58 protein-coding genes, 1 tRNA gene, 1 other RNA gene and 1 pseudogene (2 of these 61 running past the window's edge) are annotated in these 57,671 nt (G+C 33.4%); 14 read left to right on the forward strand and 47 right to left on the reverse strand.

The features are described 5' to 3' along the window. The 4 genes from rpl3p to IJE13_RS06410 form a co-directional block, all read right to left on the reverse strand. A protein-coding gene (rpl3p, locus tag IJE13_RS06395; protein WP_292778423.1) for a 50S ribosomal protein L3 crosses the window boundary here: on the reverse strand, window positions 1-233 show its beginning. 778 nt of this gene lie to the left of the window's left edge; the window shows 233 of its 1,011 coding nt (coding positions 1-233); the start codon lies at window positions 231-233; its stop codon lies off the left edge, out of view. Window positions 234-890: 657 nt separating this feature from the next. Continuing rightward, a complete protein-coding gene (locus tag IJE13_RS06400; RefSeq protein WP_292778425.1) occupies window positions 891-1,706 on the reverse strand; it encodes a putative RNA uridine N3 methyltransferase in 816 nt (271 codons plus the stop codon). Window positions 1,707-2,091: 385 nt separating this feature from the next. Further along, a complete protein-coding gene (locus IJE13_RS06405; protein WP_292778428.1) occupies window positions 2,092-3,204 on the reverse strand; it encodes a sugar-transfer associated ATP-grasp domain-containing protein in 1,113 nt (370 codons plus the stop codon). A gap of 95 nt (window positions 3,205-3,299) precedes the next feature. Further along, entirely contained in the window at window positions 3,300-4,007 is a 708-nt protein-coding gene (locus IJE13_RS06410) for an METTL5 family protein (RefSeq protein ID WP_292778430.1), read from the reverse strand. Window positions 4,008-4,331: 324 nt separating this feature from the next. Here IJE13_RS06410 and IJE13_RS06415 point away from each other — a divergent pair, with 324 nt between their 5' ends. Beyond that, window positions 4,332-5,840 (forward strand): acetyl-CoA carboxylase biotin carboxylase subunit, encoded by a 1,509-nt coding sequence (locus tag IJE13_RS06415; protein ID WP_292778432.1) that lies wholly within the window; start codon window positions 4,332-4,334, stop codon window positions 5,838-5,840. 67 nt (window positions 5,841-5,907) lie between these two features. Further along, a complete protein-coding gene (locus tag IJE13_RS06420) occupies window positions 5,908-6,822 on the forward strand; it encodes a biotin--[acetyl-CoA-carboxylase] ligase (protein WP_292778434.1) in 915 nt (304 codons plus the stop codon). 165 nt (window positions 6,823-6,987) lie between these two features. Here IJE13_RS06420 and IJE13_RS06425 read toward each other — a convergent pair whose 3' ends face one another. From IJE13_RS06425 to IJE13_RS06435, 3 genes are all read right to left on the reverse strand, one after another. Further along, a complete protein-coding gene (locus tag IJE13_RS06425; protein ID WP_292778436.1) occupies window positions 6,988-8,148 on the reverse strand; it encodes a TIGR03576 family pyridoxal phosphate-dependent enzyme in 1,161 nt (386 codons plus the stop codon). A gap of 154 nt (window positions 8,149-8,302) precedes the next feature. After that, the gene (locus IJE13_RS06430) at window positions 8,303-8,620 is read right to left on the reverse strand and encodes a hypothetical protein (RefSeq protein WP_292778438.1); all 318 of its coding nucleotides are present in this window, start codon (window positions 8,618-8,620) and stop codon (window positions 8,303-8,305) included. 125 nt (window positions 8,621-8,745) lie between these two features. Further along, window positions 8,746-9,297, reverse strand: a complete 552-nt coding sequence (locus tag IJE13_RS06435) for a FumA C-terminus/TtdB family hydratase beta subunit (protein WP_292778440.1) — start codon at window positions 9,295-9,297, stop codon at window positions 8,746-8,748. A gap of 190 nt (window positions 9,298-9,487) precedes the next feature. On the opposite strand from IJE13_RS06435, the gene IJE13_RS06440 reads away from it, so the two are divergent. Both IJE13_RS06440 and IJE13_RS06445 read left to right on the forward strand, forming a co-directional pair. Further along, window positions 9,488-11,308: a DUF2070 family protein gene (locus IJE13_RS06440; protein WP_292778442.1), complete on the forward strand. Its 1,821-nt coding sequence runs from the start codon at window positions 9,488-9,490 to the stop codon at window positions 11,306-11,308. 66 nt (window positions 11,309-11,374) lie between these two features. Further along, entirely contained in the window at window positions 11,375-11,500 is a 126-nt protein-coding gene (locus IJE13_RS06445; protein WP_292778444.1) for a hypothetical protein, read from the forward strand. 310 nt (window positions 11,501-11,810) lie between these two features. Here IJE13_RS06445 and IJE13_RS06450 read toward each other — a convergent pair whose 3' ends face one another. Beyond that, window positions 11,811-12,083 carry a hypothetical protein gene (locus IJE13_RS06450; RefSeq protein WP_292778446.1) on the reverse strand — a complete coding sequence of 91 codons (273 nt, stop codon included), beginning with the start codon at window positions 12,081-12,083 and terminating at the stop codon, window positions 11,811-11,813. Window positions 12,084-12,281: 198 nt separating this feature from the next. Between IJE13_RS06450 and rqcH the strand changes: the two genes are divergently transcribed. Then, complete coding sequence (gene rqcH / locus IJE13_RS06455; RefSeq protein ID WP_292778448.1) at window positions 12,282-14,294, forward strand: ribosome rescue protein RqcH; 2,013 nt, start codon at window positions 12,282-12,284, stop codon at window positions 14,292-14,294. Window positions 14,295-14,473: 179 nt separating this feature from the next. On the opposite strand, the gene IJE13_RS06460 is transcribed toward rqcH, so the two are convergent. Continuing rightward, entirely contained in the window at window positions 14,474-15,190 is a 717-nt protein-coding gene (locus tag IJE13_RS06460) for a metal-dependent hydrolase (RefSeq protein WP_292778451.1), read from the reverse strand. 94 nt (window positions 15,191-15,284) lie between these two features. Beyond that, complete coding sequence (locus IJE13_RS06465) at window positions 15,285-17,117, reverse strand: hypothetical protein (protein ID WP_292778453.1); 1,833 nt, start codon at window positions 17,115-17,117, stop codon at window positions 15,285-15,287. A 606-nt stretch (window positions 17,118-17,723) separates the two neighbouring features. Between IJE13_RS06465 and IJE13_RS06470 the strand changes: the two genes are divergently transcribed. Both IJE13_RS06470 and IJE13_RS06475 read left to right on the forward strand, forming a co-directional pair. Further along, a complete protein-coding gene (locus IJE13_RS06470) occupies window positions 17,724-17,936 on the forward strand; it encodes a class III signal peptide-containing protein (protein ID WP_292778608.1) in 213 nt (70 codons plus the stop codon). A 50-nt stretch (window positions 17,937-17,986) separates the two neighbouring features. Next, window positions 17,987-18,181 (forward strand): class III signal peptide-containing protein, encoded by a 195-nt coding sequence (locus tag IJE13_RS06475; RefSeq protein WP_292778455.1) that lies wholly within the window; start codon window positions 17,987-17,989, stop codon window positions 18,179-18,181. 235 nt (window positions 18,182-18,416) lie between these two features. Here the strand turns inward: IJE13_RS06475 and fwdF are convergent, their stop codons facing one another. The 3 genes from fwdF to IJE13_RS06490 form a co-directional block, all read right to left on the reverse strand. Continuing rightward, the gene (gene fwdF / locus IJE13_RS06480; RefSeq protein ID WP_292778457.1) at window positions 18,417-19,385 is read right to left on the reverse strand and encodes a tungsten-dependent formylmethanofuran dehydrogenase subunit FwdF; all 969 of its coding nucleotides are present in this window, start codon (window positions 19,383-19,385) and stop codon (window positions 18,417-18,419) included. A 350-nt stretch (window positions 19,386-19,735) separates the two neighbouring features. Further along, entirely contained in the window at window positions 19,736-20,197 is a 462-nt protein-coding gene (locus IJE13_RS06485) for a phosphopantetheine adenylyltransferase (protein ID WP_292778610.1), read from the reverse strand. Window positions 20,198-20,472: 275 nt separating this feature from the next. Further along, window positions 20,473-21,939, reverse strand: coding sequence for a transglutaminase domain-containing protein (locus tag IJE13_RS06490; RefSeq protein ID WP_292778459.1), 1,467 nt, complete (start codon window positions 21,937-21,939; stop codon window positions 20,473-20,475). Between the two features lie 775 nt (window positions 21,940-22,714). On the opposite strand from IJE13_RS06490, the gene IJE13_RS06495 reads away from it, so the two are divergent. Further along, a complete protein-coding gene (locus IJE13_RS06495; protein WP_292778461.1) occupies window positions 22,715-22,864 on the forward strand; it encodes a hypothetical protein in 150 nt (49 codons plus the stop codon). Between the two features lie 860 nt (window positions 22,865-23,724). Here IJE13_RS06495 and IJE13_RS06500 read toward each other — a convergent pair. The 3 genes from IJE13_RS06500 to IJE13_RS06510 form a co-directional block, all read right to left on the reverse strand. Further along, window positions 23,725-24,633 (reverse strand): cation diffusion facilitator family transporter, encoded by a 909-nt coding sequence (locus IJE13_RS06500; RefSeq protein WP_292778463.1) that lies wholly within the window; start codon window positions 24,631-24,633, stop codon window positions 23,725-23,727. A 242-nt stretch (window positions 24,634-24,875) separates the two neighbouring features. Then, window positions 24,876-25,991, reverse strand: coding sequence for a pyridoxal phosphate-dependent aminotransferase (locus IJE13_RS06505; RefSeq protein WP_292778465.1), 1,116 nt, complete (start codon window positions 25,989-25,991; stop codon window positions 24,876-24,878). Between the two features lie 121 nt (window positions 25,992-26,112). Then, window positions 26,113-27,813, reverse strand: a complete 1,701-nt coding sequence (locus IJE13_RS06510; protein WP_292778467.1) for a radical SAM protein — start codon at window positions 27,811-27,813, stop codon at window positions 26,113-26,115. A gap of 388 nt (window positions 27,814-28,201) precedes the next feature. Between IJE13_RS06510 and IJE13_RS06515 the strand changes: the two genes are divergently transcribed. Further along, the gene (locus tag IJE13_RS06515; protein WP_292778469.1) at window positions 28,202-29,989 is read left to right on the forward strand and encodes a transglutaminase domain-containing protein; all 1,788 of its coding nucleotides are present in this window, start codon (window positions 28,202-28,204) and stop codon (window positions 29,987-29,989) included. 145 nt (window positions 29,990-30,134) lie between these two features. On the opposite strand, the gene IJE13_RS06520 is transcribed toward IJE13_RS06515, so the two are convergent. The 10 genes from IJE13_RS06520 to IJE13_RS06565 form a co-directional block, all read right to left on the reverse strand. Beyond that, window positions 30,135-30,218 (reverse strand) — tRNA-Ser (locus tag IJE13_RS06520). 134 nt (window positions 30,219-30,352) lie between these two features. Continuing rightward, window positions 30,353-31,468, reverse strand: coding sequence for an acyltransferase family protein (locus tag IJE13_RS06525; RefSeq protein ID WP_292778472.1), 1,116 nt, complete (start codon window positions 31,466-31,468; stop codon window positions 30,353-30,355). Between the two features lie 155 nt (window positions 31,469-31,623). Further along, an RNA gene (ffs, locus tag IJE13_RS06530) (signal recognition particle sRNA) lies at window positions 31,624-31,937 on the reverse strand. A gap of 221 nt (window positions 31,938-32,158) precedes the next feature. Further along, a complete protein-coding gene (locus IJE13_RS06535) occupies window positions 32,159-32,560 on the reverse strand; it encodes a CBS domain-containing protein (RefSeq protein WP_292778474.1) in 402 nt (133 codons plus the stop codon). 64 nt (window positions 32,561-32,624) lie between these two features. Next, window positions 32,625-33,341 carry a metallophosphoesterase gene (locus IJE13_RS06540; protein WP_292778475.1) on the reverse strand — a complete coding sequence of 239 codons (717 nt, stop codon included), beginning with the start codon at window positions 33,339-33,341 and terminating at the stop codon, window positions 32,625-32,627. A 101-nt stretch (window positions 33,342-33,442) separates the two neighbouring features. Then, on the reverse strand, window positions 33,443-33,970 hold the full coding sequence (locus IJE13_RS06545; protein ID WP_292778478.1) for a DUF2096 domain-containing protein: 528 nt from the start codon (window positions 33,968-33,970) through the stop codon (window positions 33,443-33,445). Further along, the gene (locus tag IJE13_RS06550) at window positions 33,967-34,236 is read right to left on the reverse strand and encodes a DUF749 domain-containing protein (protein WP_292778480.1); all 270 of its coding nucleotides are present in this window, start codon (window positions 34,234-34,236) and stop codon (window positions 33,967-33,969) included. The genes IJE13_RS06545 and IJE13_RS06550 overlap by 4 nt, the downstream gene beginning before the upstream one ends. Window positions 34,237-34,635: 399 nt before the next feature. Continuing rightward, window positions 34,636-35,520, reverse strand: a complete 885-nt coding sequence (gene hdrB, locus IJE13_RS06555; protein ID WP_292778482.1) for a CoB--CoM heterodisulfide reductase subunit B — start codon at window positions 35,518-35,520, stop codon at window positions 34,636-34,638. 21 nt (window positions 35,521-35,541) lie between these two features. Further along, window positions 35,542-36,465, reverse strand: coding sequence for a CoB--CoM heterodisulfide reductase subunit C (gene hdrC / locus IJE13_RS06560; protein ID WP_292778484.1), 924 nt, complete (start codon window positions 36,463-36,465; stop codon window positions 35,542-35,544). A gap of 238 nt (window positions 36,466-36,703) precedes the next feature. Further along, window positions 36,704-37,147, reverse strand: a complete 444-nt coding sequence (locus IJE13_RS06565) for a MarR family winged helix-turn-helix transcriptional regulator (RefSeq protein ID WP_292778486.1) — start codon at window positions 37,145-37,147, stop codon at window positions 36,704-36,706. A gap of 203 nt (window positions 37,148-37,350) precedes the next feature. Between IJE13_RS06565 and IJE13_RS06570 the strand changes: the two genes are divergently transcribed. Further along, window positions 37,351-38,118, forward strand: coding sequence for an archaeosine tRNA-ribosyltransferase (locus IJE13_RS06570; protein ID WP_292778488.1), 768 nt, complete (start codon window positions 37,351-37,353; stop codon window positions 38,116-38,118). Window positions 38,119-38,179: 61 nt separating this feature from the next. Here the strand turns inward: IJE13_RS06570 and IJE13_RS06575 are convergent, their stop codons facing one another. From IJE13_RS06575 to IJE13_RS06635, 14 genes and pseudogenes are all read right to left on the reverse strand, one after another. Further along, window positions 38,180-38,410, reverse strand: coding sequence for an exodeoxyribonuclease VII small subunit (locus IJE13_RS06575; RefSeq protein ID WP_292778490.1), 231 nt, complete (start codon window positions 38,408-38,410; stop codon window positions 38,180-38,182). 28 nt (window positions 38,411-38,438) lie between these two features. Beyond that, window positions 38,439-39,695, reverse strand: a complete 1,257-nt coding sequence (gene xseA / locus IJE13_RS06580; RefSeq protein ID WP_292778492.1) for an exodeoxyribonuclease VII large subunit — start codon at window positions 39,693-39,695, stop codon at window positions 38,439-38,441. A 55-nt stretch (window positions 39,696-39,750) separates the two neighbouring features. Next, on the reverse strand, window positions 39,751-40,314 hold the full coding sequence (locus IJE13_RS06585; protein ID WP_292778494.1) for a hypothetical protein: 564 nt from the start codon (window positions 40,312-40,314) through the stop codon (window positions 39,751-39,753). 134 nt (window positions 40,315-40,448) lie between these two features. After that, window positions 40,449-41,279 (reverse strand): potassium channel family protein, encoded by an 831-nt coding sequence (locus IJE13_RS06590; protein WP_292778496.1) that lies wholly within the window; start codon window positions 41,277-41,279, stop codon window positions 40,449-40,451. A gap of 46 nt (window positions 41,280-41,325) precedes the next feature. Further along, a complete protein-coding gene (locus IJE13_RS06595; RefSeq protein WP_292778498.1) occupies window positions 41,326-41,577 on the reverse strand; it encodes a hypothetical protein in 252 nt (83 codons plus the stop codon). Window positions 41,578-41,690: 113 nt separating this feature from the next. Continuing rightward, window positions 41,691-41,801: a zinc ribbon domain-containing protein gene (locus IJE13_RS06600; RefSeq protein ID WP_292778500.1), complete on the reverse strand. Its 111-nt coding sequence runs from the start codon at window positions 41,799-41,801 to the stop codon at window positions 41,691-41,693. Continuing rightward, a complete protein-coding gene (locus IJE13_RS06605; RefSeq protein ID WP_292778502.1) occupies window positions 41,801-41,941 on the reverse strand; it encodes a zinc-ribbon domain-containing protein in 141 nt (46 codons plus the stop codon). Before IJE13_RS06605 ends, IJE13_RS06600 begins: the two co-directional genes overlap by 1 nt. A gap of 117 nt (window positions 41,942-42,058) precedes the next feature. Further along, complete coding sequence (locus IJE13_RS06610) at window positions 42,059-42,487, reverse strand: zinc ribbon domain-containing protein (protein ID WP_292778504.1); 429 nt, start codon at window positions 42,485-42,487, stop codon at window positions 42,059-42,061. A 35-nt stretch (window positions 42,488-42,522) separates the two neighbouring features. Next, window positions 42,523-43,359, reverse strand: a complete 837-nt coding sequence (locus IJE13_RS06615) for a hypothetical protein (RefSeq protein WP_292778505.1) — start codon at window positions 43,357-43,359, stop codon at window positions 42,523-42,525. Window positions 43,360-43,407: 48 nt separating this feature from the next. Continuing rightward, window positions 43,408-43,470: pseudogene (locus IJE13_RS08730) on the reverse strand (zinc-ribbon domain-containing protein); the annotation flags it as partial. A 16-nt stretch (window positions 43,471-43,486) separates the two neighbouring features. Then, window positions 43,487-44,335, reverse strand: coding sequence for an ion transporter (locus IJE13_RS06620; RefSeq protein ID WP_292778507.1), 849 nt, complete (start codon window positions 44,333-44,335; stop codon window positions 43,487-43,489). Window positions 44,336-44,620: 285 nt separating this feature from the next. After that, window positions 44,621-45,274, reverse strand: coding sequence for an Ada metal-binding domain-containing protein (locus IJE13_RS06625; RefSeq protein WP_292778509.1), 654 nt, complete (start codon window positions 45,272-45,274; stop codon window positions 44,621-44,623). A gap of 135 nt (window positions 45,275-45,409) precedes the next feature. Further along, on the reverse strand, window positions 45,410-46,903 hold the full coding sequence (locus IJE13_RS06630; protein WP_292778511.1) for a DUF2779 domain-containing protein: 1,494 nt from the start codon (window positions 46,901-46,903) through the stop codon (window positions 45,410-45,412). A gap of 25 nt (window positions 46,904-46,928) precedes the next feature. Next, the gene (locus IJE13_RS06635) at window positions 46,929-50,123 is read right to left on the reverse strand and encodes an ATP-dependent DNA helicase (protein WP_292778514.1); all 3,195 of its coding nucleotides are present in this window, start codon (window positions 50,121-50,123) and stop codon (window positions 46,929-46,931) included. Window positions 50,124-50,642: 519 nt separating this feature from the next. Here IJE13_RS06635 and IJE13_RS06640 point away from each other — a divergent pair. Further along, a complete protein-coding gene (locus IJE13_RS06640) occupies window positions 50,643-50,957 on the forward strand; it encodes a hypothetical protein (protein ID WP_292778516.1) in 315 nt (104 codons plus the stop codon). A gap of 35 nt (window positions 50,958-50,992) precedes the next feature. Here IJE13_RS06640 and IJE13_RS06645 read toward each other — a convergent pair whose 3' ends face one another. From IJE13_RS06645 to IJE13_RS06655, 3 genes are all read right to left on the reverse strand, one after another. Then, complete coding sequence (locus IJE13_RS06645; protein ID WP_292778518.1) at window positions 50,993-51,331, reverse strand: hypothetical protein; 339 nt, start codon at window positions 51,329-51,331, stop codon at window positions 50,993-50,995. 312 nt (window positions 51,332-51,643) lie between these two features. Then, a complete protein-coding gene (locus IJE13_RS06650; protein WP_292778520.1) occupies window positions 51,644-52,159 on the reverse strand; it encodes a hypothetical protein in 516 nt (171 codons plus the stop codon). A 34-nt stretch (window positions 52,160-52,193) separates the two neighbouring features. After that, on the reverse strand, window positions 52,194-52,670 hold the full coding sequence (locus tag IJE13_RS06655; protein WP_292778522.1) for a hypothetical protein: 477 nt from the start codon (window positions 52,668-52,670) through the stop codon (window positions 52,194-52,196). 208 nt (window positions 52,671-52,878) lie between these two features. Between IJE13_RS06655 and IJE13_RS06660 the strand changes: the two genes are divergently transcribed. From IJE13_RS06660 to IJE13_RS06670, 3 genes are all read left to right on the forward strand, one after another. Further along, on the forward strand, window positions 52,879-53,748 hold the full coding sequence (locus IJE13_RS06660; RefSeq protein WP_292778524.1) for an SseB family protein: 870 nt from the start codon (window positions 52,879-52,881) through the stop codon (window positions 53,746-53,748). A gap of 539 nt (window positions 53,749-54,287) precedes the next feature. Beyond that, window positions 54,288-54,695 (forward strand): SseB family protein, encoded by a 408-nt coding sequence (locus tag IJE13_RS06665; RefSeq protein WP_292778526.1) that lies wholly within the window; start codon window positions 54,288-54,290, stop codon window positions 54,693-54,695. Window positions 54,696-54,736: 41 nt separating this feature from the next. Next, window positions 54,737-55,237: an SseB family protein gene (locus IJE13_RS06670; RefSeq protein ID WP_292778528.1), complete on the forward strand. Its 501-nt coding sequence runs from the start codon at window positions 54,737-54,739 to the stop codon at window positions 55,235-55,237. Window positions 55,238-55,659: 422 nt separating this feature from the next. Here IJE13_RS06670 and rbr read toward each other — a convergent pair whose 3' ends face one another. The 4 genes from rbr to IJE13_RS06690 all read right to left on the reverse strand — a co-directional run. Then, window positions 55,660-56,205, reverse strand: a complete 546-nt coding sequence (gene rbr, locus IJE13_RS06675; protein ID WP_292778530.1) for a rubrerythrin — start codon at window positions 56,203-56,205, stop codon at window positions 55,660-55,662. A 165-nt stretch (window positions 56,206-56,370) separates the two neighbouring features. Beyond that, window positions 56,371-57,000: a 5-formyltetrahydrofolate cyclo-ligase gene (locus IJE13_RS06680; RefSeq protein ID WP_292778532.1), complete on the reverse strand. Its 630-nt coding sequence runs from the start codon at window positions 56,998-57,000 to the stop codon at window positions 56,371-56,373. Between the two features lie 53 nt (window positions 57,001-57,053). Continuing rightward, the gene (locus IJE13_RS06685) at window positions 57,054-57,476 is read right to left on the reverse strand and encodes a hypothetical protein (protein WP_292778534.1); all 423 of its coding nucleotides are present in this window, start codon (window positions 57,474-57,476) and stop codon (window positions 57,054-57,056) included. Window positions 57,477-57,571: 95 nt separating this feature from the next. After that, window positions 57,572-57,671: the 3' end of a hypothetical protein gene (locus IJE13_RS06690; protein WP_292778536.1), read on the reverse strand. 338 nt of this gene lie beyond the right edge of the window; 100 of the gene's 438 nt are visible here — the last part of the coding sequence; the start codon falls outside the window, past its right edge — the gene reads right to left on this strand; it ends in the stop codon at window positions 57,572-57,574.

Genomic DNA, 57,671 nt, shown 5'->3' on the forward strand with positions numbered 1-57,671 from the left:
GGTGGTACTTCCAAAACAGTTACAGGAGTGAAAACAGTCATACCGTTGGAAGGAGAGTTTTTGTCAGTGTCTACAACCATAGCATGAGTCATACCTGCTTTGTAACCTGCAAGACCTAAAAGTTTTGGTTCTTCATTACTTGGCCAAGCTTTGATTCTTGGAGTTTCCTTAGCCGCTCTCTTACGAGGGCTAAATGCCACAGAACCTTTTCTTGGTTGGTGATGTCTTACCATTTTTTTCCTCCGTTTCTATAATTTTTCCTATAATTAATCAGTCTAATCTATTAAAATTTTTTAAAATGTTTTAAATTATTTAAAATATTTTATCTATTTAAATAGATTCTTTACAAATTTTGATTCATTGAATTCCAAAAATTATTTTAACGTGTCTAATTTTAAAATAGATTTTGAATCAACAAATCTCAGAATAAATAGCTATATTTGCTCTTTTAGTCAAATTGCTAAAATTCTACACTGTTTAAACTTGATTATTCAGTTTATGTTAATAATTTAGCATACAGTCTCCTAATCATATCTAGATAGGGCATACAGTCTACCTTTAAATAAAAATATCTAGATTAAGACTGTAGAGGCAAAAATTAAACAGCATATAAGCTAAATAAAGCTAGATAAACGTGAAAAACAAGCTCAAACTTGTTTATGTACTTCTCAAAGATTTATTATAAAGCTGCCAAAGCTTCATAACTTATTTCATAGCATTATGAAATATCTCCGTTGGGGAGCAAACTTTATAGTGTCTAATTATAAAGCAAATCCTTGAAAGCTAAAGCTGACAATAGCTAAAGCTTAGATCTATATGTTTTTTTAATGTATTTATAATATTACGTATTGACGCTACGTAAATGCGGAAGCCAACAATGAACTATCGGCTTAAAGTATATTGAAAATAGCTAAAGTTGAAATTACAGCTTCTTCGGTTCTTACGGTCTCTGTTCCCTGACGCGGAATTGTATTTAACTTTATAGTTTCCCACTTGGAACTTTCCACATTCTCGCTTATTGAAGAATATGGTCCTCCGAACACGATAGCTATATGATTTGAACTTTCCACCTTAGATTTCAATTCGTCAAAAATAGTATCGATTGTATCTGCATACTTTGTAGTCTCAACCACAAAGTCGGGATTAACTAATTTTAAGCTATTTTTAAGACCTTTATTTGTAGATAATGTCTTAAATCCCCAGTAAATGTCATCTGGTTCATCAGGTGTGACTATTACCTCTTTGGCAAACTTAACAATTTTAAAGGAAAATATCTTATTAACTGTAAGCTGCTCTTTGCAAAACGCCAATTTATCCATACCTATATCTACAAAGGTGCCTTTCTTGTTCCTTTTTACAGTGAATCCTTGTCTGTAATCGCCAAGTTCAGGCTTTCCAACAGGATGATGAGGCACTCTTAAAGGAGGCAATATTCCTACATGACGCAATTCAGCCTTGATTGGAATTGCCTTTTTTCTAAGGTACTGTGGAGTGTCCATATATTGAAGAACTTCTGCTATGAAATCTCCATCATCATTTTGTTCACTGTCTGGAATTGAAAGATCTTTATAAATCACGACTTCATCCACTTCAAAGAGAGCCAAAGCCCTTCCAATCAAACCGACTTTTGAAGTCTTCAATTTTAAGTCCTTGGTTTCTGCAAGGAATGAATTCGGTATAAAGACTGATACTTTATTGTTTTGCATATTATCAAATTTTAATTTCTAATCCATACGCATACATAGATCATAAAGCATTTAGTCAAAAAGAGAACTAAATTACCGAATATAATCCGAATATAAAAAATAAGAAAATATAAATTCATGATTGCACGATTTAACGAGTTATAAAACATAGCCCAAGCTAAACCATCAAAAAACCTATGAAAATTGATTCTTTACACTGATATTTAACATTAGACACTATGTTCAATACCAATAAATCATGAAAATTAAATAAAAAATTTAAAATTTCTTATAAATTACATACTGTAGACATATAGATTAGTAATATTTAAGTTATTTATAGTATATAAAGGTTTTGTTAAAAAAAGTGATTTTTAAAATAATCCATGGAGTTTTTTAAACAAGCCTATGGATTATTGGCTTCCAGCTGTGAAAGGTAATTCCCCATATCCCTCCACCAATCATCATGAGGATTGTCTATTGGGGGAAAACCGGGACCTGAATTTCCTTCAATGAGGAACATGTCATCCTCATCCAAGCATATGTCCCAACCGACCAGATTAAGACTTTCCGGAGCCAAATCATGCGCATTCCTACAAAACTCTACAATCTCATCCCATTTTGGAATGGTCTCACCATATAATGGAATCCCTGAATCTGGATGAGCCTCCACATCGCAAATTTGATAGTTCATCCCTTTTAGAATCTTGCCTGTATGATGGTCTATAGGAAATCTGATTCCTCCGCTATGGAGATTATCGGCATGGGCCCCTTCAATCCCCACCCTAAGATATGCAAAGATTACATCGGTCTTTCCGTTTATGGATATTGTGGCAACTCGTATTGTATTCAAGGAAGAGGGATTTACATCATGAAGCCATCCTGTCTGACTATGGTACTCTTCAACTATGTAATCATCTGTCTCGGATATGATCTTATCGTATACACTTCTCAAATCCCATTCATTCATGTCAAAGAAGATTATTCCCTTTCCGCCGAATCCTTGCCTTTTCTTAGCGATGAGGGAATTTACATCCTTGAATTTATCTTCGAACTCTTCAAAGGAGATTTCATTAGGAATGCACCATTTCCTATGGAGATGCTCCTGCCAATGCCTATAGAAACTTGCCTTGTCATCCAAGAGATTGCGGGATTTTGAATCCTGATTGAACTTGCGCTTAAGAAACCTCATTCTGATTTTAGTCACATGATGATTTCTCCAAAGCCATCCCTTCCTATTGAAGAGCATTGAAAAGTAGTCTTCAGGTGTCGCTCCAAGAAAAATCCAGCATAGCATGAAATCCAAGCTTTCAAGTGTGGACCTGAATCTTCCAAGATCTCCCCTTTTCATTTGTTTCTCTCTGAATTCATCTACGAAGACATCTTCATAGTAGGGACTGGCCAGATTTCTCAAATGATATTCCTTCCAATCGCTCCTCCAGCCGTCATCCTTTTCAAGAGCTTTCAGTTTCCTTGAAGCAATGAATTTGAATACAGAGTAAAGGTCTTCTACTTTCATGGTCTCCCCAGAATTAGATGATATGGATAATTTTTTAAAATTTATTCTTTAAAGTCTATTCTTTAAAGTTTATTCATTAAAAATATTTTTAAAATTTATTCTTTAAAATTCTCAATTCTTAATACAACAACTTTCACATCACGAGATTCATCTGTATGAAAATCATAAATTTTTGGTATTGGAAATTTATAGACCAACTTGTGTGTAACTTCAGCACCAAGATTTCTATAGTAGTCAATTACAAACTCTTCAGTATTTTTCATATGGAATGAATAGATCACTTCAGCACTTGCAACTGCAAATTCCATAAACTTCCTGTCTGCATGTCTTGACCCTCGCTCTTGAGAGCCAAAAGGTGGGTTCTGAATGAGAGTGTCAAATTTATTTAATGACATTGCATTATCATTAATATTTTCATAATCATTGCCATCTAATAAATCGTTTATTGAATTAAATGAATTGATGTCACCAACTATGAAATTTGTATTAGTGATATCTATATCATGTTGATTAGATATGCTATTTTGAGTGATTTTTGCCAAAGCTATGGATTCCTCATCAATGTCAACACCTAATGAATAGCTTGCACCCATAAGTGAGGATGCAATTGCAAATATTCCAGTGCCGCATCCAATGTCTAAAATGTTCATGCCCTTGATGTCACCTAGACCATATGCATTCCACACCAAATCTGCAGCTATTGTTGCAGGTGTGGAGTACTGTTCAAGATCAACCTTTGGATTCGGATGTTTGGGAACATTTTCCAAAATCATTTCAAGATGTTTCTTTTTTGAAATTTTCATAAGAATCACAGAAGAGAAAATAATTATAATAATATATATTATATTTTTATTTTATAATTTTATTTTTATATTTTGATTTTAGATTTTTTTTAATATTATTTTTATACTTTTTTTAATATTTTGATTTTAGATTTTTTTAATATTATTTTTAAAAATAAATTTCAATACCAACTTGATTGAATTAATAATCATAAAATTTAATATTAATATTATTCATATATAATAATATAATGATTGATAAATAATATAAGATTGATAAATGATAATCAATATTTTTTATCATAAACTTTAAGCATTATTTAAATTATTAAAAAGAGGTATAACATGTTTGAAAAAGTACTTATTGCAAATAGGGGAGAAATTGCTATACGTATCATGAGAGCATGTCGGGAATTGGACATGAAAAGTGTAGCAGTATACTCAGATGCTGATAAAACTTCTCTTTATACTAATTATGCAGATGAAAGCGTTCCTTTGGGAAACCCTTCTCCAAGCCAGTCTTATTTGAACATTGAAAAAATCATAAATGCTGCAATTGATACTGGAGCAGATGCAATTCACCCAGGATATGGATTTTTGGCTGAAAATCCTGAACTTGGAATTCAATGTGAGAAACATGGAATGAAACTGATTGGACCTCGTGGAGATGCCATTGAACAGATGGGAGACAAGATCACTTCCAAAAGATTGATGAAGAAGGCAGGAGTTCCAGTTATTGAAGGAACCGAAAAGGGAGTTTCAGACGTTGAAGAGGCAAAGGAAATTGCTGAAGCGATCGGATATCCTGTAATCATCAAGGCATCTGCAGGTGGTGGAGGAATCGGTATGCGTGCGGTTTATGAGGAAGATGAACTTGTACGTGCACTTGAAGCGACACAATCCGTAGCTTTGAAGAACTTTGGAGACGGAACAGTATTCATTGAAAAATACCTGGAAAGACCAAGACACATAGAATTTCAGGTATTGGCTGACGAATATGGAAACGCCATTCACGTAGGTGACAGGGAATGTTCCATCCAAAGAAGACATCAAAAGCTATTGGAAGAGGCCCCTTCCCCAATCATGACTGAAGAATTGAGAGAAAGGATGGGTGAAAGTGCAGTAAAGGCTGCAGAATACATCGGATACAACAGTGCAGGAACTGTGGAATTCCTTTATGACAATGGAGAATACTACTTCCTTGAAATGAACACACGTATTCAAGTGGAACACCCAATTACCGAAATCGTAACCAATACTGACTTAATCAAAGAACAAATCAAAATAGCTGCTGGAGAGGAATTGGCATATTCACAAAGCGACATCGAAGTGGTGGGACATGCTATCGAATGCCGTATCAATGCTGAAAACCCACTTGCTGACTTTGCGCCAAACCCTGGTAAGATTACCGGTTACAGATCCCCTGGTGGACCTGGTGTGCGTTTAGACAGTGGAGTTTACATGAACTATACCATTCCAACATTCTACGACTCCATGATCTCAAAATTAATCACCAGTGGCCGTACAAGAAACGATGCAGTCAATAGAATGAAAAGGGCATTAAGCGAATATATCATCTTAGGTGTAAAGACAACCATTCCATTCCATAAGGCAATCTTAAGAAACGAATCATTCCTTGCCGGTGACTTGCACACCCACTTTGTGGATGAGCACAAGAAATGGATTGATGCGGAAATGGAAAAGGTCATTGAAGAGGATTTAGAGATGGTAAATCGTATGAAATCCACCTTTATGCCTGGAAAGAAAATTGCAGCAATCTCTGCAAGTGTTGGAACTTATTTCAATGCAGCTCAAGCTCAACAACAGAAAAAGACTAAAAGTCATAAGAAATAAAAATTAACTGAAAATCATAAGAATTAAAAAGAACTTAAAACTGAAAATCATATCTTAAGTGATTATTATGAAAAAGGAAATGATAAAGCTCTTGCTTAGCCAAAATGTAATCTCAGAGGAAGAAGCTAAACGTTTAGACTTAATCAATGATGAATATATTGAAGAATCCATTAAGGAATTGGGATTTGGAAAGACTGAACACATTACAAAGGAAAAGATTCTTGAAAACCTTGAAACAGAAGAATTGGCCAAGGAAATCCTTTGTTTTAGAAAAGTGTTCTCCACCAATTCAATAGCTAAATTCCTGGCAAATCACGGTGCGGAAGAAGGCACTGTGATGGTTTCTGAAATTCAAACAAATGCCAGAGGCAGATTAGGCAAGAAATGGGAAGCTCCTGAAGGGGGAATATGGATGTCTCTTTTATTAAGGCCTAAAGTTCCTCCTGCAAGAATCGGATTGATAACTTTGGCAACCGGAGTGGCAATAGCCAAATCAATAAGATCTTTAGGTGTTGACGCCAGAATCAAATGGCCAAATGACGTCTTGATTCATGGAAAGAAAATATCTGGAGTTCTAACTGAAGTGAATGCAACCTTCAATGAGATTGACTGGGTTGTAGTCGGTATAGGTATCGACAGCAACCTTAAATTGGAAGACTTCTCTGAAGACATTAGGATTGGTACAACTACCCTAACAGAGGAATTGCCTGCTAAAGTTGATGAGAATGAACTCATTGCAATTTTCCTGAATGAGTTTGAGGAAGTCTATCAATTATACAAGGATGGTGAGATTGAAACTATCCTCAAGGACTGGAGAGACCTTTCAGACACCATTGGAAAATATGTGAACATTACTCAAACCGGTGGAAAGATCACCCAAGGTTACGTTGTTGGAATCAACAACGAAGGAAGCTTGATCATTGAAAGACAAGACGGTGCACTTGAAAAGATCATTTCAGGTGAGCTTAGAACCGTCGAATAAATAAAAAATAATTAATTTTTAATTTAATTAAAATAAACAAAAATAGTGCTTTAAATTGAAAATAAAATAAAATGAAAATTAATTTTTCATTTTATTACCTCTTTTTTTAAAATAAGAATATCAAAAATAAGTCTTTTTAAGAACTATTAAAGAGTTCTTAATTGTTTAGTAAAATATAATCTCTTTTGACTTTTCTGCATCTTGTGAAATTTTGAGGAATTTCTCAAATGAACCATCTATTTTCTCATAGAATTCATTCAAGTCCATATCGATTACATCCTGTGTGGATAAATCAATGCGGATTGTAGCAGATGCACCAGGCATTCCCACTGCAGGTATTGTGATGACACCATAATCCCTTAATAAAACCATAGCCCATAGGAAACAGCAATCCTTCTTTGATAGCTCTGTTTCAATATCCAATTTTTCCAACTGATCTTTTAAAGAATCCTCACTTACCATAACTCCAGTTGGTGTCTTTTCAAACATTTCATACTTTTTGCTAAGCAAATCAAAGAATTCATCCTTTCTGGAGATTGCCCTAATCAGGTTTTCTTCAGTATAATTCCTTATTCCATTTACCATAGCCAATATCAATGGAGGTTGAGCCTCAAGACCGAATTGATTGGCCTTGACCTTTATCTCGTCAATCCATTCCGCTTTACCTGCCATCAATCCTCCTCTTGGACCAGGCATCAGCTTGTCAGTGCTGGTGACAACCAAATCCGCCCCAAGCTCTGTGGCTTTCCTCTGATTGAAGACTGCAGTCCTAAGCCTTGCACCTGAAGCATCATCCACAAGGACTGGAATGTCCCTTTCATGAGCCATGTCAATGACTTTCTTGAACAATTCCTCATCAATCACCTTATGGTCCATTGTAGAGCCTGTTACAACAACTAAAGATGTATTATCAGGAATTGTAAACTTTTCAATGTCAATGAACTCACTGTAGCTTGCTCCAACAATTGCACATGACCTTGGAATGGATGGATGTGCAGGAAATTCAGCTAAGAAATGACTGACATGGGAACCTTCCCCGACCAATGCCAATATGCTTGCCAGGATTCCGGAGCTTGTCCTGTTTACTGCCAAGACCTTCTCCCCTCCAAGATGCTCCTTTCCCACAACTTGAAGCTCATCTTCAAAGATAGCCGGTCCGACATAGGTCTCCAAGAGATTCAACTCTTCATCGCTTGCTATGAATCCTCCGGAAAGGCCTGTGACATCATATAAGGAATCTCTGCCCTTATTGTTTATAATTTCCTTAATGATCTTTAAGGCTGATTCCCTTTTCCTAACTTCGTCCAATGAATTATTGACAATCATGATAAAACCTTTTGATTATAATTAATATCGGTTGAAAATATTGAAAATATTGAAAATATTAAAAAAATTAAATTAAAATAAGCAAATTTATCTATAAAAAATTAAAATAAAAAAAGAAAAAAATAATTCAAATGAATAGAATTATCTTATGAAATTAGTCTAAAAGACTTAATTCGAAATCAGCGAATGACTCGATGATTACCTTCAAATCCTTTTCATTGATGTCCATTTGGGTAAACTCTTCACCTTCGGAATATGCGTATTCCGCGTGAACGATGCTTCCGTCAGGACTAGTGTATAGCATGATGAAGTCTTCCTGTTTTTCAGGGTTTTTAGTTGGTAAACTGATAGTGAAGGAAAGACCTAATTGGTTGAAGAATTTTTCCTTTTCCTCTTCATCCTTATTGCATTTCTTTAATTTTCTAATTCTTGATTTTAATTTCTTTTCAGCTGCTTCTGCAATATCTGCCATTGTATCACCAAAAAATCATAAATTTCTTATAAAAATAATCTGATTAAAATAAAATTAAAATAAACAAATTAAATTAATATAGATTATTATCATATTTAAAACAATTAGTATATAAATATTTACCATCAGTCATAAAGACTGTTTCCTTCGCTGTCCATCGCAACGATCAAAGGGCCGAAGGAATCGACATCCAAGTCCCAGATTGCTTCAGGCATTCCAAGGTCCAGCCAATTGACTCCCTTTATCTCATTGACCTTATCGACATACAATGCCGCACAGCCTCCAGTAGCTACAACATAAACCGCATTGTTTCTCTTTAGGGCTTCCCTGACAGAATCGTCCATTCCACCTTTGCCGATGATGATCTTTGCACCCATATCCAATACATCCGCTTCATATGGATTCATTCTCATGGAAGTTGTAGGACCTACAGCAACCATTTTATATTTAGGTTCGCAATCGGAATCTTCACCATTTTCCTCATCCTTTTCCTCTTGAATGATAGGTCCCGCATGAAATAGAACCGCTCCTTCAATATCAACTGGAGCTCCCTCTTCCAGGATTCTCTTATGGGCTTGGTCTCTTGCAGTCAATATTTGACCGGAGATTGCAATGACGTCTCCAGCCTTTAGCCTGTTAATGTCATCATTAGTAATTGGTGTATTCAATTCTATCATAAAGTCACCGAGAATTTTAATAAAAGATTATAATTAAATAGTATAAGTTTTATATAAAAACCATCATATATTATAATATTAGTATTATATATTTTATTATTTTTAATATATAAGATTTTTATATGTGAGAATAATCTAAATATGATATTTCATTGATTTTATTTTTATTGAATGGAAAGGTTGATTATTAATGTCCAGTATGAGTAATGTAGCGGGATTGTCAAAATGGATTAGGACATTGCCTAATGCTAAAAGTTCCTTGCTAATGATAATTATAACAAGTTTCATCATAGGTGTTATTCTATTTTTAGTTCAGCCGGTTAGCGTTGGAAGCGGATTGGAAAACTTCTTCTACGGTGGTGCATTCGGTTTTGTTGTTTTCGGACTTCCTGCAATCATAACAGGTTCCACTGATCAGCTATGGGTGGATTCACTTAAGGGAATCAACCTTAAGACAAAGCACTCCATATTCCTGGCATTGATTTCAATGACCCTTGCTGGAGTCGTAAGTATCATCGGAACAGCTGTCGGACACATTTTGCAGATGGACTTGTTCTTTAACTCCATTCTATTCGGCTGTGTCTTTGCATTCGGATTCAATATTCTAGTGATATTAGCCACAACCAGAATAAAGCTTTTCAATTCATTCATCATTTCAATCATCCAGCCATTGCTTATGATTGGACTGCTTATCATTACAAGTTTCCTGAACAATATTGAATATATATTTTCACTAGGATATATTGCAACAATATTCAAGGTAATTATCGCAAGTTTAATCTTCCTTCTAGCAATCTATGCATTCATCAGCGTTGTAGAGTCTCCTATGAGAAAGAACTTGGGATTCGGAGCAATGGAAATCCTAAGTTATTTCATTTTGCATATGAATGAAGGGACAAATACAATTGAGGAATTGTTTGACAATGCCGGTGAAGCCATTGACACACTTGTGGGAGTTGCAAGCTTCAGAAGATTCGACGGCAGCATCAAGGCATTGCTAATAAGTCCTTGCGTTCACCCAGGACCTCTTGGAGACATCGGAGGTTCCAACATGCCAACCATATTGGCAAACAGTTTCGATGCCTTTACAATGGTTGCCCATGGCCCTTCCACCCATGACTTCAACCCGGTTTCAAGCAAGGAGATTGTCAAGATAGAGGAAGCCGTAAGAAAGGCCTTGTACAATATGGAATACTCCTCAAAGGCAAGCGAGTTCATAAGATATTCCCATGAAAAGGCAAATGTCGGCGTTCAGTTCTTTAATAATGGAACAGTTATGCTATCCACATTCGCCCCATCAGGCAGTGACGATATAGAATTTGCCGTAGGGCTTGCAGCAATGATAGAAAGCCAGAAGGAATTAGGCACTGAAAACAATATCCTGGTTGATTGCCATAACTCATTCAACGCAGAAAAGGGAGAGGTCTTCCCTGGAAATCCTGAACTCTTCCAGTTGATCGATACAATCAAATTGATAGAGCCAAAGGACCTTGAGCATGACATCAAAATCGGCTGCTATTACACAGACCTTGGCGGATTCGACAAGCAACAGGGAATTGGTGAAAGCGGCATGAAGACCATGGTAATCGAGGTGAACGGACAGAAAACCGCTTATGTGCTATTTGACTCAAACAATATGGAACTTGGCTTTAGGGAAACAATATTCAATGCTGTGGAAGAGTTGAATATCGTTGATGAGATTGAAGTCATGACAACCGACACCCATACTGTAAATACTCTCTCTGCTGGATACAATCCAGTGGGAACCGTTGAGAAGGAAAAGATCATCGATTATGTAAAGCTCTCAATAATGGAAGCCATTAACGATTTGGAGCCTGTGGAAGCCGGAACAAATATGGAAAGAATCTTGAACCTTAAGACATTCGGTCCAAACAATTCCACTGAACTCATCTCTACAATAAGTTCCATTGTAGCGGTGAGCAAGATCATTGCTCCTTTAACATTCATTGTGGCAATTATCTTCGTAATCATTTGGATATTCGTATTGTAACAAAAGGATTAATTAGAATCTTATCAAAATTAATCAATTTATCAAAAATAAATTTGAGGTGAACACATGATTACATGCAATGTATGCGGACATCTGAATCCTGTCGGTGCACTGATATGTGAAAACTGCGGATCTGACCTTTCTGATAGCCCAGATTATGGTGGATTCGATGAGGATGATGAATTTTATTAAAGTTTTTTAATTTAAAATACTTTTTTCTTTTACTTCTTTTCTTTTTTAAAACAATAATATACTTTCTTTTTACGTATTTAATAATCTTATTTTTTAATTCAATCTATTTTATAAGCTATTTTTCATAAAGTAAACTATTTAAAAAAATATAAAAATTTAAAAGAAATGTAAAAGTCAAAATTATAAAAATAGTTAAAATATTAAAAATAGTTAAAATTATAAAAAAAATTAAAATTTAAAAATAGTTAAAATATTAAAAAAAGTTAGAAAAAATTTAATAAAGAAAAATAAAAAAAAGAGAACTAATTATCTATAAATAATTAGTTAAAATGGTCCATAAGATGAACCAGCAGAATCCGAAAGGAAGGATTCCATCCCATAGCCATGCGGAAAACCCTTCTATTTCTCCTTCAAACATTTTTTGACAGAACTGTCCTATGAAATAAAGAATCACCAAACCTACTACAAAAGCGAATACATGATTTTTAAATCCTAACATTCCGGTTGTAAATGCAGTAGATATAAGAGCTGCAACTATTGCAGCAACAATATGAATTGATACGATTTTAACAGTAGCATCCATTAATTTTCCTCCAATAATAAAAAAAATAAATATAAATAAACTATAACTATAATTATATAAGTTGATATAATATATAAAATATTGCATAAAAATATGAAAAATATGAAAAATTATCAATATAAAAGATTTTGGAAAAATCTTTTTAAATGAATTAAAAAACAAAATTAATTTAGATCATAATTATTCAAGTGATAAAATATGAAATCAATGACAAATGTTGACATCTACACAATATGTCAGGAATTAAATGATCTGCTGGTTGGAGCAAGAGTGGACAAGTCATTCCAACCTACCAAGGACACTGTGGTGATGAGATTCCACAAGGCAGGAACTGGAAGGTTGGACCTTGTAATACAAGCTGGAAAAAGAATCCATTTAAGCCAATATCCATTGACAAACCCTCAACAGCCACCAAGCTTCCCAATGCTTCTTAGAAAGATAGTGAGGGGAGCCAATGTAGTCAGCATAGAACAGCATAATTTTGACAGGGTTGTGGAAATCAAAATGAAAAAGGAAGAGACCTACACCCTTATCGTAGAACTGTTTTCACAGGGAAACATCATCCTTCTAAATGAATCAAATGAAATCATGCTGCCTCTCAAGAGGAAGCATTGGAGCGACAGGGACATAAGTTCCAAAAAGGAATACATATTCCCTCAGGAAAACGGAATCAATCCAATCACATTGACAATCGAAGAGTTCAAGGAGATTATAGCTGGCGGAGAGGATGAAGAGATAGTAAGAGTTCTTGCTACAAACGGTCTTGGAAGCTTATATGCTGAAGAGATAATGCTGAATACTGAAATAAGTAAGAAAACTGCATGTTCTGCATTGAGCGCAGAAGAGATCAGTATCATTTTCAATTCATTGAAGACTCTTTTTGAACCTTTGGAGAAAAAGGAATTCAAGCCTATGATTGTTAATAATCAAAAGGAGATTGAAAAGCTGCAGGAAGAGAATCCCGACAAGAAATACAAGGCTAAAGAAGATGTTATTTCAATAGAATTAAGCCAATATGAAGGATTTGAAGTGGAAAGCTTTGAAAGCTTCAATGAAGCCTGTGATGAGTTCTACTCATCCAAAGTCAAAAGTGAGATCACAGACATTCAGGAAGCCGCATGGAACAAGAAGGTATCCAAGTTCTCAAAAAGGCTTGAAAAGCAGGAAGAAACACTTCATAACTTTGAAAAGACAATTGAAGATTCCCAAAGGAAAGGGGAACTATTATTCACAAATTATGTTCAAGTTGAAAACATTTTAAATGTCATCAAAGGCGCAAGGGAAAAGGACTACGGATGGAAGGAAATAGGAAAGACATTGAAGGATGCGAAGAAATCCGGAATGGCCGATGCACAGATATTCGAATCCATGGATCCATTAGGAAACATCACATTGAGGATTGATGATGTAAGCATTGCACTTGACTCCAAGAAGTCAATACCTGACAATGCGGAAGTCTACTATGAAAAAGCCAAAAAGGCAAAGCGAAAAATCAAAGGTGCCTTGATAGCCATTGAAAACACCAAAAGACAGCTTGCAGATATGGAAGCCAAAAAGGAAAAGGCGATGAGCAATATCATGGTTCCGCAGAAGAGAGTCAAGAAGAATCTCAAGTGGTATGAAAAGTTGAGATGGTTCGTATCAAGCGATGGAATTTTAGTGGTTTGTGGAAGGGATGCAGGTACCAATGAAGCGGTTGTGAAGAAATATTTAGAACAAAATGATATTTATTTGCATGCTGATATACATGGTGCTCCTTCAGTTGTAGCAAAAGTTCCATCCGATTCATTAAATGACAATTTGCTTAAAGAATTAGGAGAGTTCTCAGCTTCCTTTTCAAGTGCTTGGTCGAAAAACTTCACATCTCAAGACGTCTATTGGGTGGAGCCAGACCAAGTTTCAAAGACACCGGTTTCAGGTGAATTTGTGCCAAAAGGTGCATTTATAATTCGTGGACATAGAAACTATATTAGGGGATGCAAACTTGAGATATCCATAGGCATTGTCGAATATGATGGCGACAGAAGGATCATGGCCGGACCGACCGATGCCATGAAAAAATATGCCGATAAGTTTGTGACCATAAAACCTGGATATACCAAAAAGGAAAAAATAGCTAAAGAGATATTATCCAGAATCAATGAGGATGACCTATTGAGTCTGGATGATGTTGTAAGGGTATTGCCTAGTGGAAAATGTGATTTTGTCTAAATCCATTTTCTAATTCTTTTTTATAAAAATATTGTCTAAATCCATTTTCTATTCTTTTTTTATAAAAATAGCTAAAAAAATTTAAATAAAAAACTCATTTTAAAAATAAATTAAAAATAAAGTAAATAATCAAAAATAGATAAAAAAATAAAATAATTAGAATTAATTATCTATTAATCCTAATCCTCTTTTTCAAAATCAGCCTTGTAATATTCCAAAGGATTCATGATTACAACATCAATAGCCGGATTGAGTTGCTTTACAAAATTGGAAAATACTGCTGGATTTTGCTCAATGACTGGGAAAGTGTTGTAATGCATTGGAATGACCACTTTTGGTGAAATCCACATGGCTGCCAAAGCCCCTTCAAATGGGCCCATGGTAAACTTGTCTCCAATTGGAACCATCGCAACGTCCGGCTTGTAGATTCTACCTATGACATTTTCCATATCAGAGAACAGCCCAGTGTCTCCTGCATGGAAGACTTTAGTTCCATCTTCAAAAGTGAATAGGAAACTTCCAGGGTCTCCTGCAGGACGGATTTCCTCAGTGAAGTCAATTGAAGAGGAGTGCTTTGCATCCAACATGGTTATTCTGATTCCCTGAATGGAAACGGAACCGCCAGTGTTCATGCTTACACAGTCAAATCCTTGCTCTCCAAGGAATAATGAAATCTCATGGTTTGCAACAAGTGTGGCATTGGTTTTGTTGGCTATTTCCATTGCATCACCGAAGTGGTCAGAGTGACCATGAGTGATACAGATAATGTTTGCCTCCAATTCCTCAACAGGAAGTGGACAGGCAGGATTATTGCTAATAAATGGATCGACTAATATCTTTACTCCTTCATCACTGATTAATTCAAATGCAGAATGACCTAACCATCTAATTTCCATAAATTTCACCTTTTTTAATTAGAATAAGAAAATAAAAATAAAAAATTTAATTTTGAAAAAAAATTATTTTAATAATAAATTCTTTTGATAATAATTAACTTTGACTATTCTCAAGAAGTGCATTGACATCCAAATCATTAGCCAAATTCCAGGAGGATTCAAATAATTCCTTAATGCTTTCAACGGATTCCTCATCCTCATAAACAGCACCGTATTCGAAATTATCCTGATCTATGCTGTTTGATATCAACAATGCATGAGATGTGTCTCCAATCAGGTTAAATGAATCCACAGAATCCAAGGTCTTGATTTCAACTCCTTTCTTAATGAGGGAGCTTAATAGGAGAACATATGAAATGTCTTCCAAATCGAATTCCTCGATGATTACCCTTGATTTGGTCTTTGAAAGGCTTGACAGGAATCTGTCACCCATATCCTTAATGGTAGGCGCCTCCAACAATATCTCTTCTTTTGAATGATTTGCAACCTCTTCAAAAGCCTCTTGGGAAGTAAGGATTCCCTTTTCACAAATGACATAGCTATTCAATAATTTTGGAATAGGTAGGGATTCCGGATCATTAGGATCTATTGTAATGGTTTCCTCTGGAGAATCAACCAATTGTGATACGCTTGGAATCTCTGTATCCTCAACCAAGTCAGATTGTGGTGCCTTAGGAATAGGCCTTGGAATATCTTCAGCCTTAGGTTTAGGCTTAGGCATTTCCTCAGGCTTTGCCTTAGGTTTAGGAAGCTCACGAGTTTCAGCCTTCTTATGTGGCCTGGACAGATTTGCATGAACATCCTTTTTGGATGCTATTGGATTTGTAGATGCAATGGATGTTGGTCTTGGCAAGTTTTCAACATCAATAGCTATTTCTGGAGCAATATAGTCCAAGTCTTCTCCATCTTCAGGACCTGATGGAATCTCCTCTTCCTGATAATCATCGTAGGTTATGCCATGCTCCTCTCTGTATCCTTCATCAGCATAGATAGGAGTTATGAATTCCTCTTCACCGGATTCATCATAAATAACATTATTGTAAAGTGTATTTTCAGATTGGGATAAATTATAGACCGGCTCCTCTTGAGGATCTAAATCTATCTCATCAATAGGCATGATGATTTCCTCATCGATGGTCTTAGGCATAAGGCTGTAGCTTTCATCAGACACTTCGTTATCATATACAGTCTCAGCATCTCCAACGCTAGCCAAAGCCTTTGAAATCTCTTCGGACCTTTTAGGGGCATCAGCCAGATTGATTGTTTCAGATTTCCTTCTTGGCCTGCGGGTAACTTTCATAGGCTTTTCATAATTAGGTGTGAAGTAAACAGTGTCAGGGCTAGATTCCTCCTGATCCTTTTCCAAATAACCGTAGCTTCTTTTCCTAGGCTTGTTGGATTTTCTTATGGTTGGAAGCTTGAATTTCGGCTTTTCTTCTTTTACTGGTTTGGTCTTAAGAACTTGCTTTGACTCATCTATCGGTTCATCGAATTTCAATTTAGGCTCCTTTGCAGCATTATTGTTCAAGAACTCATCAAGAGTTGTGGAAGAAGCATCCAAATCATCGGAGTAATATCCATCATGAGTTTTCAATCTTGATTTGGAATTTGATTTTGAATTGGAACTGCCATCCAATTTGGAATTGACCAAGTCTTCAACCTCTTTAGCACTTTCAACTACACGTGATAAAGTGTCGTTTTTAGACCTTTGATTCAATCTGTTGCGTCTTGAATTCCTATTGAAGCTTCTTGAATTCAATAATCTTAAAATGAATGCAGAAAGCAATTTGTATAAACCGAAAATGGTAATTAGAACACCTATAATTAGAATCAAGTCTATCAGGCGATAAATAATGCTCCCATAAACCAGAACCAATCCTATGACTGTCAGTAAAATACCAGTAAATATATCTAACGAATCTGCCACGAATACACACCTATGAAAATATTAAGTAATTTAATCAAATAAAAATGGCCAATTAAGCATATAATTAATAAATTAACCATTATTAATATTTATTTATAATATTAATCATTTATATAATTTTGTTTTTAAAATTGAAAAAAAGACCTAAAAATTAGTAAAAAATCTAAAATATAATAAAAAATCTATTAAACTAAAAAAATAATCATAATTTTTTCCTCAAAAATAAATAAAAAGAAAATTGAATAAAATCTGAAAGAATAGGCAATTTAAATTAAAAATTTTTAAGTGAAAAGGAATCTGAGATGAAATTTCAAGAATTCAAGATTGATTCAATCCTGAAAAATTATAAGATGAATGAAAAAATGAATCGAAATCATAAATTTCAAAATGATTATAATATCTTAAAAAGAATAAAAAATTAATTATAATTATTAAATTTACATAAAACAATCAAATTACACTTTATTTAGAATATTAACCTCAAATTGTTATTTAAATTAGAAAAAAAGCCAATATTTAAATAATAAGCCATTAAAAATATTAACAAACAATTGAGGTGAAACCATGATTTTTGAAAAATATGAAAAGAAAAATGAGATTTTGAACTTGAGAAAAACTGTAAAGAACAATCTTAAAGCCATTTCAAAAGACAATTCAGGCCAAGGCGCTGCAGAGTATATCCTATTGTTTGGAGGAGTGATAGTGATAGCTTTGGCAGGACTGCTGATTTACAGGTCTTACTTCAGCAATAATGCAAGCGGTTTGAATGCCACACAGGACATAAGTTCAATCAGAAATAATGTGACCAGCATTTATTAGATTTGCAATGCATTAAATAGATTTAAATATATTTTTAATGGTAAATAAAAATGAAAAAGTTAGAAAGTTTTAAAGAGGACAATAGAGGACAGACAAGCGTTGAAGTAATCTTATTGATAGGATCCATTTTAGTCATTTCAATCATCTGTGGAACTTATATCTATAAGATCAATTTAGAGATAAATGACCTATTCAATCAGACGCTTGTTAAGGGAAGGCTGTTTTTGTTTAATAAATTAGATTAAACAATAGATAATAATTCAAATCAAAAAAGAAAACTGGTAAAAATCCTAAAAATTAATATTAAAACTCTAATAAAAACAATGATTAAAAAAGTAAAAAAAGAAAAAATAATAAATCTATTTTAACAAATAGAAAACCCCCGCAAACTATAGGTTAAGGAGATTTATTATTTTATAAATATGATAATTGATAAAACAAAAAAAATTAAGAATAAAAAAATTAAATGATTAAGCTTATTTAATCAATTAATCTTTCTAAAGTTGCTTTCCAAGAAGCTGATGAAACATTAGTTAATTTCATATCAGTTCTCTTGACAACAATTCTTTCTTGAGGACATACTTTAGCACATGCACCACATAATACACAGTATTCTTCATTGAATTTGGAAACTCCATCTTCAAGCACAACTGCATTACATGCACAAAGGTCTACGCAAGAACCGCAACCTACACAATCTTCTTCAGTAGTGGTTATTTCACCATCAAATGGTTTTGTGACTTCAGCTGCATCTACAGGACAGATTTCCTTACACCATCCACAGTTAATGCAGTCAGATCCAATGAATATGTCACCGGTGATTTTAGGTTTTTCAATTTCATCACTGTGCATACAGGTAACACATACAGTTCTGATTGCCTCTTGAGGACATACCCTTTTACATACTCCACAGTAGACACACTTATCCTCATCAACTTCAATGGAACATGCCTCTGGAGTATTTACAACAGTGATTGCGTCTGCAGGACATAATTCCGCACAAGCGCTACAGTAGATACATTCTTCATCATTGATAGAAATTTCACCTTTCAACAAGTCGTTTCTATCTGGCAATTCCCTTTTGAACAAGATTGCATCTTGAGGGCATGCCACAGTACATCTTCCACAGAATTCACATGCTTCCTCATCAATTGCAGATTCATGAGTCCAAGTTGGATAATTAGCCAAGTCTTTAGAACTTTCTCCATTAATTTCAAAGTCTAAAGCTCCAAACGGACAGGCAGATGCACATAAACCACAGATTACACAAGTGTCCTCATCAATTGCCAGCTTGTTTCCATCTGCTTGGCCTCTTGCAATACCCAAAACATCCCCTAAAGCCAAGGAGCTGGTTGGACAAGAGTCAGCACATATTCCACATGCTAAACATACATTATTATCATAAGATAATTTTCTTGATTCACTTCCATCTCTTTGAATAAAAATCATAACAATCCCACACTTAAATAGATATATAATTTTTATATAATATAAAGTATACTAAATAATTTTAATATATTTAATACTATATTTGGCGATATGTATATATAAACATAACGATTTTATTTTAAGAAATTCCAAAAAATTTATTAAAATTTTCAGATTTTTTAAAAAATACCTAATTTAAATAATTTAAATCCAGAACACAATAAAAATAATGAGTTACATTAAAAATAAAGGATATTCCCTTAAGAAAATAAGTAATAAAAAAAGAATAAAAAATAATAAGAATTAATACTTATCAAAAAAGTAATAAAAACAAAAAAGATAATTTTTTCAAACTTTCAAAACAAGCTTGATTAAATAAGCTCCCCTTTTTGATTGATTTTCCCTTGGCGTATGCGAGTGGAAGAAATAGGTATGCCATCATCAGCCAATACAAAGCTTACAACAACAATATCCAATGGCTTCATGCCTTTGCTGACCCTGATTTCATTAATTTTCACAGCAGTAGGTTCTGTTTCTTCACTTACGACAATTGCATCATAGTTTTCATCATGAATTGTAGGACCATAAGGATCATCCAAACGTGAAATATGAAAATTATCATATTTAGTACCTAGGAATTCATTCAGATTAGCCATACGAACATCACAAGAATCTATGTCCCCTTCCTTTTTGCATGCAAAAACATTGGAGGTGACTCCAATCTCCACATTTTCACCAATTTCAAAAGCCTTGGCAATCAAGCTTCTATGGCCATAATGAAATTTGTCGAATGTTCCTCCAACAGCTACTCGTTTATATTTTGCCATAATGATCATTAAAAAATTTTAACTTTTAAAAATAACTATAAAGTAAATATTGAATCTACAATAATGATTTTAATTTAAAATTATTTAAACTTAATGAAATACTAATGAGTTTGGAAAATAAAATTAGATAATTTGGGAAAAATCAAAATGAAAATTGAAAATAAAATATAAAATAAAAATAGAATAAATGAATTAAAAAATAAAATAAAATGATAGAATAAAACTATAAAAATTTTATTCTAATTTATATCAAATAATAAATTAATCTCTTTATCCATTAGCTAGAATGGTATAAGCACATAATTCTTAGGCTCATTATAGGATTTGGTGTTCCAATTATTGATTTGACCCAAATTGTTTCTGCGGCTTGTTGCATCGGCAGTATACCAAGTTTGGGATATTGGATCATAAACCTGAGCCCATACATGTCCAGTATTCAATCCACTAGCGAACTTACAGTTCTTTGCATGGGAATATCTTGCATAAATACCTACAGACCTGCACATTGCTACAATCAAGTTAGCCTTGTCACAGCAATTACCCTTTCTAGAGCTTAAGGTACCTGATGCACCTTTTAATGAATTTGTATAGAAACTGTATCTGATATCATCCCTTACAAATTCAAAGATAGCATTTGCCTTAGCCTTAGGACTGGACAATCCTGCGGTTAATTCCTTAGCTTTCTTTTTAATTGCATCATTGAGTGCAGACTTACCGCCTGTTTTCAAGTATTTTGCAAATTCATCTGAATCAAATATCTGCCTATAGTTCAAAATCTTACCATTTTGACTAATGGAAATGGAATATCCTCCTCTAACATAACTGGTTTTAACTGTTACGTAAGAAGGCAATTTTTTATTTCTGCCGTAATAATCCAATGCGGCAGTGAAAGCATAAACATAAAGGTTTGCTTCCATTTTTCCTAAACTAGTTGGCTTATAATTAGGAATACGCTTATTGGCATTAACAAAATCTGTAACATTTTTTGCTAAATTAAGGTATTCTGTCTTATTTAATTTACCACTAATTTTACTTCCAGAGGAATTATAATTATTTGATAGATCCTTAATAACCACATTTGCATTTGAACCTTTTTTAATATTGGTTAAAGCTCCTGCCATAAGGTATGCAAATTCATCAATTGTGTATTTCTTATTGTCAATAGTGACACTATAAGATTTATTCAGTATATTAATGTATTCTACACGGATTTTTAAATCCCTGGCTGCAGTGATAATTTTTGATATACTGACTGAAGGGTCAACTATTTTAATGGTTTTACTCAATTTAGATGAATTATAATATTTATTTCCAGCATAACTTACTACAATTGGATAAGAACCTTTTTTTAGGCTCATAGTTAAACTAACTCTTCCTTTGGAATCAGTAGTTTTATTATATGTTTTATTGTTAAGTTTTATAACAACTTTTTTATTTGCTAAAACTTTACCTGCAGAATTCTTTAAAGTAATTACATATTTAGATCCTTGACCTATATTAGTACCAGAATCTTTTAGGGAAGTAGTTCCTTTTTTAACTGTAAGATTAGTGCTTGCTGAAGATTTGATGAACATATCATCACCAGCAAAACTAATTTTTATTTTTGCAGTTCCTAAAAAATTAATAGGAATGGCTACTTTTCCTTTAGAATTGGTTTTTTTAGTATAAGTTTTATTTTTATCAGTTATTTTCACAACAACTGTCCTATTTTTTACAGCACCATTATTTGGTATCTTCCTAAGGGACACTATAAAATCTTCTCCAAACTTAAGATTTGAAGTAGCAGTTATTTTAGTTCCACATTTAATAGGTTTTACAGTTGTTTTAGTGGAAGATTTATTTAAATTATCATTTCCAGCATAACTAATTATAATGTAAAAACTCTCTTTAGAATTTATCACAAGTTTTGCTTGACCTTTAGAGTCTGTAACTTTTTTATAAGTTTCATTATTCCTTTTAGGGATAACAAATTTAATTGTTTTCCCACGAATAACAGAACCGCTATTCTTATTCTTTAATGTGACAATTAAAGAAGTTGATCTAGGAACAGTACTATTAGTAACTTTTAAACTAGTAGCACTTTTTAAAACTTTAATGCTTGAACTTAATCTAGAAGCATTGTAAGAATTATCTCCTGCAAAACTAAATTTAATTTTATAGATTTTAGCACTATTTAAAATAAGTTTTGCTTGACCTATTGAGTTAGTAGTCTTAACATAAACTTTATTATCAATAGTGAAAGAAATCTTCTTACCACTTAATACTTTACCATTCTCATCTTTTAATGTAACAACAACAGGATTTCCAGCATATAAAGTAGTTCCGGATACTTTTAAAGTTGTAGCAACTTTATTAGTATTTCCACTATTTTGTGTTGGCTGAGAGTCATCGAAAATAGCTTCGTGACTATCATCACCCTCACCTGAAATTAGGCTGGAATCTTCTTCATTAGATAATTGATTAGCATCAAAATTACCAACTGACTCTTCAGATTCGGAATCGATAGAATCACTAACAAGATTATTGTTATCTGGATTATCTGACATATCCATGGCATCACTTGCAGATACTCCACCTATTACAATAAAGAATAAGCAGAATATTGCCAAAAGCAATGCTCTTTTCTCTAACGAAATTTTTTCACCTCAATACACCAAAAAAATACAAATTTAAAAGTTTTAAAAAAATAACTCTTAAAATTAAAATATCTTTAAATATATTTTCTTAAGGTACTAATGCAATAAAAAAATATGAGTTCCTTAATAAAAATTAGAAAAATTTTAATTATTATTAGACTTGCTAAAATATTAAAATCTATTAAAAAATCTTTATTAAATGAAACAAAAACTCCTAGTATTTTATTAAAAATTTATTCAATAAAATAATAGAAATAAAGATAATTCAACTAATTTTAGATAATATTTTTTTAATGTTATGTATAATTAAATGTTTAATAGCATATAAATCTTTCCCATGAAAATTTTAAAAAATAAGAACTATATACTCTTTAAATTAACTTATTACCCTTAAAATAACTTTTTTCCATTTTAAAAAATAAAAAAATTATTTAAAATACTTTTTATAATGAATTTGAAAGTTATAGATAAAAACATGGTTTAAGAATAAATAAAAATAAAAAGCGATTAATAAATCGAATTAAGATAAATAAATGGCTAAAATTAATTATTTTATTAAAATTTAATAGGATAATAATTGAATAATCAAAATATAAACAAATATTTGTTATTTAACCTTTAAAAGAACAATAAATAAACTTACTAAATAAATTAATCCAAATTTAATAAAGTTATATAAAAAATCAATAAAAATCAATTAAATAATGAAAAAAACTGATAATATTTATCCTTTATATTATTTATAAGCTATTTATTAAAGTTTATTTAAAAAAATAACCGTATAAAAGCGATTTAGATTAAATAATGAAAAAAATTAAATAATTTTAGAAAATAAGAAGAATTTTATGAAAATTCTTAAAGAAAAGATAAAAAATTTTGGAATTGATTTTGACAAAATTATTCGTCAAGCTGTTGGTCATGGTCATATTCCAAGCCAACCGGACATGCATGAACGGTTGCGCCGTGAATGACATCTATCTCATCAACAACCTTGTTCTGAACCAAGTGAACAATCTTGTGAGACTCATCCAGGCTCATGTCCGGAGGAAGCTCAACATGGAGGGATACGGTAGCGTAAGAGCCTAAATAGTTCACCCTTACATCATGTGTGCCGCAAACCTTGTCGACCGAATTGGAAACATTTATGATCTTATCGACCAGGTCCTGGGACGGAACCTTTCCCATGATGTTGTTCAGGTTCTCACGGGCAACATCAAAGGCAGTCTTGAAAATCAGCAGACCGATTACAAACCCAATGAATGGGTCCAATTGAGGATATCCGTATTGTGCAATCATCACACCAAAGAGAATGGCCAATGAAGCGAAAATGTCAACCCTTTGATGCTTTCCATCCGCTATGATTGCAGGACTGTTTACACGCTGGCCTAACTTAATGATGTATTGGCTCAAGCTGAAATGGGTAATCACCCCAATGATTGCCATCACAACTGCCAATGGGCTTGGGATTGTAGTTGTGCCTCCAAAGAACAGTCTGTCAATGGCACCGGTTATGATCTCATATGCAACAATTGCCAGAAATATCACAATCAGCAAACCTGCAATCGCTTCAGCCCTTCCATGTCCTAATGGATGCTCCTCATCTGCAGGCCTGCTTCCAATCCTGAATCCTATATAAGCTATAATTGAAGTGGTTATATCTGAAAATGTATGTGCCCCTTCGGATATAAGGGCATAACTTCCAGACATTATCCCTACAGCAATGTTGAATATGGTCAGGAATAGATTTCCTGCAATGGCTACATAAAGGGCCCATTTTCCTATCCTTTCTCTATCTTCCCTTTCCATTTTATCTCATCAATAATTTATTTAATTTATAATTCTTTCAATTTAATAATATAAAAATATTACTTTTCTGAATAAAAATAAGCGAATATTAATACTTATATAAATATTTTTATTATTTATAAGTATTTTATAATTTTTAATATATATCTTTTATTAAAATGAAGCTTGAAAATAAAAAAAGAATCTAAAAGATTTTAATATCCAAACCTTTTAGAACATTATGAAATTGAACATCCGATTATCTAGTAATCAAGATCCTTTAGGATATCCATTGCCCTTTCAATGTTTTCATATGAGTTTGCATAGGACATTCTCACATGCTCCTCTCCAAGACTTCCGAATGGAGCTCCAGGGACTGAGATGACTCCTGCCTCTGCAGCTGCCTTGACGAAATCCATAGGCCTTTCCACTTTAGGGAAAACGTAAAATGCACCTTGGCAGTCCACGGTTTCATATCCCATGTCATTCAAGCTTGAAACAATGAGGTCACGTCTTCTTGAAAACTCATTCACCATCATTTCTACAGAGTCTTGAGGTCCGGTAAGTGCTTCAATAGCTCCAACTTGAGCAATGGAACTTGCATTAGCAGTACAATATTGATGAACCTTAAGCAGGTTTTCAGTCACCTCATCATTTGCAACCATATAACCTATTCTAAGGCCAGTCATTGCATAGGTTTTTGAAAATCCGTTGATTGTCACCACATTGTCACAGTATTCCGCTGGAGAGTGATTTTTTGTGCCATAAATGATCTTTTCATAAATCTCATCTGAAATGATATAGAAATCATGGTCTGTTGCCAAGTCTGCTATCCCCTTGATGTCCTCCTTATCCATAACCGCACCGGTTGGATTGGAAGGGGAATTGATTATCAATCCTTTTGTATTCCTATCGATCTTTTCCTGAACATCCTCCACTTTCATCTTGAATTCGTTTTCCATAGGGGTTGTAACTTCCACAACATTGGCTTCAGCCAATTGGACACAAGTGTAATATGATAAGAATCCTGGATTTGGAACCAATACATTATCTCCCTTTTCAAACAATGCCTGTGCAGCATCGTATAATGCCTCGCTTGCACCGGAAGTCACTATGATGTTTTCAGCATCTGTCTTGATCTTGTTGTCTTTGGCAAGCTTGTCTACGATAGCTTCCCTAAGTTCAATCAATCCCTTGTTTGAAGTGTATTTTGTAACTCCCTCATCAATAGCTTCTTTCATGGCCTCTTTAATGTTTTCCGGGACATCAAAGTCAGGCTCTCCAATTCCCAAATTGATTGCATCTGGATTTGTGACTTCAAACATTTTTCTAATTAGAGATAATTCTATGGTTTCAACTCTTTTAGCAGAATTTAACATGATAACACCTTTTAAAATAAAAATAAAAAATTTCTTTGATAATAATCATAATACAATTAATATATTATAAGTAATATTTAATATATTTTTAATCAAATTTTAATTTGTTTTTAATGAAACTTTAATTGCATGCACCACAATTATAGCATGGCCCATCCTCACACCATGGAGTCTGCTCGCTTGTCCCTATCTTTTCATATTCAGACTTCAAGAACTCCTTGCTTACGCTGACATCAATGCAGTCCCACGGTAATTCATCTTCCAAATCATAGCTTGGAGCATTTTCACCCCATTCCCTAATGCTTATCTTCTCATTCAAGGACCTTTCAATCAGATTTCCAATCTCCCTATCTCCACAGGACAGGACATATTGCATCAGTCCCATCTTGGCGCTGTCAAACTTGATATCCAATCCCTTCAGATTCTTTTTGAGATATCTTATCTTTGACTTGATCTCCTTCATGTCATAGTTTTCCCATTGAAGTGGGGTATGAGGTTTCGGTATGACCGGATTGACACTGAAGCTGATTGAAACTTTGGATTTCTTGCCTTTTTTGATGGATGAAATGGCTTCAGTTTTTGATTGTGAATTTGATGTTGATTTAATTGAATTGTCGATTGATTTGCTTGAAGATTTTGAATTTGAATCAATATTATGCTTCATGGAATCAATTTGCTTCATCATGTCTGCAAGTTCTTCAATATCTTCCTGGGACTCGTAGGGCAAACCGATTAAAAAATACAATTTAATATTAAAACCCAGTCCAATTGCATCGCTTATCACCCTGAAGACATCCTCATCGCTGATGTCCTTATTGATTCTCCGCCTCAGCGAATAGATTGATTCCGGAGCTATTGTCAATGTCTTCAATCCGCTTGACTTGAGAGCAGTCAGTGTTTCCCTTGTAATGGACTCAATCCTCATCGAAGGGGTTGATACCTGAAATCCCCTTTCCCTTAATCCTTCTGTCAATTCATTTATTTTGGAATAGTCAGATACAGCTGCACCAATTAGGGATATTTTGTTCAATCCGGTGTTTTCCCTTGCTTCCTCTGCAATAGAAAAAAGGTCTTCCAGTCCTGTTTCCCTAAGAGGCCTATACATGTAACTTGACATGCAGAACCTGCATCCTCTTGTACAGGCTCTTGAAACATTCAATAGGATGGAATTGGAAAATGCGGGAATGAAATCCTTATCATCGGTTTCGGTGACAATCGGATAGGTCAGATGATATATGCTTTGCATATCATCTGAAAGGGCTATCCTTGTTTTATTGTTGAACTGGGATATGTATAGTCCTTCAATGTCCAAGAATTGAGACAAATCTCTTTTACTATCTGTTCCGTTCTTTCTATTCCCTTTAGGAAGTTGTGATGAAGAATACAAATCCAAAAAGTCGTATAGGACAGCTTCAGCCTCTCCAACAACAAAGATGTCTATGAAATCTGACAAAGGCAGAGGATTGGAGCTTGCACAAGGCCCCCCTGCAATGATCAAGGGGTCCTTTTCTGTCCTATCTTCCCTTCTTAAAGGGATATCGGCCTCCCTCAAGATTTCCAATACATGGAAATAGTCCTGCTCGTATTGAAGTGAGAATGAGACAATGTCAAAATCAGATAATGGACTGTTGGTTTCAAGAGAGCGGACGGAAGGGTAGATTATCCTCTCACAGTAAGTGTCCTCCCTTTCATTGATATAATTATAAATTATCTGATAGCCCAAAGAACTCATTGCAGTCTTATAGACATTCGGATAGACCAATCCAAACCTTATGTCTGCCTTCAATGGATTCTTTATAATTATATTCTTTTCTTCAAACATGCTACAGTCCTTTCATTAGTTCTTTTTATTGAAATCAATATAGAATTTGTTTTTACGAATATAATAAATTTTACTATGCTTTTTGTTTGAAAATCTTATTTCTTGATGATGAAATTTACGAAATAAAATCAATATAATAACTATAATGTAAATTATAATCTCATTTTAATATTGATATCAAAATATGAGTAATATATAAGCTTTTTTATTTAATTAAGGCTGTGTTTTTGCACAAAATCACAATTAGAAAATATATTTAAATCAAGAAAGCCAAATATGAATTAACTAATCTTTAAAATGAAAAATAATCATTTTAAGGATAGTTTTGAAAATGAAAGGAGGAGAATAATTAAAATGAGGTGTTAAGATTAGAAATAAAGCAATAGTCTTGACTTTATTGGTAGTGCTGTTCTTCAGCATAAGCAGCATTAGCGCACAGAGCCTAAACGCTGATGATGTTTATGATGGGGGTAAAATTCTTAAATCAGATTCCTCATCAGGAAAATTAAGTGCAGCAACTGAAGTCAAGGCGAATTCAACAAAGAAAACAAAGAAGACAAGCACAACAAAAACTGCAAATGCAAGAAAGAAAAATACTACAAGCGTTAAAAAAGCTACAAATACAACAAAGAAAACTACTACAAGCGTTAAAAAAGCTACAAATACAACAAAGAAAACTACTACAAGCGTTAAAAAAGCTAAAGCAAAAGAGAATACAACAACAGTAAACAAGAAGACTTTGGCAAAGACATCAACAAGCTTTATGAACTATGTGGAAAAGAATGGAAAGTTCCCTAAAGTCAAGATCAGCAATAAGAACTATTCCAATACAGAATACCTGTATCTCATGACAAAGGCTGTTGAGAACAATTCCAATTCAAAGATTGAAATAAATAGGAAGCTGGTTAAAAAACACAACAATACAAATTCCAAATCAGTGAAGGGCACATTGAATAAGACAGAGTATGTTAAAATAGCTGGAAAAACCAGAAAATTCATTGAAAAGAACAGAAGGGCTCCTAATTGGGTTTCTTCCTCTAAGGGAAACATTCCTTACAATCAATTGATTCTTTCATACAGCAAATGTTTGGATTTCTTCAATAAGAACAATAGGATGCCCAATTCAATAAGGCTTGATGACTTGGATTTGGATAAGATCAATTCAAAGATCAATAAGAACAAGACCAAATCCTCTTCAAATGCTAGCGTAAAGTCAACTAATAAAACAGCAACTAAGAGCGTTAAAGCCAATGCAAGCAAAAACAAGACCACAAGCAATAGTGTAAAGACAAATACAAGCAAGGCAAAGAACACTACAGCAAATACTGCATCCAATAAAGATGACAATGGAGCTGAAAACGGCAGCTTGGTTGAAAGGACTCTGAATAATATCCATAACATATTGAATAATATTTTAGACCGATTGGATCCCAGCAAATATACCGTGGATGTGACCAAATCTGATGAAGGCAACGTTAAATTGAATACAAGCAAGATCAATGTGGACATAAATGGAAAGTCATCTGTAAATGTGCAAGTCTCTGCAAAGAATACGACCAAGAAAACCAATACAAGCAGCACCAAAAAGACAAACACAACAAAAACAAGCACCAAGAAAACCAATACAAGCAGCACCAAAAAGACAAACACAACTAAAGCAAGCGTTTCCAAATCTGCATCCAAGACTGTGAGTGCGAACAAGACTTCAATCAATGAGGCATTGAAGAAATACCTGAAAAGCACCAAAAACTGTCAGGTGAAGAATAAGGCAATTCAGAATCTTGCAAAAACATTGACTTCCAGTCTTAAATCCGATTATGAGAAAGGGAAAAAGATATTCAATTGGGTTCGTGACAATATCCAATACAAGAAATATCGAAACACCAGAAGAGGGGCTGTAAAGACTCTTCAGACCAAAAAGGGAAACTGCGTTGACCAAAGCCACTTGCTGATTGCATTGTCAAGGGCCTCTGGAATTCCTGCAAGATATGTGAAAGGAGGCAACTGCAAGTTCACTACTGGCTATGTTTCCGGACATATCTGGACTCAAATGTACATAAACAACAAATGGGTGGTTGCAGATACAACAAGCTCCAGAAACACCTTGGGAAAAATTAGAAATTGGAATACAAAAAACTATAAGCTTTATGGAGAATTCAGTTCCATAAGCTTCTAAAGAGATTCCAATAATTTCATAAATAACCTATTATTCAGTTTTAATTAATTATTGATGCTATAGAAAAATAATTAATTAAAACTCTTATTTTTTTAAAATAGTTGAAATAAATAGAAATTAAATAAAAATAGAAATATTAGAAAAGCGCCGGGACGGGGATTTGAACCCCGGAGGTCTATTGACCATCGGATTAGCAGTCCGACGCCGTACCAGGCTGGGCCATCCCGACTGAAAATAAAAAAAAGTAATTTAATCTTGTGTATTAAATACAACATTACTATTTTATATTTACTTATTATATAAACTTTTTCTTTTTAGGAATTAGGGCATTTTATCTTATTTATTACTCGTTTTTTGGATTTGTTATTTGGCTCCAATCCAATCCTTTACATAAGGAATCCTTGACAAAAGACTCATTACAATCACTGAAATGATCACATCCAAAATGAATAGTGTGATGAAATAGCTTGTATAATTAAAGTAGCTAATGCTTATGGATCTGAAAATAATGGACAATATAGCAGTGTGGATGAGATATATTCCATAGCTGTACCTTGCCAAAGTGAATGTGAATCTCTTGAAAATGCTATCCTTATCGACAAATAATCTGTAAAGATAGGATTTCTCATCTGTTAAGAAACCAATGCTGAATTTGTTGAAGTTCTTATATAGGATGAACACTCCAATGACTTCAATGGCTGTCAGGAATGAATATCTGTCAAAATTATAAAAGCTATGGTCTGTGGAAAACATATAGCTGAATGCAAGCATTGAAAGACTTGATAGAACAATTAATAATATTCCAAAATAAGGATTGTTCAACAGTTTCCTTTCAGTGTACCTCAAATAATATCCTAAAACAACAAGGCCGATTGGACTGAAGAAGTATATGAGCTTGACTGGAAAATCTGTCTTTAAAGTGAATGTGAAAAGGCAAGTCAAAAGCCAGATTGCGAGGAAGTATTCCAATTCCTTCAAATCACTATGGAGAATCCACTTATTGAATATAGGCATAATCAGATAGGTTCCAAGAATCATCCAGAAGAACCAATATGGAGCAAATCCCAATGATTTTGCCATGAATGCATTATATACAAATGTTAAAATGCTCATTAAACTAAAGGAACTTACATACGGATAATTCAAGAAATATGATAATGAAATCAGAATTATGCTTAATATGATTCCCCAGAACAGGAATGGAGAGATTATTCTAGGCAATCTCTTTGATAAAAATGATTTTATTGTCCAATCTCTTCCAAGGGACAGAGCACCAGACAATACCAAAAACAAGTCTACACCAATCCTAAAGCTGTTTCCTATAAACTGGGTATAGATCCACTCGAATGATGGAATGGTGCCATATCCAGATAGAACATATCCTCTAGTTACGGTATAGATATGTATCAATATGACTGAAATAATTGCAAGTGCCCTTAAGGCATCAAAATAGAAAATTCTTTTAGATTTGGTCGCCATAGTAACAATCCTGTATTTACATATTAAATTATCTAATTATAGATATAAATAGTTAATATAGAAAAGTAAGGATTTTAAGAAAATGCTAAAAGAAATATATTTATTTGAAAGATAATTGATAATCCTAAAAAACAATATTAAAAAAAGAAGTCATTTAAGTGGCACATAGAGAAGTGGACACCCTTCATCAACCAAAGTTATCTGAAAAACTAACTCCACCCCGCGGTTCTACAAGCATCAGCTGTAAGCGGTAGAGCTGCTCCTTTCCAGGCCTGACACGTTCCCACAATAAAGCCAATTGAATATTACCCTCCAGTAATATCCTTGACACCATTGATCCTGCAGGACGGGGCTTCGACATCAGCTTCACAGGCCCTGATTGAATCCAAATGCCGCCTCCTCTATTTCGACCGCACCGAAGGAGATTTGTGCTTACAGAGGACTCCTAACCCTCCAGTCTAGCCAATTATAATATATTATATTAATCTTATATAAAGTTTATTAATGAAAAAATATTTTAACTAAAATGGCTTTATTTCTAAAAATAAGGCGTGAAAAATCGAATTTAGAAAAAATATAATAAATTTAAAAATTAAGAAAAATAGTTAAAAAATAGATTAAAATAATTGAATTAAGAATTAAAAATAATTAAGAAATAGAAAGAAATGGAAATAAAATTAAGAAAAAGAATTATAAGTATTCTTTTAATATTTTAATGATATCTCCATCAGATATGATACCTACAAGCTCACCATCGTCAACAACAGGCAATTGGTTGATGATGCTGTCTCCAGGAGCATTGTCAAACATTACAGAAACTGCATCTTTAATGGTGTCTTCGGAAGATACACATGCAACGTCCTTAACCATAGCGGATTTCACTTTGGTACCATATTGATAATTGTCTAAAATCAAGTTGTGACCTAAATCGGTAGCGGTTACGATACCGACCATCTTTCCATCGTCAACAACAGGCATTGCACTTATCTTATGCTTCATTAATTTTTCAAAAGCAAAAACAGTTGCCTCTTCACAGTCAACTGTCAAGACGTCTTTTGTCATCAAGTCTTTAACTTTAGTCTTCTCTAACATTGTCTAAACCTCCAAAAATTCATCGGTTAATCATAAGGAAACAATTCCTAATCTGTAAAATTAATTATAAGGAAACAATTCCTATGGTATACATAGCATTTTCATCTACTTCAATCAAAATGGCATGACCGTCTTCAAGTCTTCCAGGGTTTGCAACAGTGGTGTTTCCCACCATGTCAATGGAACATGCTTCGTGCACATGACCGCAGATGTTTATATTAGGCTGGAATTCGTGAATAGGCTTTTTAACCCCTTGGCTTCCTACATGAGCGCCGCTTTCAATTGTGTCTGCCTTGGTGTCATATGGAGGGGCATGAGTAAGCAATATGGTTACTCTAGGAACTTCATCGTTTCCAATGTAATCATACTCAGCCAATAGCTCATATACATGGAGATAGATCTTATCGTCATCAATCTCTCCAGGAGTATTGAATGGAGTAGGATTGGATCCCCCATAGCCCATAATGACCACATTCTCATAAGCGATCAATTGATTATGCAAACAGAACGCAGGCTTTTCATCAGGACCGCTTTCCTTGATTGCATTGCAGATTCCTGCAGGGTCACAGTTACCTGGAATTGCAAAAACATCCACGTCACATTCCTCAACGAGTTCGTCAATGAATGGCTTTACAAAGCTTAGCGGTTCAAATTCAGTAATACTGAAATCAGTAATGTCTCCAGCAATCAATACTAGAGAAATATCATCATTTTGTTTTAGGTAATTTATCAAGCTTTCGCTTTTCTTACCGTGCACATCACTAATTGCTAAAATTTTCATTATAAAACAACCTTAAAACTTTAAAATTCATATTAAATTGACTATAATAAAATAATTTAAAAATAATTAGAAAAAAAGAATAATCCTTTTATTCATTATGTTTATTCTGCGAAAAATGGAGCCATTTCCTTTAAGGCCAATTGGATTTTCGGTTTTTCACCATACAATGCAATTGTCAAGTCACTGTCAAACTCCATTATAAGACCATAATATTCAGCTATTTCCTGTATTCTATCTTCTGAAATTGGATTTCTTAAAGTAATCTTTGCATAGGATAATCCTGGAGGAACATTCAAAATGAATCTGGATTGGGTGTCTGAAAGCTTGAAGATCTCTTCACCCCTGTTTGCCCTTTGAAGCTTGTCTAACCATTCCTCATAGAATTCCTTGTCATACTCCTCAGCAAGGGAAAGCAATATTCCCTGGATTTCATTCAAGGACATGTCTGCCTTAGCCATCTCATTGATCATATCCGGATGGGAAGGATCCTTCTTATAAAATCCAATCTGGGATTTGACCAAGCCCAAGTCCTTATTCAATTCATTTGGAATTGGAATGCCTTTCTTGTGAAGCTCTGATGAAAGGTTAGCAATAACCAGCCAAGATTGTTCTATAGGCAATGTACTCATAAATGTCCTTCCAATATTTTTAAGGTAGTGACATTGACTTTTGCGTCAGCTTCTCTCAATTCTCTTTTGATCTCATTGAGATTGTTGTATTTGTCTAGGAAGAGAACATGGTGACTACCAGTGCCGGTAATGTCTAGAATAGCGATTTCATCTTGATCCTTAATCTCATCTCTACCTTCAATAGCTGCTTTAAATTGTACATAAGGCCCATATTCTTCAGGAAGGTCCTTGAATCTAAATATTCCACCTAAAATTGCAATAAACATATTATTTCTCCTAATTCTTAATTCATAAAATTCAATGCTGGCAAGACCAGTCATTATCCCAGTAAAGCCAGTTAATTATTATCCAAATCTATATAATTTTATATAATAATAAATTATATGAATATATTTTTAGTTATAGTAATTAATATAGTTTATTATTATACTAATAATTTTTATACATTGTAATTATTCAATTTCATTAAATCAATTTAGCATCATACAAATAATTCCATACAATATTGACAATCATGATCCATTTTTTAATATTGGAAATCCAAAAATAGTTGATTAATATACGAACTAAAAAAAATTGTTTAAAAAAAAGAAAAAATACTTATCACATAAAGTGATAAGAATTTTGGTCAAGGTTTTGAGCCGTAGGCTCAAAAGCTTGTCTGCTTATTCGAGTTTTGCAAGTACAGGAGCTGCGTCGATTAATTGTGCGTCGAAAGTTAATTCGTCTGCGCTTAATCCCATAGCTAATCCGTATAATTGAGCTAAGTGCATTACAGGGAATGCGAAGTCAGTTCCGTATTTTGCGTTAACTTCAGTTTGACCTACATCGAATTGTAAGTGACAGAATGGGCAAACTTCTACAATAGCGTCTACACCAGCTTCAGCCATAGCGTCGAGTTTTTCTTTGGTGTAACTTAAGGTTACATCAATGTCTCTTGCTCTTAAACCTCCACCTGCACCACAGCACATCATTTTGTTTTTGTATGGTACGGATTTAGCACCAGTGATTTCTACTAATTCATCTAAGATGGTTGGGTTTTCTGCGGATTCTTCAATTCCTACTTCAGCAGTAGGTTTTAAGAAGTGGCATCCGTAGTGTACTGCTACATTAATACCTAAGTCTTTGGTGAACATTTCAGAAAGTTTGTCAAGACCTACGTCGTTGTATAAGATTTCTGCAAAGTGTCTTACTTTGATTTCACCTTTGTATTGTTTGTCAGTGGTTTCAGCTAAGATAGCGTTGATTTCGTCTTTTTTAGCTGGGTTTTCTTTTAATAAGTGGTCACATTCACGTAAGGAACCGAAACATCCGTTACATTCGGTCATGATGTCTGCACCCATTTCTTCTGCAATTGCGAGGTTACGTGCTGCAATGGTAGCCCAGGTGGTTTGGTCAAAGGATCCGAATACACCAGGTGCAGGACAACAGGAAGCTCCTTCCATGTCTTTTAATTCAATGTCTAATTTATCGAATAAGATTCTAGTTGCTTTTTCGATACCAGGGTAACGGTTGTTCATGATACAACCTAAGAAATATGCAATCTCCATAATAATAACTCCTTAATCAATCTATTCTAATTCACCGGTTTCCATGTTGTAACCGATTAATTTATCAAATTCACATGCTGCACAGATTTTTTGGACTTCTTCTAATGCTTCAGGGAATGAATGTACTGTTGGAGGTAATTCATCAAGTCCAATAGCTTTTCTTAAATCTTTGGTTTTGTCGTTGATTGGTACACCGTGACCAAATTTGATTACGTAGGAACCAGTTGCTTTGTGAGCATCTGCCATGTAACCAGCTTTAGCTGCTTCGTTACGTGCCATTTTGATGATGTCTACGATCTTTACGCTTCTAGGACATCTTTCTTGACAGGTGTAACAGGTGGTACACATCCATAATGCAGGATCAGATACTACTTCTTCTCTGAGTCCTAATAAACATTTTCTTACAATTTGTCTTACTCTGTAAGGAGTTCTTCTACCAGAAGGACATCCTCCACCACAGGTACCGCATTGGAAACAGTGGTCTACAGTTTCAATTCCAGCATCAACGAATTTTTGAGTAAATTCTTTATCAATATCATCCATTGAATATATATCATTTTCTTTTAATAAAGTCATATTATCGCTCTCTTCATTTTCTTCTGAAGCTTCTTCTTCAACAGCCTCTTCAGCAGCCGCTTCCAAAGACTCTTCATCTTCTGAAAGTTTATCATCTAATGATTCTTCCGCATTATCTAAAGAAACTTCCTCTTCAGGAACCTCTTCAACTGCTTCTTCAACAGCTTCTTCTTCAACAGGAGCTTCTTCTTCTGCTTCAGCTACTTCTTCAATAGCTTCAGAATCAGATTTAGTTTCAATTTCCTCTTCGGAAGATGTCTGTATAGCATCAGCAGCTTCTTCAACAGATTCTGCTTCTTTAGATAAATTCTCTTCTATATCTTTTTCTGCCCTACCAATGAGGGATTTAAGAGTATCTAACACAGACATTGAAAAACACACCTAGGACAATCATAGGTTTACCTCACGTCCTTAATTATAATTATATTAGAATAGTATATAAAGGTTTTGAAAAATTTTGAAAGTGTAACCTAAAAGGTGACACCCTTTAGGCAGACCTTAAATGAATGGAAAATGGGATGAAAAAAATAAAAAAAGAAGATTCAGTTACATTAATAAAAAATATGATAAAAAAATAGAATAAAAAAAGTAAAAAAAGCAATGGAGATTAATCCATTGAACTGACTGAATTCTCGGAAAGCTTTTTCAAAGTATCTGCAAAGGTATATAATTCTTCTGATGGAAGATTCCCTTTTATTGCATCCTTCCACTCTTCAAAGATGTCAAGCAATATGTGGCAGGCTTCCTTTCCCTCTTCAGTCAACAGCAATATTTTCTTTGTGTTGTTTTCAGCATCGATTGTCTTGGTAATCAGACCTTTGACCAATAGGTTCTTGGTGGTCTTGCTTATGTTTGCTTCAGTCACATGGAACTGTCTTACAAGGTCTATCTGATTAAGGCCTTCATTAGAATAAATCTCTAATAGGATTGGTATTTCACCGATGTTTATATCCATGGTGTCCATATTCTTTCTAAAGAACATTTCATAGCTTTTTAACAAGTTCATTAAGTAATTTACATGTTCTGGGATCATAGTCTCTTTTTTAGTCATAAAAAATCCCTCCCTTTATTGAAAGGAAAAATTTTTCAAATTGAACATTTGATAAAAATTTTGTAATCATCATTATACAGTATATCTAATTCTATATTTTTTAATATATAAAAAGTTATTTAACTTACTTAAGTTAATTAAGTATGTTTAAAAATGAATTTTAATTGCAAAAATATTAATTAATAAGAGGAATAGATAATTAAATGAATCATAAAAAGGAAGGAATTTTAGATAAAATGAAACAGTTTGAAATCAAAAGCCATGACGGCCCCGGTAGATATGGAAAGCTTGGAGATATGGAAACTCCATTGATAATAGACAAGGATGATTTTAATATAGCTGATGACGAGTCTTCAGCCTATGATGTTGAAAGGGAAATAGCCGAGTGGAGCGTAAGAGAGACCATTGAAAAGGCAAAAGATGTCGAAGATAAGGAAATAGCTGTAATCCAAGGAAGCAAATACATTGATTTAAGAATCAAATGCCTGAAGGAACTTGAAGAGCTCGGATACAACGGATTCATCATAGCGAATGCAGATGACCTTCTCCTTCACCCAAGGGACTTGGTTGACCTGATTGTTGCATTAAGGCAAAACATGAAATCATCAAGCTATCTCATATTCCCATTTGCAGAGGCCCAGTTCATTCCGCTTCTTGCATACATGGGAGTGGACGCATTCTTCGATGACATTGGAGAGTACTACAGCTATATCAATGTGCTCATGAGCCCAACCAAGAACTATGATCTTGAAACTTATAAAGTCTATGAAATGACTAGGGAGGAACTTGAAGCATATAATAAGAACACTATTGACTTCGTCTTAAGGGAAGTCAGGGAACACATGAAAAACAGCAGTCTAAGGAACCTTGTAGAGGAAAGGTCTGCCACAAGCCCACAGTATGCTTCCGCACTTAGGATACTTGATAAAAATTATTCTGAGTATTTATTGGAGTATACTCAAGTTTATTAATTAAAAAAAGTTAAAATAAAGAAGAATTAATCTTCTTTATACTATTTTTGAATAGATAAATCTATTCCACATCAAAATCGACTACATCTTTATTGTCTTTTACTATTTTTGCAATGGCTTCTTCAGCAGCATTTAATTTTTCATCACATTCCTTTACCAATACCATAGCTTTTTTAAACTCTTCTATTGCATCATCCAAAGGAACTTCACCTGATTCCAATCTTGCTACGATTCTTTCCAATTCTGCTAAATTCTCTTCAAAACTAAAATTTTTCTCATTTTCTTCAACCATCATATCACCTTTAATTAATTTAAAATTATTATAAAACTCTTGTATTGACTCTACCATCTTCAAATTCCAGTTCAACTATATCATCCTTTTCCAAATCCTTAGCATAAGACACTACCTTCCCTCCTGTCCTTGCTACAGAATAACCTCTCTTTAGAGTTAACAAAGGATTTAAAATCTCCAATTTATCCATATTCCTTACTAAATTATTGTTTTTTCTTTCCAATATCGATTGCGGATTTCTAAAAACATTTGAACTTTTTGCATTAGATAGACGTATTTGACTATCTCGAATCAACTTGTTGGAAGATGATTCCAATTTTCCTCTTATGTTCTCCAAATCCAAAATTTTCTCCTGATAAATCCTTAAAGGATTTTTTATCCTAGGCCTTTGCTTGATCTTTTCAAGTTTTTCCCTGTTATCAGATACCTGTTTTGCAATGGTCTTATTTGCTCTTGAATTAAAATTATTCAAATTTGACTTTATTTCATTAATATCTGGAACTGCAAGTTCTGCAGCTGCAGTTGGAGTGGCCGCCCTTAAGTCTGCCACATAATCTGCAATGGTCCAATCGGTTTCATGCCCCACTGCACTTATTACAGGAGTTTCACACCCTAAAATAGCTTTTGCAACGATTCTTTCATTGAAGGCCCATAAATCTTCTATGCTTCCTCCCCCTCTGCCTACAATAAGGGTGTCCAAGTCAAATTCCCTATCTGCTATGTATATCTGCTTTACAATATTGTTGGCCGCCAATTTTCCTTGAACAAGAGATGGGAACAGAATGATTTGACACAAAGGCCATCTTCGTTTTATTGTAATCACAATATCCCTGATTGCCGCACCGGTAGGAGCTGTGACAACACCAACCCTTTTGGGAAAATTTGGTATTGGCTTTTTTAGTGAGTCATCGAAATAACCTGCTTCTTTCAGCTCTTTCTTCAATTGTTCAAAAGCGATGTATAATTCACCTTTTCCATCTTCTGTTAACTTATTAACAAATAATTGATACCTTCCATAAGGATTATAAACATCCACATATCCGCTTACCAAAACCTTCATACCATCTTCAGGCTCAAATTTTAGAAATTGGGCATTGCCACGAAACATTACCGCAGGAATGACACTGCCTTTATCTTTTAAACTGAAATAATAATGTCCTGGTGAGGAACGCCTAAAATTAGATATTTCTCCCCTTACATAGACTCGCTTCAAATTCGAATCGGAACTTATCAAACTCTTTATATACTCTGTAAGTTGAGATACTGACATATATTCATCTTTCATTACATAACCCCAATACTTTTATACAAAGTTTATATGTTTGCTTATTTATAAGACTTTACTTTACGAATATCTCCAAGAACTCGATATTCTCCTTACCAATATGATTTTCAATGCTTTCCAGAATGTTATAAATGGTACCATCAAAAATGGCATATGAAAGCGGCATGTGCTCATAATCCCAATAATCGGATCTTTGAATGAAACTGAGCAAGCTAAGTGCTTCAAGAAGATCCAAATCCTTCTTAGACAATATTTTCTCCCAATCAGCCTTAAGCTCAACATCGTACTTTTCCTTAAGGAGATTCACATATTCGTTATAATCTTCGATAAAAAGCTTGTATTTGAATATGATATTCACAAGAAGATAGTTCAATCCATCCAAATTGTAGTCCTTGCTTAAGACTTCCTTCTTGAAGTCATATTCCAAGATATATTTTTCTTCCAGGTCATTTTCATTTTCTATTTTTTCTAAAAAATCAGTATAAGTTTTGTTGTATGAGTCATAATACTCCTTAAGGTAAGACCTGAACTTGATTAGTTCATTCAACCTATCCTCCCATGACAGGTTTTCATCTGGAGCTTTTGCAATCTCATTTGCTATCTTGTGAAAATCTTTCATCTTATGACTCCTAAATCATCATCTTAAAATGGTGAAAGAAATTGATACCAAATAATTAAAATAATGAATAATTAAATAATAGCTTATAATTAGATTATTATTTTTAATTGAAAGAATCTTTAATTTAAATAAGCTTATTCCTTTTTCTCAACAATGTCAATTAGGTAATCTATACGCTCGGACAGATTATTGATAGTTTCTTTCATTTCAGCCAATTCATCCTCATTTAAAATTGTCTTCCTCTTGATCTCATCGATTGATGATTTGGTCTCATTCAAGTTGTCCTTAAGTGTGTTCATCTTCTGATTGAACTCTTCATTTTCCTTCTTGAAGACCTTGTCATTGAAGATGTAGGCAAAGCATGCTGTAAATACTGAAAACATCATCACTCCCGCTATAAGGACTATCAGTCCAATGAACCTTCCTATAGGGCTTGTAGGAATCATATCCCCATATCCGACTGTAGTGATTGTCTGGAATACGAACCAGACCGCATCAAAGATGGTCTTGATGTTCGGATCGAAGCAATACAATGCAATAATGGAACCTAGGATGATGACTATGAAAACAGCTATTATCCTGTCCAGATAAGTGGCATCCAATATCCTTTCAACAAATTTTGAAAATATTCTAAAGAGCAGAATCAATCTTAAAAGCCGGACCAGAACAATTGCAGGATAAGCATATAATGTGCTTAACATAAAAGGCAAAACAAGGAGGGCAATTGGAAATGATGCGAACAAATCCAGCCAATACTTATTGAAGAAGGCTTTCCTATCCCTTGATTTCTTAAGCTTCATTATGAAATTGATTATCAGGATTATACATAGAACCGTATCAAACAATAGGATGAAATTTATGTATTCTGAGCTTAAGTTAAATAAAAGGGATCCTAGAATAAGCAGAATATCCAATATGACCAGTATTGTAAGGATTATGTCAAGTTTCTTAAAGTAGTCTTTCAATCTTTCACCTTCCTGCTTATTATTCTCTTTTTACCAATAAATAAATCTATATTAAAATTTCAAAGAATTCCTTGTTCAAGTAGTTGATATGGGTGATAAGTCGTCTTCTCTTTTGTTGAAGCACCTTGTGATTGTACATCAGGTCTTCATATCTGTCTTTATCGTATTCATGCCCCATATCCTTTTTACATTGAAGCTTCCAGAGCTCTTTGAATTGCTTGCTCATTTGATCTTTGATATCTTGTAATTGTATAGTGGATTCATTGATTTCTGAAGTTAATTCATCTATTCTTCTCATGGTAAGACCTCTAAATAAATTAACCCATGATTTAAAAAAAGCGTTTACCATATGTAAAATAAGATTGGTTTTGATTGTTTATAAATAAAGAACAAGAGCATTTGGAAAGTAATTTAATAATCTTCCTCATCAGGATAAAAATACCATCCCACATTTCCACCACAATAAGGACAGATAAGCTCTATAGGATTTATAAGCTTGCCACAATAAGGACATTCTTCCATCATATCACCCCCATTAACCAGATGCCATTGTCATCTTGGTTCTCTTCGTACTCATCGTAGTAGGAGCTTAGATCCGCTCCACAATGTGGGCAGATTAAGTCTCCATTGTTTATGTATTCTCCACAGAATGGACAATTCATGATAGTTCCTCCCTTTACTTAATAGTAGTATTATAGTGGGAGTTTATAAAAGTTTTTGAAAAAAGAAAAAAAGAAAAATAATTGTTATTAAAAAGAGAAAATAAATTGAAAAAATTATTAAAGTTTTCTAGTTTTAGCCCCACAATTTGGGCAGAAGTTTTCATTGGCCTCTAATTTTTGACCGCAGCTGCCACAAAAAGAGGCTGTATTTGAATCTTCGTTAGCATCTGCTGGAATATTTTGTGGTGCTTTTTGTTGATTCATCTTTTCAATTATTTCTGCATACAGCTCAGCGGTTTTATCTCTAGCCCCTCTTATTCTTTTAGGATTTAATTGGTATTTGTCAGTTATTGTTTTTATTTCAATACTGGTAAGTTTATTCTCTACTTTTTGAATATCCTTGTAGAAAATATTAACTTCTTTACCACCAGTCTTCAAATGAATATAACTATCTTCTATTGTGATTAATGCTGGTGCGATTCCTAATTTCCATTCATAGTTTTTTCCAATTTCTGATGCTTCTTTAAGACCGTCAAATAATCCCATCATATCCCCTCCATATGTCAAATGAAATTTTAGTTTTAATTATTGAACAACTCCTTTTTCTTAATTTCAAATTCCTCTTTGGTTAATAATCCTTTTTCATATAATTCTGCAATTTTTACAAGATCGTCAACATTACTGTTACTTTTATTTCCCATATCATCATTACTGTAATTAGTTTTATTCTCCATATACTCATTAAATTTGCCATTTATTAAATTTACCATTTCATCATTAACATATTTCAATTGAACTTTGCCAGATGACTTTAAATGTATATCTATACTATTACTTAAATTAAGCAATCCTTGGGCATCATAGTCAATTCCCGCAATGTTGTCATAAAAAATTTTTATATTCCCCATTTTTGATTTCAGGAACATGGATTCCTTGACAACCAACATATAGGTATCTTCCAAAATAATATAACAATCCATAAGATCTCTTTCATTGGTATTTGAGAAAGTGGAATGCCTGATCTCTTCTATTGAACATTTAAACCAAAGCCTGTTTTGAAATGGAACTCCAAATTTCTGTTCCAATTTTATTTCCTTGGCAATTCTCTCTTGCTGTTTGGCTTGATTGATTCTTTCATTAGCCTCTTCCTGGCTTACTGGTGTCCCATATTTTTCAGTAAAGAGTTCATGAATTCTTGGTTCTATACCTTCTATTCCTAATCCCTCATTTTTGATTTCCTTTTTAATTATCTTCATAACCTTGTCGAAATATCTGGCATCTACAGCATTCATGGTTAAAAGACCATATCTTGGAATGATTCTTCTAAATTTTTGATAATTATTATCTTTATAGGTTTTGATTTCCTTTAATGCCAGTTTTTCTCTCTCTTTTTGGTCCGTTGGTTTCTTATTAAACAATCCTCCAGAAGATTTTACATTTTCTTTAGTATATTCTCTTACTGCAGTCCCACAGTTTGTGCAAAAATTAACATTATCCTCTAATTCACAGCCACAATTAGTGCAAAATATTGTTTAACCCCCTTTTTCAATTATTTTCTTTAATTAAGTCTTTTAATTCAGATAACTGCTGTTTCAATTCCTCATTAAGTTCATTGGATTTTTCCAATTCCTCTTTAACTTTAGTCAATTCCTTTCTGTTCTTTTCAAGTTCCCTCTCATGAAAATTCAATTTTTGATTTATAAAGTGCAAATTATCATCAATGCTGATTCCCTCTTCCAATAACCTGTCTGTAAAGACTGAAGATACTGTACCTGTGATTACACTGAACACCAACACTCCAAGTAGAATCAAGAATAATGTAATAAATCTAGATAAAGGATCATTGAACCCATCACTGCCATAACCAACAGTGGTCAATGTTATCAAAACAAAATAAAGACTGTCAGATATGTTTTTAGTAGAGCCTGTATATGTTAATAAAACTGTGAATACAACTACCAATACACCTACAACAAGAAAAATCTTATCTACACCTGTACGTCTGATGACCTTTTCCAAATTATATTTTTTTACAATATTTACAGCCCTAAACACTCTGATAACCCTTATCAACCTTAAGAAACGAGTTACATTCAAGAATTTAGAGCTTGTTCCTATTAGTGCAATAGCCACTATATCAAATGGTATTGAAGCTATTAAATCTAAGAAATGTTCCTTGAAATATTTGGCTTTGGTTTCTGTTTTGAATAATCCATAGAAAAATTCAATGAGTAAAAGAGCACAGATTGTTAGGTCAAAATACTTTACAAAACCAGCATAATCAACCAAATGAAGACCCCTTATCGGTAAGGAAATGACAATTAGAATTAAATCTATGATTACTAAAATATCAAATATAACTTCCAGATAAGGTTTAATGTCTTTTATATTCATATAAACAATCCATAGTTTAAATTATTTAAAAATAAGTTAAATAAAAGTTTATTAATATAAATATTTATAAGTTGTGATTTAACTGAAAAAATTAGAAAAATTTTCTACTATGTTTATGAGAAAATCGCATTTACAGAAATCCCAAAAAATCGATATATCTACTTTTAAGCACTTTATTCCCTGCCTTATGAAATAATTAATGGATATGATAAAATGGCTTAATAAATAAGGTTATGTGAAGAGCAGAATTATTAAAAAATTATGGGTTAGAAATGCCAAATAGAATCAAGGATAACAACGTTGGCAAGGGGAATAACCCCTATTTATCGCTTCATCACGACTTGAGAAATAAACTTTATTTGAAGGTTTCATCTTATCAACACTATCACAGCCTGGAGCATGGAATTTTCCAGTATTACCATTTCCTACATAACTGTTAGAAGTACCACTATGGTAAGTGGTTGTACTGCCACTGCTTGATGATCCGACAGTTCCTCTTGATGAATAATCGGATAAATCAAAATCTCCAAAAGTTTGATTTCCACTATCAATTAATAAAGTTTCATTTCGTGAATCAATTAAATAACCATTAGAATCATATAAATTAATTTCTGCAAAATCAGGGAAATATTTAAATGCATTTGCACTTCGAACTTCAATGCAACCAAAATCATCAACAGTTTTTTGAACCTTATTTCCAGGATTTAATTGAGAACCATCTCGAGAATAAAAAATTTGTATGAGAACATCGGCACCAGAATATTCTTCTCCGACATAGATAATTGCATAAGTTTTATCTTCTAATCCTCCCCCTGTTGAAATACAACCTCCTTCAATTTCCATCAAATCAATATCATAAGCTGAAACAATATTCAGTGCAGAAATAAGAAGTAAAATTAAAATAAACCCCATAAAAAAATTTTTAAAATTAATTTTCATAATGATCCTCTTAAAAAATAATCAGTAATTAATGATTTAAAAAAAGACATATTTATAAATTTGGGCATAATTAAATATTAATCCAAGATTTTTTTAAGTTAATGTCTTTTTGAAAAAATTACTTTTATGAGAGAATTAGATTTGCAATACTTCTCTAAATTTCTCCCAAATTTTTACCATAGCAAGAGAGTCAAGTTCACAATATCTAAGCAATCCTTCCCTAATTATCTCTTGCTCTTTTTTTGATTTTTCACTTAATTTCAGAAATGCTTCTGCTGCCTCTCCTCCCTGATGCACCACAGGAAGGTTATGGTAATCAAGCTCAGGACAATTCGGATATAATGCTGGAAGAACATATTTCAACGAATGGGATCCTTTCATTTCCTTCACATAATAGTTTCTGTTCTTGAATGGTATCATAAGATCAACCATATTTCCATTGATTCTTCCCATTTCATCTTTCAAATCAGGATATAATCTTCCGATTTCCTTATTTCGTCCGGCTTCAGCGGCCTTATTATAGACAATTACGCTACCATTGTCCCTTATATCATCTATTAGACTTTCTGCAAAGTGTCTGATGATGTTTTCATCATCTGCCTGTGCCAGAAATTCCCTATGTTCAAGTGGGGCTCCCTCTTCTCTTATTATATGCAATGAGTATTGGAAAGGTATCTGCTGATATGCCCTTGTTCCTTCAAGTTGCGGTATTGCATGCTGGCAGAACTCATAGTCAATGAAATACAACGGATAGTTGAGAGAATCTAAAAACTCCTTTATCGCATCTTTTTCTATCTTAGGATCTCTATCGTTGAGCTCGAAATCTATCTGCTCCAAGTATCTTGGGTTGATGTCATCATCCTTCAAGTCTTCAAATGATATCTTTCCCTCATTGTATTTCTTGAACTTCTCTTCAGTGTTCATGCCCTTTATGTCAAAGACATTAGGTCTTGGCAAGTCTCTAGTGCAATAGTTCCAGAAATCACAGTGATATGGCTCAAAGCAATATTCTCCTAATTCTTTGGTCGGTTCATTGTCTTCATCATGAGCGTCCATGAACTTATTGATCTTATCTATATTGTTTATAATCTCATTCTGTTTCTGCTTTGCAATATCTGTTATGTCCTTTATGGTGAACAATTGGCTTAAATCCAGTTCCCCTTCTTTGATGTATTTATTGTTTATGTGAACAATAGCTACCTTTTTCACATTAAGACCAAAATTTGACAATACATAATATTGATAAGAAGCATCATCCAGGTAAATGGGCCTGATTCCTGTGGAGCTTTTCACTTCATAGATCTCCACTCCATCCTCATCATTCTTAAGGATGTCTACACTGCAGAAATTGTTGTCATAGGTAAATGAAGCTTCTGTGATTATATTTGGCTTGTTTGGAAGTAGTTCATTTGTCTTTTCTATCATATTAGAAAGATTTATGTCAAATTCTATGTCTTCATAATCTCCAAACAATCCTTTTGCAAGTTCCCCTACTTTTCTTCCATTTTCAAAAAGTACTGTCTTGTCTTCACCTGCTTCCTCATCCGGTTTGTATTTGCTTAACCAAAAAATCTTTTCACATTGCACACATTGACAATACTTGGATTTTGATAAATATACTTTATTCATAATTGACTCCTTATCTAAGTTTTAATTAATCATACAACTCATGAGCAAATTCTTTTGGTTTGCAAAAGGTCCTATATGCACATTTTTCACAATTTTTAATCTTTTCAGGCTCTTTTTTAAATTCCTCATCCTTAATTTTATTTGCTACAACAGACAAATTCTCCTTTTCCTTTTCCATCAACTCTTCATCAATATTGACTACATGCTGATAATCGCTTTTGACAAAATGAATGATTGCCTTTTTGATATCATACTTCTGATACTCTGGAATTTCCCTAAGGGCTGAAGTGTAAATGTAAGATTGCTTTTCATATCCCCCAATATGATTTTCATCATATTCCGCATATTTATAATCCAAAATCACTACTTCCCCATTAGATTCCTTATAAACCAAATCAATTGCACCATTTAGAAGGTAATTATCTCTAAATAGCTCAAATTTGAATTCTGATTCTAAAACTTCCCTATTTACAGAGTAGTTATTATAATATTCTTTAACATGATTTTTAAATTCCTCAAATGCATCATCATCTTTCTTAATGTCAAACATTGGCTTATAATATTTTATTATGATTTCCTCTAGTTCCTCACCATCAACAACTTTTCCATCCAAAAGCTTTAGATTAAGGTCTTCCATAATCTCATGGAAAACAGTTCCCATATTTGCTGCCTTTGCTGAACCAGTACGTCTGAATCCTAAATTGAAACTTAAATCAAATTTGAACGGGCAGGAAAGATATTGGGTGTATTTTGAGTAATTGAGTACAACCGGCTCTTCAAGACCTTCAAGCTCATCTTCATATCCCTCTTCCTTTTCATCTTCTTCTTCAAATTCTACTTGACTTAATTCCTCAAGACTTAAAGGAATGGTATGATTTCTAATCCAGTTTACTTGGTCTGGAACCTCACCAATGGTTGATAATATCAATACATCTTTTGCCCTTGTCATCGCAACATAGAGAACCCTGTCTTCCTCTTCCACATTCAACCTATTTTCCTCATCAATTGAAAGGGTTTTGTGAACCCACTCGCCATTCTGATTTTCCTTCAAGATTGTTTTATATTCCAAACAGTCATTTGGAGTGTAATAGGTGTCGCTTGGGAAGATATAGTCCTTTTCACGATAAGGATCTTTAACGGCTGGAGGGAATTTTTCCTTTTGAAGTGAAGTTATGATAGTTACAGGAAACTCCAAACCTTTGGCTGCATGGATTGTCATTAATTGAACACCACTACCTTCCTTCTGATAGGAATCATAATCTCCAATGGCTCTCCTTAAGAAGAATAGGGCTCCTCTAAAGTCAGTTTCATATATGAATAACTCATAATTGGATAATGTTTGAGACAATATGGCAAGATTTGCAATTTCCTTATAGGAAAGTTCATAACCATACAGATTGCTTAATGCGACTAATTTATAAAATGCCTTTAAGATTGTTAGCGGTTCTTCCTTTTCTTTACTTTCATCATCGGAAGAATCAACTTCGCTTTGATCATCTGATTCTTCTTGATTCTCTTTTGGATTTATTTCATCCCTAATGATTTCCAATTGCCTGAAGAATTCCTTATCTGTTGGGTTAGTGATTTCTTCAATGTCAACAATAGGCATTTGGAGATTTTCAAATATTTTATATAGAGTGTCTTGATCTTCCCTGTTTTTAATATTATGAATTACTCCTCTTTTATTTGCAACTTCCTCTTCCATTCCAATAACATCTTCATAATAAGAATCCTGCAAGTTGCAAAGATATTCTTTAGTTGAATCATCAAGTGAGAAAAGTGATGTTTCAAAGTATTCGCCACAAAATGCCTTAAGGTTTAACTCTTTTAATTCATCCTTTGATGGAATATGCCCAATATCAGTATTTCTGGCAATATACCACAACAAGATCATGATGGATTTTACCTCCGCTTGGTCGGATAAGTCACTTTGACCCTTAATTGAAAAGTCGATGCCCCCATCATTGAATCTTTCAACCAACTCGGCAATGGTTTTATCACTATGCTTCCTATATAAAACAGCGATATCTGATTCTTTAACCCCATTGTCAATTAAAGTGCTGATGATTTGATAGACCTTAGAAGCCTCTTCGGAACTGTTTGCACTTTCAACTAAAAAATTAGGATTGTTATAAGGCTTTCCATTGCTTACCATTTCTTTTTCGGCTGTTTCCTTTCTTTGAGGGTCTATGAATGCTTCTGTTAATTTAACAATATTCTCAGTAGAACGGAAATTGACATCCAAAGGTATAGGTTTAAGATTTTCCAATCTGATTAATTCATCAAAGAAATCATTGAAAGAACTTCTGAATGCATAGATATGCTGATCAACATCCCCTACTGCTGTAAAGTAATCGCAATTTTTCCTTAATTCCTGAAAGATCCTGAATTGGAGAGGATCAGTATCTTGAAACTCGTCAACAAAAATGGTTTTGAAAGGAGTTTCCGGGTCTTCTTCCAGTTCTTTCAAGGCTTTTTTCTGCAATGTATCATAATCTACATAATGATACTCATCCAATAGCTCCAAGTAGGTAGGGTATGCTTCAATGATCTTCAAGAACCTTGCATTATACCAAGATTTGCTGAATAATCTAGTTTCATCAAATTCTTCAGGGTTTCTCCTCCTTTCATTTTTAAGTGGTTTATCATAATCATCAATGCGCTTTTTTAAAAAATAGTCCATTGATTCTACAAAATCAATGTAATCCTGTGTAATCACTCTTGAATCTGAAATAGTACTTAATAATTTTTGACTATCAACATTAAAGCAGGTATATTCGCCAAATTTTTTCAAAACATCTGAAATCTGATAATCAAAGATAGTGGAATAACCTTTAAAACCAAGCTTTCCCTTAAATTTTTGAATGAATAATGACTTTCTTTCTGAAGTGTCATCATCAATTAAGGTCAATGATGAGTAGTCTTCCTTATTGCTGCAATAGTTCTTGAGATACTCAAGACAAAATGAATGAATTGTGGAAATCTGCATTTTCAGAACATCTTCACTTGAAAGCTCTTTTCTCAATTTAAATTTTAAATTATCTGCAGCCTTATTTGTAAAAGTAATGACTAAAAAAGATTCAGGCTTGACGCCTTCATTAATTAGATGCTTGATTCTCTCAACAATGACAGTGGTCTTCCCGGAACCAGGTCCTGCCTCAACCAATAAAGTTCCCTTACCATATTCAATTACATCTCTCTGATTTCCAACAAATTCCATAAAATTCCCCTTAAACTTTATAATTAAGATTATGTCATGGTTTTTAATAAATTTTATTATTTGAATTCACAGCCGAGAAATGCCTAAAAATAGGAAAATAAAGAAAAATAGAAAAAAATAATTTTGTAATACTTAATAATAACTGTTTTTTAATTAAAAAAATAACTATAAATAAATATTATTAATAAAAATTAATTATTTATACTTTATAACAAAATTAAAATAAAAATAATTATTTTTAAATAAAAATAATTAATTTAAGAATATATAAATCTTAAATAATAATAAAAAAATTAATTTTGTAATAATTTAAAGAAAACTTTATATATAACTTATTACAAATGTAATTTTACAAAAATGTAAAGGGGAATTTTAAAAAAAAACATATCCGCCATCCAAAAAATTATTCACCATACATCAATCAGAAACACTAAAGTAGATTAATATATTTTCAATTGGAGTTCAGTTTTTTTAAGAAAATTTGATTTTTCTCTCTTTAAAAAAAATGGAGGAGATATGATGTTAAAAGAAAATGATTATCCGTTGACTTATGAAGAATTTAAAGAGAAAGTATTGGAATTATTATTCGAATATCATAGCTATGAATTTATAAAAACATTAAAGAAAAGATTAGCTGTTTTAGAAAAAGAAGACCCAAATTATATGTTGGGGTTATATAAGGAATGTTGTTTTATTTATGATAGTCCCCATATCTATGGAGACAACTGTAAAAGGGCATTTGAAAGAAATCTTTTAAGGAATACTCCTGTACGCCTATTGGAAGAATCCCTTGGATTGGGAATGATTCCATGGGAGGATTTGACTAAAAAATAAAGGGGAATGGGATAAGGAAGAAAAAAAGAAAAATATCATTGATGTTTCTTGTGGGAAAACTCAAGGAACTCAATTCTATTCTCTTTTTTTGAAAATGAATAATATAACCTGAATGAATCTGCAACATAAACTTCTTGCTGACCCTTTCGGTTGCAAGACAAATGTTTGCCTACATTCGGATTTAGAAAGATTTGTTTGATCTTCTTCAGCAATTGAGATAAAACGGTTTTATCCAATTTCTTTAGAGACTTGAAGAAATCCTTCCCATATATCCATTCGATTATTGACTCGCCTAAAATCTCTTGAAGCACAGCATTGAGCTGACTTTCACTTTTGATCCTATTAGGGCAAGATGCATAGATCTTGATAATCACCTAAGAAAATCAAGACTTTAAGTCTTTCTTCCTCCTAAAATATCGCATAGGCAGTATATGCCCTTATCTAATTCAACCACTTTGTACTCTTTAATAGTTCTTGTGTTTAAAATAGACATGATAAACTCCGATATTTCTGTGGCTTTAAAAAACCACATATAATACTTATTTTATAAATATAAAAAAGTTTCTAATTTTAATTTGTAAAAAATAGAATAGAAAAAATTAAAAAAGTTTTCAAAATTATTTCAAAAAATAAAAAATAGAATAGAAAAAATAAAAAAATATTCAAAAAATTAATATTATTCAGGTTTATAAATCTTGGTCAATATGGCCAATGCAAAGTTCAGTGCCGTTTGTTTGATCGACCACGATTTCCCCTTTTATATGAGTAGCGCTATTGCAAGCCTCCTCCACATCATCTTGAGGAATTTTCAATGAACCCCTAAAGGCATATTCGTGTGTAGAGAGAAGAGTGCTGTCACAATCAAAATCTGCGCCTTCAGCAATCTTATCGACAGTTCCATTGGAATAAGTCAATTCAACATTGGATAATTTAATTCCGGAAACATCCTCAATGTCTTCCTTAGGACTGAATGCAAAACCAATCTGTGCAGTATAAATATCATCAACTGTTGAAGTTGGAACAGAAACAGGCGGACTGTTGAAACTATAAGATACTGCATTCAAATCAACATGCTTCACATCCGCAAGGTCTCCATTGTCTCCAATTCCACCAAATAGGGACAATCCTACAATGACTAACAACAAGACGATTATTGCTGCAGCAATGATCTTCATGTTTAATTTGTCCTTTATTGAACTCAAGAAATCACCACCCATTATCCTTTAAAGCATCTCATTAGGATTCTGGAATGATATCCTCCAACATTGTTTCATTAGTCACATAAACAACTGCCAACTTACCGTCTTGTTGGAAGGCATACAAATATTCATCAAGATCTGACATGTATTTCAAGGCCCCTTTATGGCCATTTACTGTTTTAGGGTCATAGCCTGCTGAATATAAATTTGAAATTTTACCGTTTTTGCTGTCAGACACCATTATTGTGATATTTCCTTTTTCAGACCTATAGACTTTAACGTCCCCATTGTTTTCTTTGAAAGTATCATCAGTAAATGCATACATCAAATCTGAAGAAGTTTCATTGAATTCATATTCCCCTGGAATGGTGAATTCAATTCCATCAACGGTCACATTCTGAACAGGGTCTTCAAACAATCCAAAGAAAGCGGCGCTTGCCGGATTCATTGCTACAATAAAAATCAAGAATATTGCAAAAACAAAACCTAATTTCAATTTAGAACTTTTTTCCATTGTGTCACCTCAATACAAAAAATAATAGTTTATAAAATTTTTAACTTTTATAAACAAGCTATAAAGATAGTTCTATAAATCTATACATTTATAACTTGTGATTTAATTAATTAATTTAAGAATTAAACTAAAAAAAATCAGAAGAATTTAACAAACATTATTTAATTAAAAATACAAAATAATAAATAGATATGCGAAGGTGAATGCAATGAATGAGATTATAGACAACTACAACGTCAATGATGAAACTTTAGAAATAGACAACAGCGAGCTTGAAGACATAATGCTAATAGAACCTGGCATGATGACCATTGCAGATGAAGAGGAATTCTTCAGGCTATTGAAGGAAGCAAAGCTTTTCATTCCAATCCAAATGGAAAAGGAAGAGGTCTTTGACATTGAAAACCAAAGCGTCATAGATGTTATAAAGCCTATACCTCCACTTGGGTTCAATTTCATTTCCCTTAACATGAATGACGGGGAAAGGGCACTTGTGGCATTCACCAGGAAGGAGATAATGAAGGAAATCAAGCTTAAGAAGGACCACATTGTGATGAATATGAGAGACCTTGCCAAGATATTGTATGGATTCGGAGATGTCTTCTCATCAATCATCATAAACCCTCAAACCGAACATTCCATAATGGTCAAGGCTTCCACCTTAATAGACCTGTTCAAGGAAAAGGCAAAGAATCCCTTCATAGGATCTCTTGAACAGACATTGGCAACACTAAAGACCAAATCCGTCGAGCTTGACAACCATTACATGTTCTTCATCCGCTCCGAATATGAATTTATGGAAAATGAGGCCAAGGAGGGAATATTTACAGCAAAGATGCCTCTAAGGGCAAGCACCGACCCGAACTTCCAAAGCAACCTTCCAATCCTTCACAAGATAATGATGATTCAAGGCCAAAAGATATATTATACCGGAAAAAGCGATGATACAAGCGATTTCAATGTTTTGATAGCTCCTGGAAGCCAATTCCAAAAGTTCTATGATGAGGATGGAGACACTTCCGTATGGAGATGCATAAACCAGCCATTCTATGATGACGATGAGATGGATGATGAATAAAAATAAAAATAGATACATGAAATATCAATTTCAAACTGATAGAAATCCGTAAAAAAAGAAATAAATTAAAAGGGAGGGAGGAAAAATAAGAACCAACCCTAAAAACAATGAAGGGTTGAGAATATGCATATTTGGATCAGTTCTGTAAAATGAATAAAAAAGCATATCAGGAAAAAGAATTGAATAATTCCTTTTCCCAATTTCTATACTTTTAGAATAAAAAGATTATAATTATATGAGTAAGCCCTTTAGTTTATTGAGACTGATTTTGTTATTTTGTAGAAAATTTAAAGAAAACTATTATGAATTAATGCCATTTTATTCATTTGATTTTTTCCCCTTTTTAGGTTTTTGGGATAATTTCTTATTCCCAATCATTAATCTGTTAAAGACCATATATAAAGTTTTTCGCGTGCAAGTGCTTACTTGCACCTTTAAATTAGAAAATAAAGACAAATATAAGATTATTTTAAAAAATAATCATTATTTACCAGTTAAAATAATAGAAAAAAGAAAATTCAAAGGAATTGTTGATTGAAATGACAAGCCTGAACAATAAGAAACTTAAAAAGCTATTGAAATCCAAATCAAGAGTGAAGATAAAGCAGAATCCGGATCTGTTCTATAGGGAATTTCTGAAATCAGAAGTCTTCGTTCCAGTCATTGCAATGGCAGATGAGGATTCATTGAATGATGGAGACACTCTTGACCTGCAGATAGGCTTCTTTGATGAGGAAAACGGAGACCGCAACATTTACCTCTTTACAGATACAAACGAATTGGAAAAGGCAGGATACCAAATAAAGTCAATAGCTGTAAATGTGATGGAACTCTCACTAATACTGGCACAGTTCGACATTGATTTCAATAACATTGTCATCAATCCATACAGCGTTGACTCATATAAAATAGACTTCAATGAATTTTTAGAGAAGAACAACTTTTAGAAAAAGATAATTCTAGAGAAAAATAACTTTTAGGGATTTGAATGAGCGTACTTTATAATGACAGACTTGAATCATTGATGAAGATAAGGTCAGAAATGACCGAAGAGGAAAACGAGCATTTCCTGAATGAACTGAGGAAATCCGAATTATTGGTTCCCCTTCAGATAGAACTTGATTCACTGGACCTTGAAAACATTAACCTTAATGGATTGAATGAAATCAACAAGGAAGTCAAGTTTCACTTAAAGTCATTCATAGGCCCAAATGGAATCAAGGTCATCCCTATCTTTACAGATGAGGAATACATCCATGACGTCAAATTGAATACAACTGTAGGTTCCCTATTCATGAGGGACTTATATGAGTCCATTCTTCCAATACAAGAAAACTTTGACCAGATCATCATCAATCCAAGTGCAGAGAATGAATATAAGATAAGCATAGATGACTTCATGAATCTCTTTGATGAAGAGCGAGAGTTTGAAGACCTGATGAAAGAGATTGAAGAGGAAATGATGGAAGAGGATATAGAAGAAAAATAGATAAAAATTTGCATATGAAATAATTAAAAAGACGATTGATTAAAATACTACTTATTTTAAAAAGACATTTATTGGTTAAATGGTTAGTCCATTATTTTGAATCAATTACATAATCTAATCTTTAGTAATTACTTTGTCTAGATATAACCACTATAAAACAATACGAAAAATAGAATTGTCAATAAAACCACTATAAAAATTAAAAATAAAATCCCCTCTTTTGAAAAAGGACTGACCGGTGCACAAGTACCGCTTGAACAATTATCTCCCATTTGACAATTATCCTCTTTAGACACTTTATCACCAAAAAAATAGAATAATAATTCTGTTTGATTTGTAAAAATTAGAAATACAAATTAAAAATAGTTAAAAAAATAAAAAATTGCTATTAATGAAAATCATTAATAGCTAAAATAGTCAACTTATTTGAAGTTGAGTGCTCTTTCTTCGAAGTAAGATTGAGGATGTTTACATACTGGGCAAATAACAGGAGCATCGGTTCCTTTAATTATGTGACCACAGTTGATACATTTCCATTCAATTTCTTCTGCTTTCTTGAAGACGGTTTCGCCTTCAACATTTGCGAGTAAAGCTCTGTATCTTTCTTCGTGTTCTTTTTCGATGTTACCTACCATGGTGAATAAACCTGCGATTTCATCGAAACCTTCTTCGATTGCGGTTTCTGCGAATTCTTTGTACATTGCAGTCCATTCTTCGTTTTCACCATCTGCTGCTGCGTTTAAGTTAGCAATAGTGTCTGGAACATCTCCATCGTGTAAAAGTTTGAACCAAATTTTAGCATGTTCTTTTTCGTTTTTGGAAGTTTCCATAAAGATATCGTGGATTTGTACGTATCCTTCTTTTTTAGCTTTACTTGCGAAATATTGGTATTTAGCATGAGCTTGGGACTCACCAGCAAAAGCTGCTGCTAAGTTAGCTTCGGTTTTAGTACCTTTTAAATCTGCCATTATAATCACCTAAATTTTTTTAACACATGTGTTAATTCTTAAATAAATAAGAATTCAGTAGTAGTTTAAACTACTTAAAACTATTTTAGTTTTGAATGTTAATAAATATTTCTAAAATTTTTTTATATGCAAGATTTAATTGTAAAAATAGAATGGATAAAAGTATTAAATCCTGATGATTTCATCCGTTGTGACAATCATATTCAATTTCCTGTCATGGCTTTCCATTGGAACATACTCAACTAATTGAAATGGGTGAATGGTAGTGACTAAAGGAGTCTCTTCACTGATTAGATTCCTATTGAAAAGATCTTCGATTTCCCTATCTGCAAATCCCTTTCCCTTACCAATGCGGTTTCCAAGCCTGTCCACACCAACAGAACCTTCAACGACCATATCAATAGCCATATCAAAAGAATCCCCACCGAAATCGAAGAATTTGGAACAGTGCTCAAAAGCTCCTTCTTTAGTGGAAGCCTCTTTTTCTTTTCCAACCAATTTGTTTCCTTCAAGATACAGATAGCCATGTTCAAGATTAGGGCTTGCCATGACAATGTTCTTATTTTCCTTTAAAGCAATGTATCTAACTGGAATTTGAGCGGAATCAGGGCTGCAGAAAACAGTTTTTGAATTTTTCCATTCATCAGTGCTTGCCAAGAGCTCAGCTGCAATATCAAATCCTTTAAAGTTAGGAATCTTACCATAATCCCCATTAGGTCTAAGTGACTGGCATTCATTAAACAATTTATCATAAATTGATTTCCTTATATGCTCTTTTTCTTCTTTTAGGGACATGATATCAAAAAATAAAATTAAATAAAATAAATTAAAAATAGCTAAGAATTCGATTATTTAAATTCTAAAGTCTTATACATCATCATAAATCCGTCCTTGTCTGGAGTGTCCTCTCCAAAGGCCAGGAAATTGAAGCTGAATGCATCCCTATTATTAATTGTTGATAGGGAATGGGTATTCAAGATAGGATTATGACTGGTATCCTTGGCAATCAGTTCATGAGTTTCCTTATTACCGATAATGGTCAAATGGGAATCCTCCACAATCAAGCTGCTCTCCCTTGGAATGTCCTCAATGGCACTTTTAAGATAATCCATGGACAATCCTTCCTCAGGATACTTGAAGACCATGACTCTGCTGAATTTGCTGTCACAGTCAAGCACAGCCATGCAATTTTCAATGTCTTTTGCTTCAACCAATTTCCAATTGTTCGGATATTTGAAACTCAATTCATCATTTTGAAATATATTAGACATGTGAAACTCCTTTAAAAATAATGAAATAAAGAAAAAAAATAAAATTAAATAAAAAAAGAAAGAATTTTAATCAAACTTTTTTAACAAAAGTTTGACTATTCGAATTCAATGGAATCCATAATGGCCAAATAGTCATTGTAGGCATATGGGAATTCCTTGAAGTGCATCAATTCAAACACATACATGTTTCCATCA

The sequence above is a fragment of the Methanobrevibacter sp. genome (assembly GCF_017410345.1).
GTDB lineage: Archaea > Methanobacteriota > Methanobacteria > Methanobacteriales > Methanobacteriaceae > Methanobrevibacter.

Coding starts and splice junctions, on each gene's coding strand:
- IJE13_RS06575 (WP_292778490.1), bottom strand. CDS start 38,410: ATGGTTGAAGAAAATGAGAAAAATTTTAGTTTTGAAGAGAATTTAGCA.
- IJE13_RS06500 (WP_292778463.1), bottom strand. CDS start 24,633: ATGGAAAGGGAAGATAGAGAAAGGATAGGAAAATGGGCCCTTTATGTA.
- IJE13_RS06680 (WP_292778532.1), bottom strand. CDS start 57,000: ATGTCCCTAAAAGAAGAAAAAGAGCATATAAGGAAATCAATTTATGAT.
- rbr (WP_292778530.1), bottom strand. CDS start 56,205: ATGGCAGATTTAAAAGGTACTAAAACCGAAGCTAACTTAGCAGCAGCT.
- IJE13_RS06510 (WP_292778467.1), bottom strand. CDS start 27,813: ATGTTTGAAGAAAAGAATATAATTATAAAGAATCCATTGAAGGCAGAC.
- hdrC (WP_292778484.1), bottom strand. CDS start 36,465: ATGTCTGTGTTAGATACTCTTAAATCCCTCATTGGTAGGGCAGAAAAA.
- IJE13_RS06550 (WP_292778480.1), bottom strand. CDS start 34,236: ATGTTTATTGCAATTTTAGGTGGAATATTTAGATTCAAGGACCTTCCT.
- IJE13_RS06435 (WP_292778440.1), bottom strand. CDS start 9,297: ATGATAGAATTGAATACACCAATTACTAATGATGACATTAACAGGCTA.
- IJE13_RS06540 (WP_292778475.1), bottom strand. CDS start 33,341: ATGAAAATTTTAGCAATTAGTGATGTGCACGGTAAGAAAAGCGAAAGC.
- IJE13_RS06620 (WP_292778507.1), bottom strand. CDS start 44,335: ATGAATATAAAAGACATTAAACCTTATCTGGAAGTTATATTTGATATT.
- IJE13_RS06505 (WP_292778465.1), bottom strand. CDS start 25,991: ATGTTAAATTCTGCTAAAAGAGTTGAAACCATAGAATTATCTCTAATT.
- rqcH (WP_292778448.1), top strand. CDS start 12,282: ATGAAATCAATGACAAATGTTGACATCTACACAATATGTCAGGAATTA.
- IJE13_RS06630 (WP_292778511.1), bottom strand. CDS start 46,903: ATGAATAAAGTATATTTATCAAAATCCAAGTATTGTCAATGTGTGCAA.
- IJE13_RS06625 (WP_292778509.1), bottom strand. CDS start 45,274: ATGAAAATTAATTTTAAAAATTTTTTTATGGGGTTTATTTTAATTTTA.
- IJE13_RS06570 (WP_292778488.1), top strand. CDS start 37,351: ATGAATCATAAAAAGGAAGGAATTTTAGATAAAATGAAACAGTTTGAA.
- IJE13_RS06595 (WP_292778498.1), bottom strand. CDS start 41,577: ATGAGAAGAATAGATGAATTAACTTCAGAAATCAATGAATCCACTATA.
- IJE13_RS06405 (WP_292778428.1), bottom strand. CDS start 3,204: ATGAAAGTAGAAGACCTTTACTCTGTATTCAAATTCATTGCTTCAAGG.
- IJE13_RS06635 (WP_292778514.1), bottom strand. CDS start 50,123: ATGGAATTTGTTGGAAATCAGAGAGATGTAATTGAATATGGTAAGGGA.
- xseA (WP_292778492.1), bottom strand. CDS start 39,695: ATGAAAGATGAATATATGTCAGTATCTCAACTTACAGAGTATATAAAG.
- IJE13_RS06685 (WP_292778534.1), bottom strand. CDS start 57,476: ATGTCTAATATATTTCAAAATGATGAATTGAGTTTCAAATATCCGAAC.
- IJE13_RS06565 (WP_292778486.1), bottom strand. CDS start 37,147: ATGACTAAAAAAGAGACTATGATCCCAGAACATGTAAATTACTTAATG.
- IJE13_RS06640 (WP_292778516.1), top strand. CDS start 50,643: ATGTTAAAAGAAAATGATTATCCGTTGACTTATGAAGAATTTAAAGAG.
- IJE13_RS06425 (WP_292778436.1), bottom strand. CDS start 8,148: ATGATTGTCAATAATTCATTGGACGAAGTTAGGAAAAGGGAATCAGCC.
- IJE13_RS06665 (WP_292778526.1), top strand. CDS start 54,288: ATGACAAGCCTGAACAATAAGAAACTTAAAAAGCTATTGAAATCCAAA.
- IJE13_RS06430 (WP_292778438.1), bottom strand. CDS start 8,620: ATGGCAGATATTGCAGAAGCAGCTGAAAAGAAATTAAAATCAAGAATT.
- IJE13_RS06475 (WP_292778455.1), top strand. CDS start 17,987: ATGAAAAAGTTAGAAAGTTTTAAAGAGGACAATAGAGGACAGACAAGC.
- IJE13_RS06670 (WP_292778528.1), top strand. CDS start 54,737: ATGAGCGTACTTTATAATGACAGACTTGAATCATTGATGAAGATAAGG.
- IJE13_RS06660 (WP_292778524.1), top strand. CDS start 52,879: ATGAATGAGATTATAGACAACTACAACGTCAATGATGAAACTTTAGAA.
- IJE13_RS06445 (WP_292778444.1), top strand. CDS start 11,375: ATGATTACATGCAATGTATGCGGACATCTGAATCCTGTCGGTGCACTG.
- IJE13_RS06420 (WP_292778434.1), top strand. CDS start 5,908: ATGAAAAAGGAAATGATAAAGCTCTTGCTTAGCCAAAATGTAATCTCA.
- IJE13_RS06545 (WP_292778478.1), bottom strand. CDS start 33,970: ATGAGTACATTGCCTATAGAACAATCTTGGCTGGTTATTGCTAACCTT.
- IJE13_RS06440 (WP_292778442.1), top strand. CDS start 9,488: ATGTCCAGTATGAGTAATGTAGCGGGATTGTCAAAATGGATTAGGACA.
- IJE13_RS06460 (WP_292778451.1), bottom strand. CDS start 15,190: ATGGAAATTAGATGGTTAGGTCATTCTGCATTTGAATTAATCAGTGAT.
- IJE13_RS06535 (WP_292778474.1), bottom strand. CDS start 32,560: ATGTTAGAGAAGACTAAAGTTAAAGACTTGATGACAAAAGACGTCTTG.
- IJE13_RS06450 (WP_292778446.1), bottom strand. CDS start 12,083: ATGGATGCTACTGTTAAAATCGTATCAATTCATATTGTTGCTGCAATA.
- IJE13_RS06410 (WP_292778430.1), bottom strand. CDS start 4,007: ATGAAAATTTCAAAAAAGAAACATCTTGAAATGATTTTGGAAAATGTT.
- IJE13_RS06655 (WP_292778522.1), bottom strand. CDS start 52,670: ATGGAAAAAAGTTCTAAATTGAAATTAGGTTTTGTTTTTGCAATATTC.
- fwdF (WP_292778457.1), bottom strand. CDS start 19,385: ATGATTTTTATTCAAAGAGATGGAAGTGAATCAAGAAAATTATCTTAT.
- IJE13_RS06525 (WP_292778472.1), bottom strand. CDS start 31,468: ATGGCGACCAAATCTAAAAGAATTTTCTATTTTGATGCCTTAAGGGCA.
- IJE13_RS06600 (WP_292778500.1), bottom strand. CDS start 41,801: ATGGAAGAATGTCCTTATTGTGGCAAGCTTATAAATCCTATAGAGCTT.
- IJE13_RS06585 (WP_292778494.1), bottom strand. CDS start 40,314: ATGAAAGATTTTCACAAGATAGCAAATGAGATTGCAAAAGCTCCAGAT.
- IJE13_RS06605 (WP_292778502.1), bottom strand. CDS start 41,941: ATGAATTGTCCATTCTGTGGAGAATACATAAACAATGGAGACTTAATC.
- IJE13_RS06610 (WP_292778504.1), bottom strand. CDS start 42,487: ATGGGATTATTTGACGGTCTTAAAGAAGCATCAGAAATTGGAAAAAAC.
- IJE13_RS06415 (WP_292778432.1), top strand. CDS start 4,332: ATGTTTGAAAAAGTACTTATTGCAAATAGGGGAGAAATTGCTATACGT.
- IJE13_RS06400 (WP_292778425.1), bottom strand. CDS start 1,706: ATGCAAAACAATAAAGTATCAGTCTTTATACCGAATTCATTCCTTGCA.
- hdrB (WP_292778482.1), bottom strand. CDS start 35,520: ATGGAGATTGCATATTTCTTAGGTTGTATCATGAACAACCGTTACCCT.